The sequence below is a fragment of the Rhodobacteraceae bacterium M385 genome, from assembly GCA_025141835.1.
Lineage (GTDB): Bacteria > Pseudomonadota > Alphaproteobacteria > Rhodobacterales > Rhodobacteraceae > Gymnodinialimonas.
Genome location: CP081102.1, coordinates 1650999 through 1707402, shown reverse-complemented (window position 1 = coordinate 1707402; position 56404 = coordinate 1650999). Strand labels below are relative to the sequence as shown.

The window sequence follows — 56404 nt, the reverse complement described above, 5'->3', positions numbered from 1 at the left end:
TCGGGCAAATCTGCCCCTGTCAGCACCGCAGAGGGGCAGCCATCGGCGATATAGGACTTCAGGTCTGGGTACTGCCCCCCTGATCTTGCCCCAAGATCGACGAAGCCGCCCTCCAAGGCGCAACCCCATGTTGCGCGACCGTTTAGCGTGAAGGATACCAGTTTCATTCGCATGTCTTTCTTTTTTCGAAAATTTATATATCGTCGAAAAGAATGCAAGAGAAGCGAATTCTCGAATCCAGTGGCAAGATCAACTTTACTGAGATATTCGAAAATTTACGGGGCCCGTGGTGCGGTACTGAACTCACCTGACGAAGATGGCCCGATGGACGATGGAGCAACCCGTGACACCTACCCCTTCAGACACGACCGACAAGCAGGCAAGCAGCAGCTCAGGGGGGCGTGACGTCTTGGCCAGGTTGCGAACCGACATTGTCAGCAGCGTGTTCGAACCGGAGACGCGCCTGAAGTTCGCGGACCTCACCAAGCGCTATGACGTGGGCATCGGCACGCTACGCGAGGCACTGTCTCAACTTTCGTCAGAAGGGTTCGTGACGGTTGAAGCCGGTAAAGGGTTCAAGGTCGCGCCCGTTTCTGCGGACGAACTGGCAGAGATTACCGACCATTTCATCACCCTTGAAAAACGCGCCATCCAAGAGGCGATTGCCCATGGGAATGAGGATTGGGAAGCACATATCGTCGGCGTGCATCACCGGTTGAGCTTGATCGAAGGCCTCCCGTGGGAGGCCCGGATGGCCCGTCATTCGGAATGGGTGGAAAGGCACCGCGAATATCACGAGGCGCTGGTGGCCGCTTGCCCGGGCCGGTGGCTACTGCGCCTACGCTCTATGATGTTTGACCAATTGGACCGCTATCGTTTCGTCACCAAGAAAGCGCCCGAAGGGTTGGGGAAACTGAAGTTCGAAGAACACCGCCAACTGATGGTCGCCACCTTGGATCGCGACGCGGAACGTGCCGCCAGCTTGATCGAGCATCACATCCGCGACACGTCTGATCGCGCCCTTGCTATGTTGCGGCAGAAATAGCGCGCTGGTTCCAACTACGCGCCGTATTAAAAACGCGCCACCCTGCCCTGTTAGGCAAAGTGGCGCGTCGGGTTCGCCCTTTATGGCCGCAGCATCACCTTACCCGCCCGGCCCGGCTCTAGCGCCGCTGTCATGGCCTCGGACACTTGATCCAGTCCAAAAACACCACCGTCGGCCAACGTCAGTTCACCTTTGGCCGCCAGTGTCACCAACTCAGTGATCAGGCGGGTGCGCTCCTCGGGGGCCATGTCCTTGCTGACGCGAGACCCCCAGAAGCCCTTCACCGTGATGTGCTTCATGATCAGCGCTCCCGACGACAGGGGCATCGCCGCCCCGGTTGCCGTGCCAAACACTACCAGCTCTCCATCCACGCCCAGAAGGTCGACCAGATCGGCCGAGGTTTCGCCGCCAACGGAATCAATCGCCGAAACCGCGCCTGCCGGGCCGATCAACTGCGCCGCTTTCTCTTTCCAGTCAGCGTCGCTGGTGGAGAGGACGTTGCCAAAGCCCAAGTCTTTCAATTCCTGAGCGGCGGCGTCGCGTCGTACAAGGTTCACCAAGTTGATCCCCCGCGCTTTCGCCAGCACCTCCATGATCCGCCCCACCGCGCCGTTGGCCGCGGTTTGGATGATCCAATCGCCTTTCTTGGCCTTCAAAGTCTCTAGCAGCGACAGGGCGCTGAACGGCATGGCGATCAATTGCGCGCCTAGCGTGTCGGAAATCGCGTCTGGCAGGGGCAAAACGCCCGCCGCTGGGGCCACGAAATACTCTGACCAAGACCCGTGGATGCCCGCAACCGTCACGCGCTTGCCCACCAAGGCGGCGTCTACGCCGTCGCCCACGGCCTCTACCGTGCCAAGGGCCTCGGACCCGCCGATGGCGCCAGGCAGGTCCGGTTTGTAGCCGTAGTTGCCCCGGATCGTCCAAAGATCGTGGTTGTGGATCGGCGACAGGGTCATTTTGACCAGAACCTCACCCGCCGCGGGGGCAGGTTTTGCGGTTTCCTTGGCGACGAGCACGTCAACCGGTTCGCCAAATGTGTCGTGAATAGCAGCTTTCATTTTCAGTCCATTCATAGTGGTTATCTTGTTGTGTAGATGTGTTGAGTCTCGGCCAGCGCCTGCTGTAGCGGCAGGTCGCTCCGAGATATTTTGGCAAGGATGGCCGCCCCCAGAAACTTGGCGTAAAGCATCCGCGCCACCGCTTGCGGGTCGTCCACGGGCCGCACGGACCCATCCCCGACGCCCGCGATAAGAAGGGCGGCGATCCGGTCCACCAAGGCGTCCACGCCCGTATCCAGGACCACGCGCATCCCTTCCGACAGGTCAGCAATTTCTGCCCCCAGCTTGACCACGAGACAGCGGGTCGAGATCCCGCCCGCCCCCTCTTGGCCAAGCCACGCGCCCCAAAAGGCCGCCAGCTTGTCGCCCGCCGATGCCGGGCCCGCGGTCAGCAGATCAATGCGTGACAGGTAATCGTCCACGTAATCTTGCAGCATCGCCTGCCCGAAGGCGTCCTTGGAGGGGAAGTAATAGTAGAAAGACCCCTTGGGCACGCCGCTTTCTGCAAGAATTTGCGCAATACCAACGCCACTAAAGCCCCCCTTCAAGGCAAGCTCCCGCCCCGCCGTAAGGATCTTCTTGCGTGTCTGATCGGATTTCGTTTGCTCTGTCATGGGGGGGTAGATAGGAAGTAATAGACCGGTCGTCTAGTCACCTCCCGCTTTCGTGAACTCGTGACCGCGCACGCCCTACTTCCTAGCAACTAAACGAATTATTGACGCCAACTCGATGATACGTTCGACAGAGCCGCCGGATGCTGGCAAGCGGGCGTTCGTCCAAATCAGAGCCCGCACCGATCTCCTTCTCCGTCCCCCAAATTAGAAAATGTAAAAAAGATTTACTTTGCCTCTTGCCCGCTCCGCCGGACCTCCCATATGAGTTAATGTGATTAACATTTACATTCGAATATCCCACCAACCCCAAGGAGAACTTCCATGACCACCACAACCGCCCCCACCCATTCCCATGAAAGCCTTGGTTGGTTTTCTCGGGCGGAGAACTGGCTTGATGCCCGCGGCAAAGGCGCTTGGATCGCTGCCATGGTCATCGGTTTCATCTTCTTCTGGCCCATCGGCCTCGCCCTTCTTGCCTACATGATCTGGAGTAAACGCATGTTCAATGGTTCCTGCACATCCCGCCGCCACAGCCACCGTGGCCACAAGTTCAACTCTTCCGGCAACAGTGCCTTCGACGCCTATAAGGCTGACACGCTGAAGCGCCTGGAAGATGAACAAGGCGCGTTCGAGGCCTTCTTGCAACGCCTGCGCGATGCCAAGGACAAGTCCGAATTCGATGCCTTCATGGACGACCGGGCCGAAGCCGCAAAGGCCGAGACCGAAGAAGCCAAGGCGTAACCGTCCCCCCTCGCCTTCGGCTTATCCCCGCGCGCGCCCACTGGTCCCAATCCGGGCGCGCGCCCCCTTTTTCCCCTTTCAAAAGGCTCCCCTGATTGCCATGTCCTTGTCCATGACCCGCTCGCCCCTGCCCGACCCAACCTATGATGCCGCCTTCTACGACGGCGTCTTGCCTAAACGCCTGTTTGCCTGGGCCATCGACGCCGCGCTGATTTTCACCGCGATGCTAATCCTGAGCGTTCTGACCGCAGGGATTGCCTTTCTGCTCTGGATACCGGTGCACTTTGCCCTCGCCTTCTTCTACCGCTGGCGTACGATCCGGGCGGAATCCGCAACCCTCGGGATGCGCTTGATGAATATCGAATTGCGCGGCCCCTCCGGCGCCCGCCTCACCAGCCAAGAGGCCGCCATTCATACCGGTTGCTTTCTGGTGTTCGCCACGATCTTCGTAATCCAGCTGATTTCCATCGGCATGATGATGGGCCGCCCCCTCAACCGCAGCCTTCCCGATGAGCTTGTCGGCACCGTGATGATTAACCGCCCGGCCTAAAGACTGGACCCAAGGGGCAACAGCAAAGTAACCACGTTCCAGAAAGCTGTTGCCCCATCGCGGTCGAGTGTTGCACTCTAAGGCCGACGACACGGGACCCTATTTTTATGCGCCATACGCTACCCATCGCGCCACAATTCTATGTGACAGCGCCCCAAGATTGCCCCTACCTGGACGGCAGACGCGAACGCAAACTGTTTACCGCGTTGCAAGGGGATCAGTCGGAGGCGTTAAATAATTCACTCTCCAAACAGGGGTTCCGCCGGTCGCAGAACGTGCTCTACCGCCCCTCCTGCACCGATTGCGCCGCTTGCCTGTCCGCCCGCATCCGCGTGGCGGATTTCGCGCCGAAACGCAGCCACAAGCGGATCTCGAAGCGCAACAAACACCTGATCCGCCACCCCCGCTCTGCTTGGGCCACGGAAGAACAATACGCGCTGTTTCGCAGCTACCTTGATACCCGCCACGCCGATGGCGGCATGGCCGACATGGATGTGTTCGAATTCGCCGCGATGATCGAGGAAACTCCGGTCAAATCGCGCGTCATCGAATACCGCGACCAGACCGAGGGTGATGATCTGGCCGCCGTTTGCCTGACCGATATCCTCGATGACGGCCTCAGCCTCGTCTACTCGTTCTTCGAGCCGAGCCTGCAACATAACTCCCTGGGAACCTACGTGATCCTCGATCACATCGCCCTCGCGCAAGAGGCCGGCCTGCCCTACGTCTATCTCGGCTATTGGGTGCCTGGCTCGTCGAAAATGGGCTACAAGGCAAACTTTCCCGCGCTCGAGGTCCACGTAAACGGCCAATGGCAAGACATCGGCGCGCCCGAAGATTACGACACCCAAACCCACCCCCTCTCAACCGATCCCATCGCGCAGCAAGTGGCCCAAATCACCCTACCCGATCTGCGCGCCGCCCCCGACAGAAACCGCTGATGCGCCTCGCGCTCTTGACCCTAATCGTGCCCGACTACGACGAGGGCATCGCCTTCTTCGTCAATGGCCTCGGCTGGACGTTGCTGAGCGACGAGGACCAAACCCACAAGCGTTGGGTCACCGTCAGCCCCTCCCCACAGGGCCCCGCCCTCCTCCTCGCAATGCCCACAACCGCTAGCCAGTCCTCGGCCCTTGGCCAGCAAACCGGCGACCGTGTGGGCTTTTTCCTGCACTCAAGCAACTTCACTGAGGACGCCGCCAAGATCACCGCCGCGGGCGGCACTCTCTTAGAAACGCCCCGGCACGAGCCCTACGGCACCGTCGCCCAATGGCGCGACCCTTGGGGCAACCTCTGGGATCTGATCGAACCCTCCGCGTAAACGCGCACGGCCCCCCTTCATCTTTTCAAAAATATCGCCCCCGGAGGGTCCACCCCCTCCTCCGCGCCTCCAAACGAAAAAGGAGGGCCGCCATGGCCCCCCTTCCCCAATCTCTACAGGCTCTCGAAACCCTAGTTCGGCAGCAGGTCCGGCACGATCGTCACGATGCCCGGGAAGAACCACAAGATCGCCAATCCCAACACCTGAATGCCCACAAACGGCAGCACCCCTCGGTAGATGTGCCCCGTCGTCACCGACTTTGGCGCCACGCCCCTTAGGTAGAATAGCGCAAACCCAAATGGCGGTGTCAGGAACGAGGTCTGCAAGTTCACCGCGATCATGATCGTCACCCATTTCGGGTCCAGCGTCCCGCCATAAATGACCGGCCCCACGATGGGGATCACGATGTAGATGATCTCCAGGAAGTCGAGCACGAAGCCCAGGAAGAACAAGATCGCCATCACCAGCAGGAACACGACCCATTCCTGGTCAAACGCCCGCAGAAACTGCTGGATGTAATGCTCACCGCCAAAGGCGATCAGCGTCAGGTTCAACACTTGGCTCCCGATGAGGATGGTAAACACCATGCTCGTGACCTTCGCCGTTTCGCGCACAACTGGTCCCAAAACGCTAGTGCGCAAAAGCGTCCAGCAGGCAAAAAGCAGGCCGAAGAAGGCGAAGTGATAGGCAGCTTGCGTCACGATATAGGCCAGCCAATCGGCAACGGTTACGGCCTCGCGCGACATCCGCAGGTCAAAGTTCACGCCCACGACGATCATGATCACCACGGCAAAGGCCGCCCCAACAATGATCTTCGCGCCGCCGCGGTCATCGCCAAACTTGCGATAGGCCGCCAACATGATCGCCCCAGCTGCGCCCAAGGCGGCCGCCGGTGTCGGGTTGGTGATCCCGCCAAGGATCGAGCCCAGAACCGCCACGATCAAAACCAGCGGCGGGAAGACCACACGCAACAGCTCGTTCTGCGACAGACGCCCCACGGCGTGGTAGCACCCATAGACCGTCAGACCGAAAGGAATGGCGAGAACCGCAAAGGTCGTCCCCGGTCCCGTCAACGGACCGATGAACATCACATCAGCCGCCAAGGCCAGCACGATGCCCATTCCCCCCACCAACAATGGCAGCGGAGAGGACGACGGCGAGATGCCGCGTGCCAACACCAAGGTCAGCGCCAAAAGCGTGAACAGGACCGCAACGCCGCTGCCGATGGGCGCCGCCGCGGCAAGGGCCGCATCGGTGGCAATAACCATCTCTTCCGGTGTGCGCTCATGGGCAGCTTCCCCTGCGGCGCCCGATTCAATGGCGGCCTGCTCGGCGACGGCTATGTCCCAGGCCTCTTGGCCGTGCAGTTCAATCATGCCCGCCGCACATTGCTCGGACACATTGGTGCGCAGCGATGCACTGGCCGCTCCGTCGGACATATCCGACACGGTGATCGTCTGGCTGCCCACGATACCCACGGAGGCCGCAAGGCTTACCCCGATGATAATCGCCGCTGGCACCCCAAGGAACCAAGTCAGACCTTCGCCCCGTGTCACGGGTTCTCCGCTGCTGGTCCCCATTTGCACCGCGGGAGCTTTCGATGGGAACACCAAAGCGTAACCAAAAGAATACGCGCCATAAAGGAACGCCAGGAAGATGCCCGGCAGAAGCGCCGCTTGGAACAATGTGCCGACCGACAGAACCGCAGGTTGGCCCAGATAGGTCAGCGCATCGCGGCACCCTGCGGTGACGGCGCGGGTCTCTTGCCCCGTGGCATACAGATCACCCGCCAGTGTGCCCAAAAGAACGATCACGATCGAAGGTGGAATGATCTGTCCCAAGGTACCCGACGCGGCGATAACGCCGGTCGCCAACTCGGGCGAGTAGTTGTTGCGCAGCATTGTCGGCAGAGCCAGCAGGCCCATGGTCACAACTGTCGCGCCCACGATCCCGGTCGAGGCCGCAAGAAACGCGCCCACGATCACGATGGATACAGCCAGACCGCCGGGAAGCGGGCCGAAGACGCGCGCCATCGTGGTCAGCAGGTCGTTGGCAATTTTCGAGCGTTCCAGCGTGATGCCCATCATCACGAACATCAGAACGGCCAAAAGGATCTCGATGGATTGGCCCGCAATCACACGCTCGTTCATGCGGTTCACAATGAACGACAGGTTGCGATCCAGCGCGGTTTCCCAACCGCCGGTGAACAACGCCTCATCAATGCGCGGCAAATCGGGATATCTGAACGTTGATATCGTATCTCGCGGGACTCCATCGGCAATCAGCGCCAGATAATCCTCTGATCGCACATCCACCGCTTGGTGGATCAGCAAGCCAGAGCTGTCCAAAACCGCGATAATCGCGAAGGAAATCACACCCGCGCCACCAATGGCGAAGGCCACCGGAAAGCCCGTCATGATCCCACCAAACAAGGTGAGGAACACGATAATCAGGCCAATCTCGACCCCGTCCAATCCAAATAGCATCTAATTCGTCCCTATGCTGCGCCTATGGGGGCGCATTGTCTTGTTGTGGATCAGGTGGAACCTGAGTGGATGGCGTGTTCGACTTCCTCGGCCTCGTCGCCCAGGAAATCTTGATCAATGTATTTGCCTTCGCTGGCCTCGCCCTCTTTCCATTCCAGGTACGAGCGCCAGAACATCGACCACGCTTGCAGGAAGACCAGCACGCAATAGGCCACAATCAGCACCTTAAAGAGGAAGTAAGCGTTGAAGCCGTTGGGGCTGAAGCCAATGGTTTCGACATTCCACCGCAGGGCGCGCGACTGCATAATCATGCGATCCAGCGTGCCCGAGGCGGAAGGGTTCGGCACCACAAGGTGACGCCACATGAAGAACCAGGCGTACATATACGTCAGCGTCACTACGGGCAGCATGAAGAACATCGCGCCCAACATATCCAGCACCTTCTTGGTGCGGAACTTCACGGCAGAATACACAAGGTCCACGCGAACGTGGCCGCCTTGCACGAATGTATAGGTCACACAGAGCGTCACGATGATGGCGTTATAGAGCTTCAGCTCCTCCGCCCACCAAGACAGGTCTTGCGTGAAGGTGATCCCCAACGGCCCGAACGAAATATCCGGCACGCGGAAAATACGCTGAAGGAAAACGATTATCACCTGTTGCAGCACCATCAAAAGGCCAACCCAGGCCGCGGTGCGGCCCAAAGCATTGGCGAAACCTTCTTGGATGCGCACACAGGTCCAAAGGAACTCGCGCTTGAAGACCCCGATGACAGTGATGATGGTTAACACGAAGAACAGCGCGAAAAACAGCTCTACCGAGGCCCCATAATACATGAATCGCGACAACGCTTCGGGGTTGGACCAATCGAGCCAAGACGAGGGGTTGAGCAGCGCGGTGACGATATTCACCGGGGCCATCACGAACTCCGTCAGAGCCCAGAGGATCAGATCTAGCATGTTGAGAATCTCCAGCCGAAGCGATCTCGGCCATTGGTGCCGCCAAACAAAGGCGACCCGTCAGGGGCCTTTGAAAACGCCCCCACCCCGCCGTAAGGCAGGATGGAGGAGGTCTTTAGACGTATCGGGTGATTAACCGGCGTTAACGCGGTTACGCTGACGCTGGTACTCGCCGTCAGCAATCTCGTACCAACCGGCAGATTCTGCCTGAGACGCGAAGTAGGAGTTCGCGATGTTGGCGTAGATTTCGTCGCCCATGTTCTCTTCACGAACCTCTGCGGCGGCAGAGCCGAAGGCATCCCAAACGTCGTCAGGGAACTGGCGAACCTGAACACCACCAGACTGCAAGCGGGCCAGCGCGGCACCGTTTTCAGCCAGCGACAGAGCGGTGTTCTGTGCGTGAGCGGCCTCGGTCGCCACTTTACAGATGCGCTGCTGCTGTGGTGTCAGCGATTCCCAGATTTCCAAGTTGAAGCCCATGGTCAGGGCAGAGCCTGGCTCGTGGAAACCAGCCGCGTAGTAGGTGTTGGTGACCTCTTGGAAGCCCATGCGCTCATCCGCGTAAGGACCGATCCACTCCGCACCGTCGATCTGGCCAGAGGACAGCGCCTGGTAGATTTCGCCACCGGGGATGTTCTGTACCGACGCGCCGAGGCGGCCGAGAACCTGACCACCTTGGCCGGGCATACGGAAGCGCAGACCTTGCAGGTCTTCAACCGAGTTGATTTCCGTGTTGAACCAACCGCCGGGCTGCATCGCGGTCATACCGCACATCAGGGGCTTCAAGCCGAACAGCGACGACAGATCGTCGTGCATTTCCTGACCACCGCGACGGTAGTACCAGTTTGCCAGCTCCTGCGACGTCATGCCGAAAGGCACGGACGTGAAGAAGGCAAATGCAGGGTGCTGGTTGAGGAAGTAGTACTCAGCCGAGTGATACACGTCCGCTTGGCCCGAAGACACAGCGTCAAACACTTCGAACGCGCCAACAAGTGTACCGGCAGAGTTCTTGTTGAAGGTCAGCTGACCATCAGTCATCTCGGCAATGTAGTCGATGGCAAGCTGTGCTGCGTCATCAAAAATCGCAAAGCCGTCTGGAACAGACGTCACAAGCGTCAGCTCGCGGTTACCTTGGGCGTAAAGCGGTGCTGCAAGTGTCGTGGACGCGGCTGCTGCCCCGCCGACAGCGGATGTCCGCAAAAAAGAACGACGATCCATTCGTGTAATCCTCCCGGTTGGATCTTTTCCCCGAGCCCCCCTCCTGGGTGCCCAGTGGCTTATAAGTGACGGCACGTTAGCGCGGCGCTTGCCGTCAGAAAACAGCTTTTCTTCACCTTTGAGGCAGTTTCTGTAAAATCTTTTGACCAATTCGAGCATTTTGGGGCTTGCCTCCCTTCCCGGCATCTTCGTTAGCGCTATCGCCCTCCAACAATATTTGGTGATTTCGGGTATCACCGCCACAACGCTCAAAAATTGAGCCGACACACCTAGGGATGGTGATCTTTTGCGCACCGAATCTGCGTCTAAAACGGCTGCGCATCGCGGCATTCCTCGTAAATTGGGCGGAACGCACGTTTTCCGTCCCCAAAAACAAGCGAAGTGATTCTAGAAATCAGGCTCGGCGTCCCGCAAAAGTCGCCGCCAAAGTAAAAGGGGCGACACCGAAATGCCGCCCCTTCCTGATCCCACTATACTATATAGTAGAAGCCTTAACCGATCGTCGCGCCGTCTTCGCGCCATACGGCAACGATGGACGACCGCGGGACGCTGTCACCGCCGTCAGGGAAATTGCCGCCGGGGTGCTGGATGCCCACGAAAGCCACAGTGCGGTCGCTGTTCCACGTCAGGCCCGTCACCTCGGACCCGCTTGGACCGGTCAGGAAACGCGCAATTTCGCCCGTTTCAGGATGACCCACCAGCATCTGGTTGTTGCCCATGCCAGAGTAAGGGCCTTCGTTGCTGTCGTCGCCGTCCGTCTGGATCCAGATCAACCCGTTGCTGTCCACAACCATCCCATCGGGAGAGTTGAACATATTGCCTTCGGTCACATTGTCCGATCCCGCATAGGCCCCAAGACCAACCACAGGGTTGCCCGCCATCACATAGAGATCCCATGTGAAATCGGTCGCGCCGTGATCTTCGCCCACAGGACGCCAGCGCACGATTTGACCGTAGCGGTTTTCCGCACGCTCGTTCGGGGTGCCCGGCGCAGGTTCAGCAGCGTCGCCACCGGCGTTGGTGAAGCCTTCGGCCCGACGCGAGTTGTTGGTGAGGCAGCAGTAGGCCTCGGGCAAGGTGGTGGAAACGGCGATCCACTCAGGGCGATCCATCGTGGTGGCCCCCACGGCAGAGCCTGCCTGACGGGTGTGGATGCAGATCATCGCCGCGTCCATTTCGGTGGTGTCAGGCGTCAGCGCCCGCCATTCGCCGGTGCCGTCGGTGTTGAAATGCGCGGCATAAAGCGTGCCGTCATCCAACAGGCCCTCAGTAGAGCCGCCTTCGGTATAGGTGCCGTTGGACACGTATTTATACATGAACTCGCCGCGTTCATCATCGCCCATATAGACGACAACACGGTTGTCAGCGGCCAACGTCATGGCAGCGTTTTCATGCTTGAAGCGACCCAGTGCGGTGCGCTTGACCGGTGTCGAGGTCGGATCGGCGGGATCAATCTCGACGATATAGCCGTGACGGTGCGCTTCATTGGGCTCCGCCGCGTAGTCAAAGCGCGGGTGGAACACCTCGTAGGCGTAGCGGCTGTCAGCGGCGATGCCATAGCGATCAAAGCCGTCGGGGCGTGGCGCGTCGGCGTCGGTGGCGCCGAAGTAGCCGTTAAAGTTCTCTTCGCAGGTCATATAGGTGCCCCAAAGAGTGCGCCCGGAACCACAGTTATTCAGCGTGCCCAGCACCGTTGTGCCTGCGGGATCGTCCGAGGTTTGCATTAGCGCGTGACCAGCGGCGGGGCCCGCAATGGTCATTGGCGTGTTGTGGTGAATGCGGCGGTTGTAGGGGCTATCGACGACGATCTCGTAGCCGTTGTCACCCATCGCGACTTCAATCACGGAAACGCCTTGCAGGTTCATCAGGGTCGTTACGTCGTCGGCCGTTGGCTCTGCGCCGTCGGCAACCGTGATGTTGATGCCGGGGTTCACGTATTCATGGTTCACGGCAATCACTTCTGCGCCGTCGATGTTGTACAGCTCCATGCCGTCGGTGTTTTCACCGAAGATCATGTCGGAACCATCAACGCCGTGGCCATTGGCAAACTCGGGCGCGCCCGAGAACATCGCATCACCCCAACGGGCAACCGTGCTCCAGTTATAGCCCGCAGGCACATGCACCGTGTTATCGGTGAAGATCGAGATTGGATCGAACGGAAACGTCGCGTGGCCGTCTGCCATGGCCGTTGTGCCGCGCAACATCGCTGTGCCCATAACAGCCGCGCCGGAGCCAATTGCCAGAACCGACCCGAGAAAGCCGCGGCGGTTCATCGAGGCGTCAACAACGCGGTCAAAGTCGGTGGTTTCAGGGGCCGGGCGGATTGTCTCGTCCCAGTCGTCCCAGCTCATGTCGCTTGTATCGATGTCTTTCATCGGATGTCCTAGCTTTGCAAACAGAAAGAAGTCCGCGCATCACGGCGCAGCTAGGGGCGGTTTAGGATCAGAGCGCGACAGGTCTGTAACGACTGTATGAAGGTTATGTTACGACCGCCCTCGCGACATTAATTGCGCAAAACGCCGCTTGAACGACATTTTATTCACGAACAGGCACTTTTGGCTGTTGACGCGAAAAACCCTCAGTCATAACGTCCGGCCCACGCGATAATAGGAGGCTCGGCAATGTCCGGCATTCTCGTACTTGTAGGAAAAAGGCGCATGGGTCGGTAACGACATCCATATTTGGAACCATGCGCCCCCGGATCACCCTCCGGGGGCTTTTTTTTGGAATACAATTTCGCATACGAAAGATGAAGCGCGATGAAGAAGGATGAAGCGCCCATGTCACAAAGCATGTCACAGCAGATGACCGGAGCAAAAATGATCGTCGAGGCCCTGAAGGAGCAGGGTGTCGATACGGTATTTGGCTATCCCGGTGGCGCTGTCCTTCCGATCTATGACGAGATCTTTCAGCAAAACGCGATCCGCCACATTTTGGCGCGTCACGAACAAGGCGCGGTTCACGCCGCCGAAGGCTATGCGCGCTCTACCGGCAAACCCGGCGTTGTTCTGGTAACCTCTGGCCCCGGTGCCACTAATGCCGTGACCGGCCTGACCGATGCGCTGATGGACAGCATTCCAATTGTCTGCCTGACGGGTCAGGTGCCCACCTTCATGATCGGCTCAGACGCGTTCCAAGAGGCCGACACCGTTGGCATCACGCGCCCCTGCACCAAGATGAACTGGCTGGTGAAGGAAACCGATCGTTTGGCGGATACAATCCACCAGGCCTTCCACATCGCCACCTCGGGTCGGCCCGGCCCCGTTCTCGTGGACATCCCCAAGGACGTGCAATTCGCCACCGGTGAATACACGCCCAAGCCCAAAGCCAAAGTCAGCCACTATCAGCCCAAGGTGAAGGGCGACATTGATATCATCACCGCCTTGGTTGAGGCGATGGAAACCGCCAAGAAACCAGTGTTCTACACCGGTGGCGGGGTGATTAACTCTGGCTCCAAGGCCAGCGCGCTTTTGACAGAATTGGTCGAGGCCACGGGCTTCCCCATCACCTCAACCCTGATGGGCTTGGGCGCTTATCCCGCCTCGGGCGACAAATGGCTTGGCATGTTGGGGATGCACGGCACCTACGAGGCCAATCTGGCCATGCACGGCTGCGACCTGATGATTAACATCGGCGCCCGCTTTGATGACCGTATCACCGGCCGGATCGCTGATTTCTCGCCCAATTCACGCAAGGCACATGTGGATATCGACCCCTCGTCGATTAACAAGGTGATCCACGCCGATTTCCCGATCATTGGGGATGTAGGCCATGTGTTGGAAGACATTCTGAAGGTTTGGAAAGCCCGGGGCCGCAAGGCCGAGCGTGCCGCCGTGAAGGATTGGTGGGAGCAGATTGAGACATGGCGCACCGTGCGGTGCCTTGATTACAAAGCGTCCGAGACAGTGATTAAGCCGCAATACGCCCTGCAACGTCTGCAAGAGCTGACCAAAGGCCACGACCGCTACATCACCACGGAAGTGGGACAGCACCAGATGTGGGCCGCACAATTCCTCGACTTTGACGAGCCGAACCGCTGGATGACATCGGGCGGACTTGGCACCATGGGCTATGGCACCCCGGCCTCTATCGGCGTGCAAGTGGCGCACCCGGACGCGCTGGTCATCAACGTTGCCGGCGAAGCCTCTTGGTTGATGAACATGCAGGAAATGGGCACGGCCATGCAGTACCGCCTGCCGGTGAAACAGTTCATCCTGAACAACGAGCGTTTGGGCATGGTCCGCCAGTGGCAAGAACTGCTCCACGGAGAGCGCTATTCTGAAAGCTGGTCCGAAGCCCTGCCCGACTTTGTGAAGCTGGCCGAAGCCTTTGGCGCCCACGGCATCATCTGCTCGGACCCTAAGGATCTGGACGACGCGATCATGGAGATGATCAACTACGAGGGCCCGGTGATCTTTGATTGCCTGGTCGAGAAGCACGAAAACTGCTTCCCGATGATCCCTTCGGGCAAAGCCCACAATGAAATGCTTCTGGGCGAAGCCGACACCCAAGGCGTGATCGGCGACGCGGGTGGGGTTTTGGTGTGAGCAAGGCGTGGTCCATGTGGCTCGGCAAGAGGCGTTCGTTTATACCTCTTCCGGGTCATTGGGCCGCCGCCAGACACGTGCCGACAAAAGCTTAACCCGATGATGGAGCCCCAGAATGGCAGGTTCATATGAAACCAAGACCCCGAACCGGCGGGTCGGCCTGACCTCAGCCACATTTTGTGCGCTGACGATTTTCGCCCTGCCCGCCAACGCCCAAGCCAACGTCGACGCTCTCTTCGACCTGCTCTGCGGGCGGACGGTGCATTTCTACGACAGCTCGGGCAATCAGATCGAATATACGGCGGGCGATGGGACGGCCTATCTTTGGTATCATGACCTGCCCGATGTGATTGTGGGGTCGTGGGGTGTGTACTCCGATGCCGAGTTGCGAGAGCTGCAAAATGATGGCTCGAACGACACGGGCCGCGATGGGGGCTTGGATAGTAGAGAGCTGTTTGATCTACCCATCGGCGGCGCGCAGGTTTGCTATGAATATCCGGCCGGTGGCTTTGGTCCACTTGACCCCGGCGGTTTCCATTGTTGGGACGAATTGGACCTGTTTGAAACCGTGGTTGAGGGTGGCGTTTTCCCCGGTGATCGCTATGGGCTGCGCGATGGTGAGCCGCCGTTCAATCTGCCTGAGCATCCGTTCCAGACGCTGGAATCCTTCGACGCTGATTTCCCACAACTGCCGCCCGAACCTGCGTGCGGCGTGCCAATCTCATGATCCGCTTGGCCGCCCTTCTGGCGCTTTGCGCCCTGCCCGCATCGGCGCAGGATTTTCGGGGGTTGCGCCCCGGCATGCCCGCCTCTGCGCTGGGGCCTATCGGCGAGCCGTTGGAATTTTCTTCGTCGCAAGATGGGACTCACGCGACCTATCCGCTGCCCCATGGGCACCGACTCTCCGTGTCTTATTCTGCCTCGGGTACAATCAACTTTCTTGCGAGCTTTGCCAGTTCTGATGCCGGCTCAGCGCCGCAAAGCGACGGCCTACGGGTTCAGAGTATGACTTTGCGCGATGTCCTGGAGCGCCTTGGAGAACCGGATACAATCCTCGCCACTCAAGGACTGCTGTCGATAGAAGCCTTCAGCGACAGCCGCTTTTCATTGGTCTTCGACATTGGCCCAGAGGCCAGCACGGCCCTGATCCTCGACTTCGTAGCGCACCCAGATAGCGACCGCGAAGCCCCGGTTACGGCGCGGCTGGACGAATTGGGAGATGCCGTCTTCACAGCCGCCAGCCTTGTGCTTGCCGAAGAACTGGCCTCCCTTCGACACCCGAGTTCATTTGTTGACGGCCCCCGCGCCGCCCCGATCCCTTTTCCTATCCCCCTGTCCGAGGCCTTCCCCTCGCTCATCCCGTAACCCTATCCCCTTACCACCCCGCGCAGGCACCCCGCCGCGCCCGCAGGAGACCCGCCCCATGGCCCTCAATATCGAACAAGGCTCCACCAGCCATTCCGCCTATGACCTTCGCAGCCACCTCAGCGATGTGATCGAAACCCACACGCTCGCCATTCTGGTGGAAAACGAGCCGGGTGTTCTGGCCCGTGTGATCGGCCTGTTTGCGGGCCGGGGCTACAACATCGAGAGCCTGACGGTGGCCGAGGTTGACCACGGCGGCCACCGCTCGCGCATTACCATCGTGACGTCGGGCACGCCGCAGGTGATTAACCAGATCAAGATGCAGCTGGGGCGCATGGTGCCGGTGCATGAAGTCGCCGACCTGACCGTGGACGGCCCATTCGTGGCTCGGGAATTGTCGCTGATTAAAGTGATCGCCACGGGCGAAAAGCGGGTCGAGGCCCTGCGCACAGCCGAGATCTTCCGCGCCAATGTCGTGGACAGCACGCTGGAAAGCTTCGTGTTCGAGATGACCGGCACGCCCGAGAAGATTGACGCCTTCTGCGACCTGATGCGCCCCTTGGGCGAGGTTATGCTGGCCCGCACGGGCGTGGCGGCCATCGCTCGGGGCACCTGATTATGCGACGCCTCCTCTTGGCGCTGAGCGTTCTGGCAGGCGTCGCGGCCCTGCCCGCAAAGGGCCAGACCCTGCACGGCATCACCTTCGGAGAGCCGATCCCCGAAGGGCTGCCGACGCCCGACGACACACAAACCCAAGCGCCGTTTACCCGTTCGATCTGGGCTGAGCTTAACGGTTCGATGGTGACGGTGATCGCCGATAGCGAAACCGGGGCCGTGTCGTTCATGGAAATACGCCCCACCACGCCCGGCCCTGTTGCCACAGAAATCGACGGGTTCGTCTTCGGAGAAACGACACTGGCCGAAATCCATGCCCACTTTGGATCGGAAGGCGTGGTCTTCGCCAATGTCGGGCGCGGCGGCGTGTTTGGTGAGATCTTGGTACACTTCGCGACCTATGAGATCGCCAACAGCGATATCGTGCTGTCATTCGCCACCGTGGAACCGCTTGACACCGCCACACAAGACAGCGCGGCACAGGCCGTTCTTGACAGCGTCATCGTGGCAGACAGCGCCTACCTTTCCCAAGTCTGGGGCCTCAACCGTGGACGCCTGCCGGGCTACGCCCCCGTCGCCGACCCGCTGCTCGGCGGCTGACCTCGGCGTAAGAGCCTTGCAAGGCTCTTACAAAGCCTTTTGCAAAAGGCTTCCCCGAAAAGCCTTGCAAGGCTTTTCCTGAGTTTTTTGCAAAAAACTCTGCCGCCCCATCGGCAAAGCCTCCACGACGCGAGGGCCGTCTGCCCCGCCCCCGCGCCGCGTCCTTGGCCCGCCGCAGTAACCTGGGGAGGGCGGGCCAAGAAGGGGGATGCGTTATTCGACGGGCAGCAAGCCAGCTTCCTGCGCCGTTTCAATTTCTGCGCCGTTCAAGAGTGTATCGCCGTCGGCATCGAGCGCCATAAACTCAGCCTCGCTCAGCGAAGGCATGACGACCAGCAGTTCCGTGAAGCTGACCATTCCGTCACCATCGGCATCAACGGCCGCGGCTTGGGCCGTGGCAAGGCTCGTGCTGGCCACAAGCGCGCCAAAGGCGGCCGCTGCGGTGAATGCCTTGAGGCGTGCCGTGTCAAAAGTCGTGTCCATGAAAGGTGTCCTTCATTTGGTTACGTGTCAGATGCGCACCGCCCTCATTAGCGGGGCATCTATAAGGGAAGAGCCCTGGCGCGCGCTTTTCATCCGCCCGTGTCCTCGCGCTGGCCGGGATCGGCGGCGCTTTGCTCAAATGTCCGCGCCGTGCCTGCAACGTCCCGCCGAGCCCCCACGGCATCGGCAATGGATTGCCCGCCATGGGCGGCTTTGGGGCAAGGCCCGCCCGGATCGCGTCTGCCGCCTTGCGGCATGACGCAAGGCGCAGCAGCGTCATGGGTGCTCACGGAACCCCAAATTTACCGAGGCCCCCATGCCCCACGCTCACCCGCTCCCCCGCCAGGATGGAACCGCCGTCGCCCTCCCTCACACGCGTATTTTCACCGCGCTTCTCACGGATTTGCGCCGCTCGGCCCGGCGGTTGGCCCGCTCGGCGGATGAGGCCGATGATCTGGTCCAGGAAACGCTGCTCCGGGTCTGGTCGCGCATGGCCCTGTCCTTTGAAGACGGCACCGATGCCACACCGATTGACGATGTGCGTGCCTATGCTTTCGCCACCCTACGCCACCGGGCCTATCGCCGGGGCGCCCTAGCCCCGTCTGCCGAAGTCGAACCAGATGAATTGGTCGCCCCACGCGGGTCTGACAGCACCACGCGGCTTGCCTGCGCCGAAGCGCTAGAGGCACTAGCAGCCCTGCCCCAAGATCAACAAGACCTTCTGCGACTGCGCGCCATCGACGGCCTAAGCTACGCCGAGATCGCCGAGAAAACCGGCCTCGCGCCGGGTACGGTCACGTCGCGCCTGGCCCGTGGCCGCGCCGCCCTGCGGGTGGCATTGGACCTTCCTCCCGGCGCCCCGGTGACGGACCTGTTGGGCAGCGTCTAGGCACCGCTAGGCTTCTCCATGTCTTTGGGAGCCATGGAATTGTCGCGGATTGGCAAGACGTAAGTGCCCCGCAAACCCACGCTGGGGGCAGCCAACAGCCGGAGCATGTGCCATGCCAGATGATCTGATCCGCCCCCTCGCCGACGTGACCGCCCCCATCGACCGGGCCCGTGGCTTGCCCAACAGCCACTACACCGATCCAGCCACGATCATCGCGGAAAACAACGCAGTGCTTCGCCAGCAATGGGCCGCTTTGGCCGTCGCGGCAGACGTGCCGGAGGTCGGAGATGCCCGCCCGATCGAATTCTTGGGCCAGCCGCTTCTCCTGTTGCGCGATGACGAAAAACGGGTGCGCGTGTTCTTCAACATCTGCCGCCATCGCGGCATGATCCTTGTGGATGCGCCCCGCAAGATCGAAGGCGCGATCCGCTGCCCCTACCACTCGTGGTGCTACGCCAAATCGGGCAAGCTGGTGGCCACTCCCCATGTGGGCGGACCGGGCCAGAACGCCCACCCCGGCATTGACCGTGCCACCCTAGGCTTGGCGGAAGTGCGCAGCCACGTCTGGCGCGATGTCGTGTTCATCAACCTCTCGGGCGATGCTGCCCCGTTTGAAGACGTCCACGCAGACCTTCTAACCCGATGGGCCGAATTCGATCAGCCCATGTACCACGGCGGCGCGGACAGCTGCTTCACCCTCGATCTTACGACGAACTGGAAACTGGCAGTCGAGAACTATTGTGAAAGCTATCACCTGCCTTGGGTTCATCCCGCGCTGAACACCTATTCCCGCCTGGAGGACCACTATCATATCGAAGAACCGGGCCACTTCTCGGGCCAAGGCACCTATGTCTACCGGCAACTCAAGGGTGACGACGGGGCCACCTTCCCCGATTTCCAAGGGCTCAGCAGCCATTGGGATGCGGGCGCAGAGTATATCTCGGTCTTTCCCAACGTGTTGATGGGCGTTCACCGGGACCACGCCTATGCCATTGTGCTGGAACCCGTCGCCCATAATCGCACCCGCGAACATGTGCATATCTATTACCCCACGCCCGACACAGACGCCGCCCTGCGGGCTAAGAACGCGCGGCAATGGAAAGACGTTTTCGAAGAAGATATCTTCGTGGTGGAGGGGATGCAGCGGGGCCGCGCGGCCGAGGGCTTTGACGGCGGAAGGTTCTCTCCGGCGATGGATGGGCCGACGCACCTGTTTCACGCCTGGATAGCCGCCAAGATCGAGGCGGCACAGTAGCGCCGTGTCCTACCCGCGATTTGAAGCTGCCCTGCACCACGGGCAGCAAACGGGCGATTGGGCGCAGGTCATCACCCTATATATGCAAGCGGCCGACGCGGAGGCGACGCAACAAGGCGCGGCGTTCTACCTGACCCACGCCTATGTCCACGCTCTGGAGGCCGGTGATCCGGTCGCGGACACCCTGAAACAGCGGTTGATAGCCCTTGGCGCAGAGATTGAAGCCGATGAGGAGCCGCCTACGGCCCCGGACTAACGCTCGGCCCAAACCCTTTGACGGCCCCGCAACAGACGCAGGCCCGCCAGCAATGACCACGATGCCCAAAGGGGCCAGAAGACGGGTTTGTAATTGATCGGAAAACACCCCTTCGAGGTGCCCATCGACAGCCCATCGCGGATCACGTCAAAGAACCCATCATTGCGCGAGCCTGGACCGATGCGTAGGGTCGCCTCGTCCACCCTCTCAACCGTGACGGTGCCGCGATTGGTGATCAGATCAAGGACGCGGGCCACGCCGTCGCCGTCTTCTCCACGCATCTCAAGGGTCTCGATCAATTGCGTGCAAATGTTGATGTTGGACAAGGCCGTGGGGCCGGACGGCGACAGCGCATCGGAGAAGACCGCCCAAGTGCTACCCCTGTAGGGACCGACGTAAGGGGTGCATTCCTCACCCACGCAGGGGGTCACGGCGATGGGCTCAAACCCCACATCGCGCATCCGGTCCGAGATCCAGAACAGGATCAACGCGGACAGACAGCAAAACAGCACCGCCTCCAACACGCGCAACACCCAATCGAGACGAAACACTTCGGTATCCGGCTGCCCGGTCTCAGCCTGCTGAGGCTCGGGCCGGCTGCCCTTGGGCCGCTTAGCTTCGTGTGCCAAGGATCACGCGCACGTAGTGTTGGGTCTCGTCATAGGGGGGGACGCCGTCGTGGCGTTCGACCGCCTCGGGGCCTGCATTATACGCGGCCAAGGCCAGTCGCCATGTACCAAAACGGCGGAACTGTTGCGACAGATAGCGTGCGCCCCCATCAAGATTGGCGACGGGATCGGAAGGGTCCACCCCAAGGATTTCCGCCGTGCCCGGCATCAGCTGCGCCAGTCCGATCGCGCCCGCGCTGCTGAGCGCTGCGGTGTTCCAGCCGGATTCTTGCTGCACGAGACGCAGGAAAAGATCCTCAGGCACGCCATGGCGGCGCGCCGCCGACCTTGCGACTTCAAGGAAGGGGCCATCGTAGGCGCCTTCAAAGGCCGGAAGCCCACGCGTCTCGACCGAGCCGGGACGCAGACGGGATGAGAATTCGTATTGCGTGGCCGCACGGCCATCGAGCACGCCCATGGCGCGGTCAAGACGGTCCAAACCGCTTTGCGCCATGGCAGGCAGGGTGAAGAGGACGCTGAAAATCGCAGCGATCCGCAACAAGGGACCGTGCGGGGCAGCGGGGAACAGACGAGAATAAAGCATCAAGCCTCGGATCGCTTGGGAATAATCCCGCAGAATATAGCCTGTGAGGGCGGTTATTCCTAGGGGGAGGATTACCGGGCAAGGTTTAAGGGTTTTCTTAACCTTAATCGGGTGGTCTAACCGGAAACCAATCACGCGCCCGGAATCGGGGCGCGTCAGCAATCCACGAGGGGGAAAGTGATGGCCGGGTCCGTCAATAAAGTCATTCTAATCGGCAATCTGGGGCGCGACCCCGAGGTGCGCAATTTCCAAAACGGCGGCAAGGTCTGCAACCTGCGCATCGCCACGTCGGAAACCTGGAAAGACCGCAACACCGGCGAACGCCGGGAGCGGACGGAGTGGCACAGCGTTGCGATTTTCCAAGAGGGTCTGGTGCGGATCGCAGAGCAATACCTGCGCAAGGGCTCCAAGGTGTATATCGAGGGCCAGTTGCAGACCCGCAAATGGCAGGACCAAAGCGGTCAGGATCGGTATTCGACCGAGGTTGTGTTGCAGGGCTTTGGCGGCACATTGACCATGCTCGACGGACGCGACGGCGGCGGATCGGGCGGCGGTGGCGGCGGCAGCTACGGTGGTGGCGGCGGCGGTTATGACGACCGCGGCGGATCGGGCGGCGGCTTTGGCGGCGACGATCGCGGCGGTAATGGTAGCGGTGGCGGCTTTGGCGGCGGCGGCGGTGGTGCCGATCTGGATGACGAAATTCCGTTTTAGGGGCCTGATAGTCGGTTTGCAGCTTGAGACGGCGCCCGAATGGTTGACGTTTGGGCCCGTGGCTTAGGCTGGGATTGAGTTGTATTTGCCAAGATGAAGGGGGGAGCGCGGCGCGTTTCCTTTGAGGGGAACGCGAGATGAATCCTTTGAACCCAAATATGAAAGCGACCTTTGCGCCTCCGGTCATGGAGGCAAGGCGCTGGATTGAGGGGAAGGTGTTCCCAGATACGCGGCCCTTGATGAATCTCAGCCAAGCAGCCCCCGTTGATCCGCCCCCCGAAGGGTTGATGGCGGCCATGGCGGAGGCGATTTTGAGCGATCCCTTGGCGCATCTTTATGGGCCGGTTTTGGGCAATGACGCGCTGCGCGCGGAACTGGCGACGCAGTGGTCCAAGGCCTATGGGGGAGAGATTGCGCCGGCGCAGGTGGCGATTACTTCCGGGTGCAATCAGGCGTTCACCTCGATCATGTCCACGATTGCACAGGCGGGCGATGAGGTGATTATCCCGCTGCCGTTCTATTTCAACCATCAAATGTGGTTGGACATGCAGGGTGTGAAGGCAAGGTATTTGCCCACGGGCGATGATCTGTTGCCGGACCCTGAAGCAGCGGCGGCGTTGATCACGGCACGGACCAAAGCGATTGTTTTGGTGAGCCCGAATAACCCAGCAGGCGTTGAATATCCCCCTGCCCTATTGGCCGCGTTCCGGGATTTGGCGCGGGCCCATGGCTTGGCGTTGATTGTGGATGAGACCTACCGAGATTTCCATTCCTCGGACGCGGCGCCGCACGGGCTGTTTGAGGACCATGAGTGGGACGACACGTTCATTCACCTCTATTCATTCTCGAAGGCCTATCGTCTGACCGGGCACCGGGTGGGGGCGATCATGGCCTCGCCCGAGCGCTTGGCTGAGGTTGAGAAATTTCTCGACACTGTCGCCATTTGCCCGCCGCAGATTGGCCAGATCGGCGCGCTCTGGGGGATGCAGAACTTGGGCGATTGGCTTGCCGGAGAGCGGCTGGAGATTTTGGCGCGCCGCGATGCCGTGCGACAGGGATTTGCGCGGCTGCCCGAGTGGCAGCTTTTGGGGTCGGGCGCGTATTTTGCCTATGTGCGCCACCCGTTCGACGCGCCCTCTGACGTTGTGGCCAAGCGGTTGGTGGATGAGGCGAGCCTGTTGGTTCTGCCCGGCACGATGTTTGGCCCCAGCCGCGAACAGGGCGGCTCGGGACAGGCCGAAGCGACCCTGCGCATCGCTTTTGCCAATGCCGATCGTGCCGGACTTGGCGATCTTGTGACCCGCCTGGCCCCATTGAGCGCCTGATTAGCCGCCCCGGCGGCCAGCACACCCTTGCCCCCATTGGGCCAAATGCGTATCCGTTTGCGTAACACATTGCCACTGAAAGGGCCTGATCCACATGGCGACCTCTGCTGCGAAAAAAGTCTCGAACCTGTTCGTCTGGATCCTTATGGGCCTGTTGTTTGTTGCCCTTGCGGGTTTCGGCATCGGCTCGTTCAGCGGCGGGGCCTCACGGGTGGGGTCTGTCGGCAACGCCGAGATCACCGCAGAAGATTACTTCCGCGCCCTCAACAATGAGATCAACGCCCAATCCGCGCAAACCGGGCAGGCCGTGTCCTTCGCGCAAATCCGCGCGCGCGGCATTGATGAGCAGGTCTTGGCAGGGCTGACCGCCCGCGCGGCATTGAACCATGAAGCAGCCGAAATGGGCATCTCGGTGGGGGATGGCGAAGTGGCCAGCCAGATCGCACAGGTGCAGGCGTTCCAGAACACGTCGGGCGAATTCGACCGCAACTCCTATGAGTTTGTTCTGCAACAACAAGGCTCTAACCCCCGTGAGTTTGAGGAAGACACCCGCGAGGATGTCGCCCGCGCCCTGTTGCAAACGGCCGTGATTGGCGGGCTGACCCCGCCTGAACTCTTCGCCGAAACGATCACTGCCTATCAGGCCGAGACCCGCGATTTCATCCGCCTCGCCGTGACCGAAGGTGACCTGCCCGAGCCGATCGCCGATCCAACCGACGCACAACTGGCCGCCTATTATGAGCAGTTCCCAGAGCGGTTCACCCGCCCCGAGGCCCGCCGCATCACCTATGCGTGGATCATCCCCTCGGACATTATGGATGACGTGGAGATCAACGAAGAGGCGCTTTTGGCGCTCTACAACGACCGCATTGATGAGTACGTCCAGCCAGAGCGTCGCCTGCTGGAACGGCTGGTCTTCAGCTCGGACGAAGCGGTCCAAGAGGCGCTGGATGCCATTGCCGCCGAGGAAACCGACTTCGACACCTTGGTCGCCGACCGCGATTTGACGCTGGAGGATGTGGATCTGGGCGAAATCGCCCCAGAGGACCTGAGCGACGCCGCCGCCGCGATCATCTTCGGCGACGATGAGGCAGAGCTTCTGGGGCCCGTGCCCACCGCCCTGGGACCTGCGATCTTCCGGGTGAACGCCGTGCTTGAAGCCTCGGAAGTGCCGTTTGAAGACGCCCGCGATGACCTGAGCGCAGAGCTGGCCCAAGAAGGTGCCCGCCGCACCATCGACGATATGCGCGAAGATATCGACGATCTGCTGGCCTCCGGTGCCACCTTGGAAGAACTGGGCGCGGACACACAGATGACCCTGGGCACGCTGGATTACACCATCGCCTCTGAGGATGGCATTGCCGCCTACGACAACTTCCGCGATGCCGCAGCGGCGGTGGAGGAAAGCGATTTTCCAGAGCTGCTGGACCTTAGCGATGGCGGCCTTTTCGCCTTGCGTCTGGACGAAATCGTGCCCCCGTCCCTGCCGCCCCTGGCTGAAATTGAACAAGACGTCGCCAATGCCTGGCAGGCCACTGCCCTGCGCGAAGCCGTGGCAGACCGTGCCTCGCAACTGGTGGCGCAACTGGCCCAAGGCGCGGCGCTAGAAGACCTTGGCGATACGGCGGAAGAACGCCTGATCCGCCGCCAGGACCTGCTGCCCGACCTGCCCGCCACTACTGTGGCACAGGTGTTTCAACTGGAAGACGCAGGCGACGTGGTCATGATCCCCGGTGCCGACGCCGCCCACATCGTGCGGCTCGAGGCGATCAACTCGGGTGTGCGCGATGCGCCCGACACCTCGATCCTGCTGACGATCATGAACCAGACCATCGCCCAATCCATGGCCACCGATATTTTCGAGGCCTACGGTCAGGCCCTTCAGGCCGATGCGGGCATCTCTACCAATCAGGGCGTGATCAACTCGGTCCACGCCTCCTTCCCCTAAGGCGGTCCCGATGGCGCAACTCTCCGAGTTTGAGGATTTCCGCGCCGCGTGGGAGCGGGGGGAAAACCAACTGGTCCACGCCCGGCTGGCCGCTGATCTGGATACGCCGGTGTCGGTCATGCTCAAGCTGACGGACGCCGGGCGCGATGCGTTCATTCTAGAGTCGGTAACCGGCGGCGAAGTGCGTGGCCGCTACTCCATCATCGGCATGAAGCCCGATCTGGTATGGGAATGCCACGGCGAAAACGCGCACATCAACCGCGCCGCCCGCTATGATCGTGACACGTTTGAGCCCTGCGCCGAGGCCCCTTTGGACGCGATCCGCGCCCTTCTGGCGGAATCCGCCATCGACATGCCCGAGGATCTGCCCGGCGCCGCCGCCGGCCTGTTTGGCTACCTCGGCTACGACATGATCCGGTTAGTGGAACACCTGCCCGACGTGAACCCCGATCCACTGGGCCTGCCCGACGCGGTCCTGATCCGCCCCTCGGTCATCGCCGTGCTCGATGGCGTCAAGGGCGAGGTCACGATCGTTTCCCCCGCGTGGCAATCCTCGGGCCTGTCGGCCCGTGCCGCCTACGCCCAAGCGGCTGAGCGTGTGTCTGACGCCCTGCGCGATCTGGAACGCGCGCCCTCCGTGGCGGCCCGTGAAATGGGCGACGCGCAACCTTTGGGGGAGCCTGTCTCGAACTTCACCCACGACGGCTACCTCAAGGCAGTGGAAACCGCCAAGGACTACATCCGCAAGGGCGACATCTTCCAGGTCGTCCCCTCCCAACGCTGGAGCGTGGATTTCCCCACCGCCCCCTTCGCGCTCTACCGCGCCCTGCGCCGCACCAACCCCTCTCCGTTCATGTTCTACTTCAACTTTGGGGGCTTTCAGGTCGTCGGCGCCTCTCCCGAAATCCTCGTGCGCGTGTTCGAGGATGAGGTCACAATCCGCCCCATCGCCGGCACTCGCCCCCGCGGCGCAACCCCGGAAGAAGACCGCGCCCTGGAGGCCGATCTGATGGCCGATCAAAAGGAATTGGCCGAGCATCTTATGCTGCTGGATCTGGGCCGCAACGACACTGGCAAAGTCTCCAAAATCGGCACCGTACGCCCGACCGAGGAATTCATCGTCGAACGCTACAGCCACGTGATGCATATCGTCTCCAACGTGGTGGGCGAACTGGCCGAGGATCAAGACGCCCTGTCAGCCTTCATGGCAGGCATGCCTGCGGGCACCGTATCCGGCGCGCCCAAAGTCCGCGCCATGGAAATCATTGATGAGCTAGAGCCCGAAAAACGCGGCGTCTATGGCGGCGGCGTCGGCTACTTCTCTGCCGGTGGCGACATGGATATGTGCATCGCCCTGCGCACCGCTGTCATCAAGGACGAAAAGCTCTATATCCAGGCGGGCGGCGGCGTCGTCTACGACAGTGACCCCGAGGCCGAGTTCATGGAAACCGTGAACAAATCCCGTGCCATCCGCAAAGCCGCCGAAGATGCCAGCCTCTTCACCCGTGGCAATTCCTGACACCCCGTCTGCACACCACGCCCTATTTCCTCGTTCCAGAAATATCCCCCCGCGGGAGCGTGGGGGAGGCTGAGGCCTTAGCCTCAGACGGGGGCAAAGCCCCTCTCTTCAAACGAAATAATCGCCGAAGGCGCCACCAGCACCCCGCGCCGCAGGCGCGTCTCTTGCCGAAGGCAAGCCTATCGCGCCAAACAAACGACGCCCACGGCTGAACCCTACTCCGCCGCCCGCATCATTGTGGCCGACAGCGGCGCCAAAGCGACCGCTTCTGTGCGCCCCCCCAAGGCCCAGGAAAACAGCGCCGTCACGGTATCGGGGCGTGTGCGTCCGACCACAATCACTGTCCCTTCTTGTGCCGCCGCAAAGGCCGCACGCGATAGGAAGCGGGTGATAACCGTGGCGCGCTGATCCTCTCCGTCAAGGAAGCGGAACACCGTCGCGCCCGGTACGCCCGCCCGTGACGCCGTCTGCTCCGCCGCGTTCAACCCGCGAGGGAAGGCCAGCAACCCATGGCCGCTTTCGGCCAAGGCGCCAACCGTGGCATCCAATACCGGGCGATCCCCTTGAATACGGCCCTCGGGGGTGTCGATCACGGCGACGGCCTCGGGCAAGGTCTGCAAGGCGGCGGCAAGGGCCACTTCGGTATCCACCGCCGTGGCACCCTCTGCGATCATCGAGCCCAGAACGACAACCTCGAACCCTGCCGCACGATACGCCGCCGCCCGAGCGGCCGCTTCAGGGTGCAGCGGATCAATCGCGAAGGCCACGGGGAAACTGAACCGCGTCAGCGTCTCCAAATCGATCCGGCTACCCGGCTCATCAATCAAGACAACTGCCATCAGGGGCCGTGTCTCAGCCTCATCAAATGGTGTGGCGAAGGCTTGGATCGCGGGCAGATCCGCAATCACTTCTTCTGTCTCTGCTTCCGCTTCCGCCTCTGCTTCGACTTCCGGCTCCACGGGCGCAATCAAGGGCGCGACCGTTGGCAATCCGCTGCCCCCCGACACCGTCGGCAGGGTCGACGCAGCGACCTCTTGCTCGGCGTCTTCTTCAGGTTGTTCCGGCTCGCCGACGGTTGGCAGCCTCGGCGTATCTGGAGCTTCCGGCTCGGCGTCTGCCACCTGTGGCAGAAGCGCTGTACTCACTTGCGGGGTCTCGCTCGTCGCGGGCTCGCTCAACGCGGCGGGGCCACTTGCGACCGATGGCGCAGGGGCGGATGCAGGGCTTGCTGGTGCCTCGGCATCTGTCGCCTCAGCGGTAATGGCCGCCGGGGCCACGGCATCAACGGCAGGTTGCGCGGCGGGCGCGGTATCAAGGCTTGGTGCTGCCCCGTCGCTGGCCATCGCGGGGGCTTGCGGCGCGGTGGAGGCCGGTGCGACGTCGGGCGCAGGCAGGGCAGCTTCGGGTTCTGGCGGGGGGCGGTTGAACTCGGACCCTGACGGAAGTGGGACCTCCGTGGCCGGGGCACTTTCTTGTGTTGGCGCGACTTGTGAAGCTGCTTCCGGTGCTGGTTCCGGTGCGGCTTCTGGCCCTGCTTCCGACATTGCCTCTGACGCTTCTTCGGCAAGCGGTTCGGGGGCCACTTCCGGCTCTGCCGCCGGCGCTTCGGCTTCGGCCTCCTCAGACTCCGGCGCTGTCGCGATCTCTTCCACAACTGCCGCGGGCGCGTCAGCCGCGCCCGCCTGCCCCGTATCGTCGCCCCGTGGCGGCAAGGGAGAGCTTAGCGACAAGGCCGCAAGGCCCACTGCCGACACCAAAGTTCCCCAAAATACACCGATACTCAGACCGCCCATGGTCCTGCTCCTGTCTGCTCAGCCCGGACAGCGCCCGCGCATGTGTCGGCAGAGATTGCGTCTCTGCGCGCTCTTATTTGTCGCAATGCAGCCGTCCGCTTGACCCCTGCCCCTTGCTTTGAAACATGTATAGCGTGGGCGCGCGCCGCCTTTAACCTTTTTTTGCGGCCCCCTTTCAAGGAATACCGGGATGCTTCTCCTGATCGATAACTACGACAGCTTTACCTATAACCTTGTGCATTATTTGGGCGAGCTGGGGGCTGATGTGCGCGTGGTGCGCAACGACAAGATCACGGTGCAGGACGCGATGGCGTCGGGTGCCAGCGGGATCGTGCTGAGCCCCGGCCCCGGCTATCCGGCGGATGCGGGCATTTGTCTGGCTTTGACGAAGGCCGCGGCGGGGGCCGGAATGCCCCTGATGGGCGTTTGTCTGGGCCACCAAACGATTGGAGAGGCCTTTGGCGGCAAAATCGTGCAACACGCCGAGATCGTCCATGGCAAGTTGGGGGCGATGAACCACACCGATAAAGGCGTGTTCCACGGGCTCCCGTCGCCCCTGAACGCGACCCGTTACCACAGCCTTGTGGTGGACCGCGCCACCCTGCCCGATGCCCTGGAAATCACCGCAGAATTGGACGACGGCACGATCATGGGCCTGCGCCACAAGGAATTGCCGATCGAGGGCGTTCAATTCCATCCCGAAAGCATTCGGTCCGAGCACGGCCACGCAATGCTAGAGAATTTCCTGAAAATCACGAAAGAACCCGCATGACCGACGTATCCGCATCCGAGTCCATGAAGCCGATCATCTTTGCGGCCTCTGAAGGGCCCCTGTCTCGCGCCCAAGCGGAAGAGGCGTTCCGCCATCTGTTCGACGGCACCGCCACGGCGGCGCAGATGGGTGGGTTGATTATGGCGATGCGCGCGCGTGGCGAATCCGTGGCGGAATATGCTGCCGCAGCCCAGGTGATGCGCGAAAAATGCGTGCCCGTGAATGCGCCCGAGGGGGCAATGGATATCGTGGGCACCGGCGGTGACGGCATGGGGACGCTGAATATCTCCACCGCGACGGCCTTTGTGGTGGCGGGCGCTGGCGTGCCCGTGGCCAAGCACGGCAACCGCAACCTTTCGTCCAAATCCGGGGCTGCCGATGTGCTGACCCAGATGGGGATCGAGGTGATGGTCGGCGCCGACGTGGTAGAGGCGTCGCTGAAGGAGGCAGGTATCGGCTTCATGATGGCCCCGATGCATCACCCGGCGGTGAAACACGTCATGCCGATCCGGCAAGAGCTTGGCTGCAAGACGATTTTCAACATCCTTGGGCCCTTGACCAACCCCGCAGGCGTGAAGCGCCAGTTGACCGGGGCTTTCGCGATCGACCTGATTTACCCGATGGCCGAGACGTTGAAGGAATTGGGGTCCGAGGCGGCCTGGTTGGTCCATGGCTCGGACGGGACAGACGAAATCTCGATCTCGGGCAAGACCGATGTGGTGGAATTGAAGGACGGCGTGTTGCGCTCGCGCGTTGTGCACCCCGAGGACGCGGGCCTGCCCGTGCATCCGTTCCGTGACATCTTGGGCGGCACCCCGGACGAGAACGCCCAAGCCTTCCGCGACCTGCTGGACGGCGCACCGGGCGCTTACCGCGACGCGGTGCTGATGAACGCCGCGGCGGCATTGATTGTGGCGGGCCGCGTGACAGAGTTGAGAGACGGGGTGGAGATTGCCCGAGAAGCCATCGATAGCGGCGCCGCCAAACGCGCGGTGGAAGCCGTGGCGCGGGTCACCTCGGCTGGACAACGCCGATCGGGGGGGCGTTAAGGCCCTTTATGAAATTGCGCCTACGGCAGGACACCCTTGGCGCCAAAGGCGCGAGGGGCTCTGCCCCTGATCGGCTTTTTCGGGGAAAAAGACGCTCTCCCCGGAGGTGTATTGGCCAAGATGAAGGAGCAATGCCGCAGACGGTGGTCCCGTGACTTGGCGGGGGGCGGGCGATGGCGTATGGGGAAGACATGAGCACCATTCTTGATAAGATCAAAGCCTACAAGCTTGAAGAAGTCGCTGCCGCCAAGGCCGCCCGTCCCCGTTCCGAGGTGGAGGAGGCCGCGAAAGCCGCCCCCCGCGTGAGGGGGTTTGCCGATGCTTTATGGGCGGCACAGGATGTTGGATATGGCTTGATCGCCGAGATCAAGAAGGCCAGCCCTTCGAAGGGGTTGATCCGGGCTGACTTTGATCCGCCGTCGTTGGCCCGTGCCTATGAGGCAGGCGGGGCGACGTGTTTGAGTGTGTTGACTGACACGCCCTCGTTCCAGGGGGCGCCTGAGTTTTTGGTGGCGGCCCGGGCGGCGGTCGCCCTGCCCTGTTTGCGCAAGGATTTTCTTTACGACACCTATCAGGTGGCCGAGGCGAGAGCCTGGGGGGCCGATTGCATTTTGATCATCATGGCGTCGGTCAGCGACATGCAGGCGGCGGAGCTGGAAGATGCGGCGCGCCATTGGGGGATGGATGCGTTGATCGAGGTTCATGACGGTGACGAATTGGACCGGGCGATGGCGTTGAAGTCGCCGCTATTGGGGATCAACAACCGCAACCTCAACACGTTCGAGACCTCGCTTGAGACCACGCGCAGCCTCTCGGCGCGGGTGCCGGAGGAGCGGATGGTGATCTCGGAATCGGGGCTGTTCTCGCCGGCTGATCTGGCCGATATGGCGGGCTATGGCGCGCGGAGTTTCCTGATCGGCGAAAGCTTGATGCGGCAAGAGGATGTGGAAGCAGCCACAAGGGCGCTTCTGGCTGATCCCGTCGCCAAGGGCAGCCTCTGATGGCGGAGCTGACCCATTTCGATGGAGAGGGGCGCGCCCATATGGTCGATGTCTCGGGCAAGGCTGTGACGGACCGGATTGCCGTGGCCGAAGCCTATGTGACGATGCAGCCTGAGACCCTAGAATTGGTCGCCCAAGGCACCGCCAAAAAGGGCGATGTGTTGGGAGTGGCGCGGCTTGCGGGGATCATGGGGGCCAAACGCTGCGCCGATTTGATCCCGCTGTGTCATCCGCTACCGATCACCAAGGTGGCCGTGGACCTGCGCGTGGACGTGGATCTTCCGGGGGTACGGATCGAAGCGACGGTGAAAACCTCGGGCCAGACGGGCGTGGAGATGGAGGCCCTGACGGCGGCCTCTACGGCGGCACTGACGGTGTATGATATGCTGAAGGCGGCAGAAAAGACGATGGAAGTCGGGGGCTTACGTGTTGTCCTGAAGGATGGCGGTAAGTCGGGGCGGTTTGAGGCGGCCAAGGCGGAGCCAACCCCATGATCTCCGTCGAGGACGCGCTGGCGGCTTGTCTTGGGCTGGCCGCCCCGGTTGGCACGGAAACCGTGCCGTTGACCGCGGCGGGGGGGCGCGTTTTGGCGGCGCCTGTGACCGCGACGCGCGACCAGCCGCCTTTCAGTGCCTCGGCGATGGATGGCTATGCGGTCCGCGATATGGAGGCTATTCCCGGCCGACGTCTGAAGGTGGTGGGCGAGGCCCCCGCGGGCCATTACTGGCACGGCACCATCGGCCCCGGAGAGGCGCTGCGGATTTTCACCGGTGCGCCCCTGCCCGAAGGCACCGACCGTGTGGTGATCCAAGAGGACGTGACCCGCGACGGTGACCGCATCACGCTGGGGCGTGATCTGGGATCGGGCCATAACGTCCGGCCCTCGGGCGCAGATTTCGTGGCGGGCGACACGATGCAGGCTCCGCGCCGTCTGTCTCCGGCGGATGTGGCTTTGGCCGCCTCGATGAACGTGCCTTTGCTGACGGTGTCGCGCAAACCCTCAGTTGCCCTGATCGCGACGGGGGACGAGTTGGTCACGCCGGGGGAAGAGCCGCGCCCGGACCAGATTATCGCCTCCAACACCTATGGGCTGAAGGCCCGGATCGAGGCCGAGGGCGCGGAGGCGCGTTTGCTGCCCATTGCCCGCGATAATCGCGACAGCCTGGAGCAGGTCTTTGATCTGGCCAAAGGGGCCGATCTGATTGTGACCGTGGGCGGTGCCTCGGTTGGGGATCATGATCTGGTGGGCGATGTCGCCGCCGCGCGGGGCTTGGACCGGGCCTTCTACAAAGTGGCGATGCGGCCCGGAAAACCCTTGATGGCCGGGCGTTTAGGCGATGCCGTACTGCTGGGGCTGCCGGGAAATCCGGTCTCTGCCATGGTCTGTGGAGAGCTGTTTCTGATCCCCATGTTGCACGCGATGATGGGCCTTCCCGCCGGGGCTCGGCCTCGGATGCGCGCGCGTCTTGGGGTGGATCTGGACGCCAATGGCCCGCGCGAACATTACATGCGTGCCGATGTCAGCGCCGGGGAAGACCTGCCTGTAATCACGCCCTACGGCAGTCAGGACAGCTCTTTGTTGACCGTCCTTTCGGGGGCCTCGGGCCTTTTGGTGCGCCCGGTGGATGCGCCGCGCGCGCGGGTGGGCGACATCGTGGAGTATGTGCCGCTTAACAAGATGTTTTGATGATTCGTTGACAGAACATTCGGAACATGTATAGAACATACCCTGAACGGGCATGGAATGTGCCCGCATTGTTCCCGGTTTGTCAGTCCGGGGCAAAAAGCGGCGCAAGGCGCCATCATTGCGAGGGAGACGGGTATGCTGACGCGGAAACAGCGCGATCTTTTGGAGTTTATTAACAAAAGGATGCAGCGCGATGGGGTGCCCCCTTCGTTTGATGAGATGAAAGACGCCCTTGATCTGCGCTCCAAGTCCGGCATCCACCGCTTGATTACGGCGCTGGAGGAGCGCGGCTTTATCCGTCGCCTGGCCCACCGTGCCCGCGCCATTGAGATCGTGAAAATGCCCGACGCCATGAAGGACGGCGGCTTTGCGCCCCGTGTGATTGAAGGCGACCGGACGGACCCGCCTGCGGGCGCGATGGCGGTGCAAGCCTCGGCCGCCCGTGAATTGCCGGTCATGGGCCAGATCGCCGCCGGTGTCCCGATTGAGGCGATTTCTCAGGTCGCCTCCCATGTGGCGGTGCCTGAACAGATGCTTGGCACCGGGAGAAACCACTATGCCCTTGAGGTAAAAGGCGATTCCATGATCGACGCGGGCATCAACGATGGCGATATCGTGGTGATCGAAGAAGGCTCCACTGCTGATAACGGCGATATCATCGTTGCATTGGTGGAAGACCATGAAGCGACCCTGAAGCGCCTGCGCCGCAAGGGCAGCATGATCGCACTGGAGGCGGCAAACCCGGCCTATGAGACACGCGTTTTCCGATCCGATCAGGTGAAGGTGCAAGGTAAGTTGGTGGGGTTGATCCGCACCTACTAAGCGCCCTATTCGCCATGAAACCAAAGGCCGATGCCGCGTCTGCGGCATGGCCGTCACAGATTGAACGATAATTGGTCCGGGGTCTCTGATATCTCGCGACGTGGCGCTGCGGGGGGCTTGGTGGGTGGCACGTCCCCCTCCCCCAGACTGAACACAGCTTGGCCCGCGTTCTCTGCGGCTTCACGCTCAAACCCCTCGCCCCGTCGCAGGGCGGTGGCGCGGGCGCGGGCGGCACTGGCGGCCTCTTCCACATCGACAATCCGCGCCGGGTAACGACGGCCAAGCAACTTGCCCGCGCCTTCCCACAACCAAGGTGTTTGCACATAGGCGTCTGGCACATCGCGCAGTTCTGGGCACCATTTGCGGGTGAACGCGCCACTCGGGTCCAGCAATTGGCCCCGCTTCATCGGGTTGTCTACGCGAATTGATCCCACACCCGTGGTGCCCGCATGGGCCTGCATCTGCGGCCAATGGATGCCGGGATCATAGTCGGTGAACAGCCGCGCCAAATGCGGCCCCGTTACCCGCCAGTCCAGCCACAGATGATACGCCGCGACAGACACCAACATGATGCGCAACGGGTGCGGCAGCCACCCCGTTGCGATCAATCCGCGCATGGCGGCATCGACGAATGGAATGCCGGTTTGACCCGCTTCCCATGCGCGAAACCGGTCCTTGGGGGGCGGCGGTTGCCACAGGTCCTCATAGGCGGAATGCAGGCAACGGCTTTCCATCATCGGCTTGTTGCGCAGGGTCGCGTGGTCCTGTTCACGCAGCGCCAGATTGGCTTGCAGCTTGCGAAACTGACTGCGGGCAAGCGCATCGTCGGCGGGCACCACGGCGCGGCGGGCTACGATGCTTTCTGCAACCTCCGGGGCCGAGACAACGCCCCAAGCCAAATGCGGCGACAAGCGCGACGAGGCCTCTCCGCCAAAGGCCCGCAACAGTACCGTGGCAGAGGATCGCCCGCCCCGCTGCCGTCCGGGGCAAGGGTCAAACGCCAGCGCCAAGTCGCGCGCCTCGGGGATCGCGCCCGTAGCGGCGTCGGTGCCAAGCAAGCCTTCAGGCGCGGCAATCGCTTGCCCCTCAGGCACAACGGTCCACGCCACATTGGCCGCCTCTGCCCATGCCGCGACGCGGGCGTTGCGGGCGGCTTCCCACTGCGTCGCGGGGGCGTCGATGCTGATGATCTCGGCCACCGAATGCTCCATGCAAAGCGCCTCCAGCACCGACAACATATCGCCGCAACGCACCACCAAGGGCGCGCCAAGCGCCCCCAACTCGGCCCGCAGTTCCCCAAGGCTTTCCGCCACGAACCGCCATTGCCGGGCCGAGGCGTCGGGCTGCGCCCATGCCTCTGGATCGGCGATGAAAACCGGCACGACAGGCCCCCCCCGCGTTGCCGCTAGGGCAAGCGCAGGGTTATCGTGGACACGCAAAGCGCGTTGAAACAAAACGAGAACTGCCTTCATTAGGCCAGAGGTAGCAGATTTCCGGGGCTAGACAAGTCAGCCCATTGCAGCCCCCGCCCCCGCGTCCTACCTTCCGCCCAACACGTCCCGGAGGACCCAGATGACCCACGCCCCGCAGCCCGTTCGCCTTGCCGACTACACCCCCTTTGGCTACCTGATCGACAGCGTCGCGCTGTCCTTCACCCTCCACCCCACCGCGACGCGCGTGAAATCCAAGATCGCCTTTCGCCCGAACCCGGATCAAGACGCCACCGACCCGCGTTTTTTCCTGCACGGCGAACAGCTCACCCTCATCAGCGCAGCGATTGACGGCATGCCCGTTACCCCCGTCGTTACCGACGCGGGCCTGTCCTGCCCTGTCCCCGACGCGCCCTTCGTGTGGGAGGCCGAGGTCGAGATTAACCCCCAAGCCAACACCGCGCTCGAGGGGCTCTATATGTCGAACGGCATGTATTGCACCCAATGTGAGGCCGAGGGTTTTCGCAAGATCACCTATTACCCCGACCGCCCCGATGTGATGGCCCCCTTCACGGTGCAGATCGACAGTGACCTACCGGTGTTGCTGTCCAACGGCAATGAAACCGCCCCCGGCCAATGGACCGATCCTTGGCCCAAACCTGCCTATCTGTTTGCGCTGGTGGCGGGCGATCTGGTGGCCCATTCAGACCATTTCACCACCGCCTCGGGTGCGCCTGTGGACCTCAACATTTGGGTGCGGCCCGGTGACGTGGACAAATGCGCCTATGCGATGGACGCCCTGAAGCGCTCCATGCGGTGGGACGAGACGGAATATGGCCGCGAATATGACCTGAGCGTTTTCAACATCGTCGCGGTGGACGATTTCAACATGGGCGCGATGGAGAACAAGGGGCTGAACATCTTCAACTCCAGCTACATTCTTGCTTCCCCCGAAACCGCGACGGACAAGGATTATCTATGGATCGAATCCGTTGTCGCCCATGAATACTTCCACAATTGGACCGGTAACCGCATCACCTGCCGCGATTGGTTCCAGCTGTGCCTGAAGGAAGGCCTCACGGTTTACCGCGATCAGCAGTTTACCAGCGATGTCCGCTCGGCCCCCGTCAAGCGGATCGAAGATGTTATCAAGCTGCGCGCGCGCCAGTTCCGCGAAGATGCCGGGCCGCTGGCCCATAACGTGCGCCCCGAACAATTCATTGAAATCAGCAACTTCTACACCGCTACCATCTACGAGAAAGGTGCCGAGGTGATCGGCATGTTGCGCACCTATCTGGGGGCGGATCTGTACCGTGCGGGGTGCGAGCTGTATTTCAACCGCCACGATGGGCAGGCCTGCACGATCGAGGATTGGCTCGCCTGTTTTGAAGAAATCGCCGCCGTGGACCTGAGCCAGTTCAAGCGCTGGTATTCGCAAGCTGGCACGCCCAAGGTCAGCGCCTCTTGGCGGCGCGACGGCGACAACCTGCACCTAAGCCTTTCGCAACAAGTGCCGCCGACACCGGGCCAGCCGATGAAAGAGCCTGCGAAAATTCCTGTCTCCCTTGGCCTGTTGGCGGGCGACGGAACCGAGGTTCTCGCCTCCACCCTGATCGACCTTGATGGGCCGTCCCTTGATCTGACCTTTGATCTGGCCGCACTGGCGGGCGGCACCGCGCCGGATCATGTCGTGCCCTCGATCCTGCGCGGCTTCTCGGCGCCCGTGGTGCTTGATATGGAGATGACCGCCGCCGACCGCGCCCTTTTGCTGGCCCATGACACCGATCCCTTCAACCGGTGGGAAGCCGCCCGGAGCCTGTTGAAAGAGGTACTTGTCGCTGAGATTTGCCACGGCGAAGCGGGCCAGAAAGAAGCGCGGGCTATGGTCTGGAACGCGCTGCAAGACTTCTGCAACGACACCACATTGGACCCCGCATTCATCGCCCTCGTGCTCAGCTTCCCGTCGGAAGACGACCTGACCCAAGCCACCGTGGACGCGGGCGTTGTCCCCGATCCCACGCGGATCGCGCAGGTCCGCGACGCAAGAATGCGTGACGTGGGCGCATGGCTAAGGCCTACGCTGGAAGGGTTCATTGACGCGGTGGACGCCAATGCCCCCTTCTCCCCCGACGCGGCCAGCGCGGGCAAACGGGCGTTGCGCAACACCGCCCTATCGCTTCTGAGCAGCCCCTCTGATCTGGCCCGCGCACAAGATGCCTTCGCCTCCGCCACCAATATGACCGATCAACTTGCCGCGCTGGCCATCCTGATCCGCTGCGGCGACCGCGACGCCGCCGCCGCGTTCGAGGCACAGTGGCAGCACGAACGGTTGGTAATGGACAAATGGTTCATGATCTCGGTTGCCAGCGCCCCAAGCGCCGAGGCTTTGGATATCGCCGAAGCGCTCAGCCAGCACCCGCTGTTTGACTGGAAAAACCCCAACCGCTTCCGTGCGTTGATCGGCGGGTTGGTCGCAAACCCTGCCGCCTTCCACGACCCCTCGGGGCGTGGCTACGATTTTGTGGCGGATTGGCTGATCAAGATGGACGGCGCGAACCCGCAAACCGCCGCCCGCATGTCCTCGGCCTTTGACACATGGCGCCGCTACGATGCGGACCGCCAAGCGCTGATGTTGAATGCTCTGTCACGCATGGCCGCCGCACCGGGGCTCAGCCGCGACTTGGCCGAGATGGTATCGCGAATGCAGGCAGCCTGAGCGCCCTACCGCAAAAGCTGCGTCGCGCCCCAGACAATGCCGATCAGGATCGGCTGGTGGATCAGGTAAATCAGTAAGGAATGCCGCCCCGGCAAGCCCGCCAAACGCGTGGCGCGTGTCGGGGTTGACGTCGTAAGGCGCGCCCATATGCCGAAGTGGCTGGCCAATTTGGACGCCGCTACTCCGGCCAGAAACGGTGCGAACCACGGGAAGATCGGCTCGTAATCTACCGTGCGCAGGGGGATCGTCTGCAACCCGCTCCACCACCAATAGGGCGCGTCGAACATCGGCCCGCTCAGGAAGTTTGGCGCGTATAAGACGGCCACGGCCAGCGCCGCGATCACCACAACCGGCAAGCGCAAGGCGGCAAGGCCCAGAAGGCTGCACAGGGCGATGGAATGCAGGATGCCGAAGAAGACGAAGGCATGGGGGAAGGCCAGATAGGTGCCAATGCTCACCAATGCCGCCGCCCCCGCGATCATGGCGAAGCGCCGCAGGAACGCGGCCCAACGGATGCCGTTTGCGTGCGCCAACCACAGGCCCACCCCCGCCAGAAACAGGAACGAGCCCGCCGTGCCCACAGCCAAAGCCCGCCAAAAGCCCGTGGTTGCGGTGCCGAAGGGGACGTGGCCGAACATCTCCAGATCAAAGGTGAAGTGAAACACCACCATCGCGATCAATGCGAGGGTCCGCGCGATATCAAGGGCGGGGATGCGCCCTTTGGCGCGTGCATCTATTGGAGCGGTGGTCATGGGGCTTGTCTAGCAGCCCGCTTTCGGCTTGCCCATCGTGCAATCTGCGCCCCGAATGAGGCAGTTTGCGCGTTGTGCCCCTACGGCACGCCCGAAAAGCACCACTTGGCGGCCCCAACCGTTCCCTAATCTGGGCACAATTGGCCTTCTATATCATCGCCATGACAGATACTTTTGAATATGCATCCCGCCCCGGAAGTGCCAGCCTAAGCATCATTAGCTTTACCGGCCTTTGTGCTCTTACCGTGTTCTTGTGGCAGATCGCCCCCGGCTTCGTGCTCCTCCTGATGGTGCCGGCGCTGCTGGTTTGCCTGTTCCAGGTCACCCGCGTGCCCACCTACGGGATAAAGATGACCCGATCATCGTGGAGCATCCTTGGCGGGAGCGAGGATCTTGTCATTCCCACCTCGCAGATTTCCTACCTGAAGGTGATCAATCGTGGAGCCGACCGCCGCATGGGCCTGATTCTGGACGACGGGACCGAGGTTGTCTTGCCCCTGCAATGTTTGCCCGATCCCTACGACATGATCCGCGAAGCCACGAACCGGGGCATTCCGGTTCGCGAAAGGTCTTAACCGATCCGAACTTGTTGAATGTAGCCCCCTTCCCCGGGGGCTTTTTCGTTTGCGTCTAGAGGTTTACGGGCCGAGGCACCGGCCGGGCACGTTGCGCCGAGGCCGGATGCGGTGACAGCACCGGCGCGTCATCCAACATCGGCAGGCTCGCGCCCTCTGGCCGCATCACCGGACGGATTTGGGGAACGCTGGCCTGACAATATTCCTGCTCTCGCACCCAATTGCGCATATCCTCACGTTTGCGCGCGGAATGGAATGGCCCCCAATCGGCGGCCACGCCGCGCATCCCTTCGGACACTACGTTATCACGCGGCACGGTCACGCCCATGATGCGCACGCCGCAGCGCAGGTTGGCTGCCCCGTTCAACAACGCCTCGCCTGACCCGACATCGCAATCGCGCCACCGCGCCGTCCCCGGAGAGATTTGCACCAGCCCAAACCATTGCCCGCCACCGCCCACAGCGCTGGGGTTATGGGTGCTTTCGTGCCACGCCAAGGCCGAAATCAGACCCGTCCAGAACGCCGCGCGTTGCTCTGGCGTCGCGTTCAAATAGCCGGGGCACCATGTGTTGATATCGTCAGGCTCTGTCTCCAGCAGCGGCGCACCGGGCCCGCGCAAGGCCGACAAGACAGCCGCCGTCCAACGGGGCCCGCGGGGGTGATCGTCCCACCGTGCGGCGGGTACAGCCCAGGAATCGCGCACAACAGGGCGCAGGCTGCTGTCTGGGGCCAGATCACTGATTTCGGGCGCGTCATCTTCGACGTCTGGCAGAATCGCCACCTCTGGCGCCCCGTCGCCATCTCTCGGCACATGCAGCAAGGGCGCCGCCCCTGAAGGCACCGCCTCGATCGAGCCATCGGGCCCCGCCACGGCAGAGGTCACTTCGACCGCCGCCCCTTGGGCTACCGCCCCCACGACCGCTTCAACTTGCCCAAAGGCAAGCCCCGGCGCACTGGCCGTCACAGCGGCAAAGCCACTGGCAATATACATCAGACGCAGAACGCCCATTGGCAGCCATCCCCCCAGGTTTGGCACAGGACATAAACATGCCCGAAGATTAAGCAGCAAGGCAAGAGGGCGCATGGATACCATGCGCCCCGGTTAAACAGCTCGCGGTTAAGACGTGGTTAAATCGCGCAATAGGGCTGCGAGGAAATCCACTGGCGCATTTCTTCACGCTTGGGCGCTTGCACGAACGGCCCCCAATCCGCGGCCACGCCACCGCGGGAGGCGGCTACAACGCCGTCACGCGGCACGGTTGTGGCCCAAATCCGCATGGCGCAAGAGATATTGGCATCCCCGTCCAGCAGGGCTTGGCCGCTTGTCGCTTGGCACCCGTAGTGTCGCGCCGTGGCCGGGCTGATCTGTACAAGGCCAAACCAACGCCCACCGCCGCCGACCGCTTGCTGGTTCCATGTGCTTTCATGGCGGGCCAAGGCCGACATCAAGCCGGTCCAGAACGCCTCTCGGTTTTCCAGCGGTGCTTCGGGATAGGCAGGGCACCACTGCGCGATATCGGCAGGCACCAGCGTTGGCAGCACGCTGGCGTGGGTGTCCAAAGCGGTGAACGCTGTAGAGGTCCACGAGGCCCCATCGGGGCGGTGATCCCACCGCATCACAGGGGATTCCACAACTTCCGCTTCGCGCTCGAAGCCGGGGAACGAGATGTCGGACAGAGCATTGCACGCGGTCAAACTCAGTACCGCAGTCATACATACCCCGAACCGGGCCACGCGGGAAAACACACTCATCAATTCTTCACTCTATATAAGGCAGACATTTTTGATCGATCGGAGGTGCGCGGGGATATCATTCAAATCAAGCCGCCCCCCAAGAAACCCTGCGTAAAACGGCTGGTTTCCGCCCAAAAACCCGGGATTCCCCATGAAAAAGGGCCAAGGTGCGTAAAACACCCCGGCCCCTTTAACCGTCATTTCGGCCCTATTGGACCAAAGAGAATCAGGCAGCCGCGCGTTCGTGGCGGCCTTCTTCGACCTCTTCAATGATCTTCGCTACGAAGGCTTCCAGATCATCGGGGTTCCGGCTGGTGATGATCCCGTTGGAAATCGCCACCTCGCTGTCTTCCCAATTTGCGCCTGCATTAATCAGGTCGGTCTTGATCGACGGGTACGAGGTCATCTCGCGGCCCGCGACCACACCGGCTTCCACTAGCATCCATGGGCCGTGGCAGATCGCAGCGACGATTTTGCCTGTCTCCACGAACTCTTTCACCAGCGCCACCGCATCGGGCTTGGTGCGCAAGATATCGGGGTTAATCTGGCCGCCGGGCAGCACCAACGCGTTGTAATCAGCGGGGTTCACCTGATCGAGCGTCAGATCCACGGCGACCTTATCGCCCCAGTTGCCGCCATCCCAACCGGTGATCTCTCCGGCTTCGGGGGCCGCCACATGGACCTCGGCCCCTGCGTTGCGCAGCTTGCTTAGCGGTACTTCCAGCTCCGATTGTTCAAAACCGTGCGTGGACATAATCAGGATCTTTGCGTTGCTCATCTTGGGCATAACTCATGTCTCCTTTGCATTGGTTACAAGGGTGCAACGTAGCGAAGGCCAATCGTGTTCCATCCCACTCTTGCCCGGCCCCCGCCCCTGCCCTAAACCACCTCGCAACACATTGCCGGAGAGACCCATGCTCGACCTCACCTATGACACCCCGAAACCTCGTGTGATTGCAGGCGCCAAGCAAGATTGGGAGCTTGTGATCGGGATGGAGGTCCACGCCCAAGTCTCCACCAACGCCAAGTTGTTCTCCGGCGCTTCCACCAAGTTCGGGGCCGAGCCCAATTCCAACGTCGCCTTCGTGGACGCGGGCATGCCCGGCATGTTGCCCGTGATTAACGAGGCTTGCGTTGAACAGGCCGTGCGTACGGGATTGGGCCTGAAGGCCGAGATCAACCTTGAATCCGCCTTTGACCGGAAGAACTACTTCTACCCAGACCTGCCCCAAGGCTATCAGATCAGCCAGCTTTACCACCCCATCGTGGGCGAAGGCGAAGTGCTGGTGGAACTGGGCGACGGCAAAGCCCGCCTTGTGCGCATCGAACGTATCCATCTGGAACAGGACGCCGGTAAATCCATCCACGATATGGACCCTGCCCTTTCGTTCGTGGACCTCAACCGCACCGGTGTTGCCCTGATGGAGATCGTCTCCAAGCCCGACATCCGCTCGCCAGAAGAAGCCGCCGCTTACGTGGTGAAGCTGCGCCAGATCATGCTGTATCTGGGCACATGCGACGGCAACATGCAAAACGGCAACCTGCGCGCCGACGTGAACGTCTCGGTCTGTGCGCCGGGCCAGTACGAAAAATATCAGGCCACACAGGATTTCTCCCACCTCGGCACACGGTGTGAGATCAAGAACATGAACTCCATGCGCTTCATCCAGCAAGCCATCGAGGTTGAGGCAAAGCGCCAAATCGCCATCATCGAGGGCGGCGGCACGGTGGATCAGGAAACCCGTCTGTATGACCCCGACAAGGGTGAAACGCGCTCCATGCGGTCCAAGGAAGAGGCGCATGATTACCGCTACTTCCCCGACCCTGACCTGCTGCCCCTGACCTTCGATCAAGCTTACGTGGACGGCATCGCCGCCTCCCTGCCCGAACTGCCCGACGCCAAAAAGGCGCGGTTCATCGGCGATTTCGGCCTATCGGATTACGATGCCTCGGTTTTGACGGCCGACGTGGAAGCTGCTCAGTATTTTGAGGCCGTGACCGCAGGCACCAAGAACGGCAAACTCGCCGCCAATTGGGTCATCAACGAGCTGTTCGGTCGCCTGAAGAAAGACGAGCGCCAGATCGAAGACAGCCCCGTGACGCCCGCCCAATTGGCCGAGCTGATCGAATTGATCGAAGCCGACACGATCTCGGGCAAAATCGCCAAGGACGTGTTCGAGATCAGCTATACCTCTGGCCGCTCGCCGTCTGAGATTGTGGAAACCGAAGGTCTCAAGCAGGTCACGGACACCGGCGCGATCGAAACGGCGGTGGATGAGATCATCGCCGCCAACCCCGAACAGGTCGCCAAGGCCAAAGAAAACCCGAAGCTCGCGGGCTGGTTCGTGGGTCAGGTGATGAAAGCCACCGGCGGCAAGGCGAACCCTAAAGCGGTCAATCAGATCGTCGCGGCGAAACTGGCCGAGTAAGCGCGTAGACCGGGCCTTGGCCCGGGCAAAGGGTGGGAAGCCGGGCCAAGGCCCGGTCTACGCCTTTCAAATTGATATACCATTGATACACCCTAGCGCGCGGCGCAGCGCTGATATCGCGCCGCCGCGACCGGTGCCCTGCCTCGCCAAACTACCCCCTTCGGCCTTGCCCCTATTCCCCGTCTACCCTACATAACGCACCCGCCAGCCCGCGTCGGAGAGCCCATGAGAACCGAGTACAAAATCGTCCCCGCCCCCGAGAAAGCCCGCAAGCAGCGCGGCCTTAAAGGAGCGGCGTTGTTCGCCCATTCCGTTGAGGCGTTGATGAACGAACTTGCCGCCGACGGCTGGCAATACCTGCGTGCTGACACCCTCCCTCAGGAGGAGCGCTCTGGCCTGACCAACAAAACCACGACCTACCGAAATTTGCTTGTTTTTCAGCGTGTTGTGGATGATGAGGCGATACAAACACCGCCTAAAGAAACCGACGCCGCGCCTGTCATTGAAACGACCAGGCCTGAGAGCTTCGACGATTTTGAAGATGAGCCAACCGATGACGAAGTGGTAAACCTCTGGGACGCCCCCGATGAGGTGCCCGCGCCCCTAGTCGCGGATCGTAAGGGCTAAGGCGTGGATCTCTGACATCAGCTCGGCCCCAATCGCCGCATGCACCGCCCGATGTCGCGCGATCCGGCTAAGCCCTTGAAACTTTTCGCTTTCTACAAGCACGTTAAAATGGCTCTCGCCGCCATCCTGATACCCCGCGTGGCCCCGATGGGCCTCGCTATCGTCCACAACCTCAAGATGTCTCGGCGCAAAGACCTCGCGCAAAGCTGCTTCAATTTTCTGTGCTCGTGTCATCATTTTCACCCTCTAAGACCTTCCCCTCAGCCGCCAAAACACTAAACTGCTTACTCCCAATAATACAGGTGCGTTCCCATGGCCGACAAAGATCCCTTTAACTTCGATCTTAGCGTCAAGTCTGACAAAAAGAAGCGGCGCACTGGACGCCGGGGCATGTCCGGCGCGGTCGAGACATCCCAAAGACCATGTGAAGCGCCCGGTTGCCAAGAGCCTGGCCAATACCGCGCGCCCAAAGGCCCTGATAACCTTGAAGAATTCCACTGGTTCTGCCGCGATCACGTGCGTGAATACAACCTGAAATGGAACTTCTTTGAAGGCACGACCGAAGCCGAGATGAACGCGCAGATGGACCGGGATCGGGTTTGGGACCGCCCCACAAAGCCCTTGAAACGTTCGGCCGAAGAACGCGCTTGGCAGCGGTTGGGCATCGAAGACCCCCATCAGGTTCTGGGCCAGAACGCGACGCAAAATCCGGGCCGCGGCGCGGGCTCCAAGGGGCGTCGCCTACCCCCCACGGAGCGTCGCGCGGTGGAGATTCTGGAGGTCAAGGACAACGCCACGAAGCCGGAAATCCGCAAGGCCTACAAGGCCTTAATCAAGGTGCTGCACCCTGACATGAACGGCGGCGACCGTTCGGATGAAGAGAAGCTGCAAGAGGTCGTCTGGGCCTGGGATCAGCTGAAAGTCAGCCGCAACTTCGCGGATTAACACGCCCCCAAACGGTGCGGTCAAAGCGCCCTAGATCGACGGAAACGCCTTGGCCCACCATTTCCACACTCTCATCCTTGGTGCCGGGGCCGCGGGCCTTATGTGCGCCGCCCATGCCGGGCCCGATACCCTTGTGGTGGACCACGCCAAAGCCCCCGGCGAGAAGATCCGCATCTCGGGTGGGGGGCGCTGCAACTTCACAAATATCTACGCCGGGCCAGAAAACTTCCTGAGCGAGAACAAGCACTTCGCCAAATCCGCCCTCAGCCGTTATACCCAATGGGATTTTCTTGACCTGGTGCAATCCCACGGCATCCCCTACCACGAAAAGACCCTTGGTCAGCAGTTCTGCGACCGCTCTGCCAAGGACATCATCGCTATGCTGATGGCGGAAATGGCACCTGCGAAGCTTTGGCTACAGACAGAGATTTCCGAGGTGTCCCACCGCGATGGCCTGTACCACGCCAGCCTTCTGCGGGAGGGGAAGAAAACCACCGTCACGGCGCGCAATCTGGTGTTGGCCACCGGCGGTAAGTCCATTCCGAAAATGGGCGCCACCGGCCTTGCCTACCGCCTTGCTGCCCAGTTCGGTCATCGCATCACCGACACCCGCCCCGGCCTTGTTCCATTGACGTTCGAGGGCGCAACGAAAGAACATTTCGCCGCCTTGTCCGGCACCTCGGTGCCTGCCCGCGTGTCGTGCAATGGCACCAGCTTTGACGAAGGGATGCTGTTCACCCATCGCGGGCTTTCGGGGCCGTCGATCCTGCAAATCTCCTCCTATTGGGTGGAGGGGGACGCGCTGTCGCTGCATCTGCTGCCGGACACGGACCTGTTTGACACGCTACGGTCGCGGCGGACTCAGGTGGGGAACAAGGCGCTAACCACAATATTGGCCGATTTTTTGCCCAAGAAGTTGGTGCAGCATTTGGCTGAAACGTGGGGGATCACAGGCAACCTTGCCGATCAATCCGACACCGCGTTGCGGGCGCTGTGTGACCGGCTGACCGGCTGGCCCGTGACCCCCACCTCGTCCGAGGGCTATCGCACCGCAGAGGTCACCTTGGGCGGCATCGCTACCGATGGACTGTCGTCAAAAACGATGGAAAGCCAGCATGTTAGCGGTCTCTATGGGATTGGAGAAGCGGTGGACGTGACGGGCTGGCTGGGGGGGTACAACTTCCAATGGGCCTGGTCCTCTGGCGTTGCGGCGGGGCGCGCGATCACCGCAAGCCGCTAGGTGCGCCAGAACGTGGCGGTGAACAGCACCAGAACGGCCATCAGCTCCAATCGACCGATCAGCATCGCTGCCACCAGAATCCATTTGGCCGCGTCGTTAAGCGTCGCGAAATTCCCGCTTGGCCCGATCACATCCCCAAGGCCCGGTCCGATGTTGGCCAAGGCCGTGGCCGCGCCCGAGATCGCCGTGACCACATCCAAGCCCGTCAGGCCCAAGAGCACCGCGAAAATGCCAAGGAAAACAAAGAACAACACGAAGAATGCCATGACCGAAGAGATGACTTCCTCCCCCACGGGGCGGCCCTCAAACTTCGGCTCAAAGATGCCATGGGGCGCATAAAGGCGCTTTACCTGGGTCGAGATAGACGCGAACAGCAATTGGTAGCGGAATACCTTGATCGAGCACGACGTCGATCCAGCGCAGCCGCCGATCAGGCCGATAAAGAAGAACACCACCGGCACCGATGGCCCCCAAAGCTGGTAGTCCACGCTGGAAAACCCGGTGCCCGAGATGATCGAAGTGACGTTGAAAAGCCCCTCGCGCAACCCGTGTTCCACCGTGTCGCCGTTAGCCACCAGTCGGTAGAGCGTGAAGACCAGTGTCAGGATCGCAATGGTGCCCAAGTAGGCGCGTATCTGCGAGTCGAGGAAGAACGGCCGCGCCGTGCCCGCCACCAGTTGGATGTAGCGCACAAACGGCAAGCTCGCGAAGATCATGAAGACGGCGGCGACATATTCCGCCGGTCCCTGAAACGCCCCGAACGACGCATTGTAATTGGAGAACCCGCCCGTGGACATGGTGGTAAGCGCATGCATCAGCGCATCGAACGGCCCCATGCCGACGGCCAGATAGGCCAGGCCGCACGCGATGGTTAAGCCCAGGTAGATGACCGAGATCCGGCTGGCGATCTCCCCCGCTCGTGGAAGGATTTTTCCCATGGTATCAAAGGCTTCTGAGCGGAAAATCTGCATCCCCCCCACGCGCAATTCCGGCAGGAACACCATTGCCACAACAATGATCCCGATGCCGCCAAACCACTGCATCAGCCCGCGCCACAGGTTCAGACCATGGGGCAGATTGTCGAGGTCCGTCAGAACGGTAGAGCCTGTCGTGGTCATAGCCGACATCGCCTCGAACACCGCATCAACGGCGCGGGCATCGGTATGGCCGAAGACGAAGGGCAAGGCACCAAACAGCGGCAGCACCAGCCACACGCCCGTGGTCAAAAAGAACGTCTGCTGGATCGAGAGCCCCTCGGACACGCCATTGGCGCAAGCCAGCGTCAGCAGCATCCCCGCCACCACCGTAATCGCCGCCGATTCCGCAAACGCCCCCCAATGGCCGTTGCCCTGCCAGACATCGGCTCCCAACGGGATCACCATGGTGACACCAAGGGTCAGGACCAAAAGGCCAAGAACATAGCCCACTGGGCGCACATCGAACATAGGCGGAGCGTTGGCGCGACCAAGCGCGGCTGTCAAGACGGCCCTGCCGTCGTGCTAGCCGCTTTAACCACTAAAGGATTGATTTGATGCATCTCTGCGGCTACCGTTTGGTCAACTTGGTGCGTTCAAACGCCGTCTGCCACGGCAACCACACCGCGAAATACGCCAATGCCTTTGTTCAAAAGGCCGGTAGAGGGGATGGAATTAATGACGAAAGATGCCCCGAAGGGTAAGGCAAAATCGCTGAGTGACGGCGATATCTCGACCTATGCGCGCCGCGCTGGCCCCGCCTCGGGCGCGCCGGGCACTGATTCTGATGCCCACAGCGATTCTGACGCCCCCGCCACAGACCACGACACCGCCCCGGCGACGGATAAAGACAGTTAACGAATAACGATAATAAGCCAGACCCCGGTTACCTGCCGGAAACAGCATTCAACCCAGCCTATTTGCAAGGGAGATCGCCAAGATGGACGATAACACCAACGACAAGAAAAAAGACGCCTCCAAGGGCAAACCGCTTTCCGCGGATCAGATTACCTCGAAGCGGATGGACCGCCGTGCGGTTCTTCGCAGCGTGGGCCTTGCCGGCCTCGGCGCCGGTGCCATGGGAGTTACCGCTTGTGTGCCCTACGGCGTGACCGACGTGGACAACGGCAACATCACCGATCCCATCGGCGCAGGCCGCGGCGCACCGCTTAGCTATCGTTCCGGCACGACGGACCGCGACTGGGGTGGCAACATCACCGACCGCGTCGGCTATGGCCGCGGGCGTCCTTACTACTAATCCAAGGCAACACGCCTTACACAAAAGCCCCGGCATATTCGCCGGGGCTTTTTGTTATCAAGACCTTACAGGGCGACGTTAAGGCATCACATTAGCCTTTGTGGATCAACGACCCGAATAGCTTGGGATCAATGCTGGCGTCGGCAAAGGTGTCGCCCTCGGTCAGAAGGCTAACCGCGTCATGGCTGTGCAGGCTTTCTTGATGGCTGGCCAAAACACGGAAATCACCAACGCCTGCGTGATCCTGTAATTGCTCTGCAAACAGGCGGGCGGCGTCTTCTACGAAGATCGGATTGGCGGCGTTCAACTCGGCGAAGGCTTGTTCATCCTCTCGCTTCACCATCACTTGGGTCTCGGTCGGGACGGCACGACGGGCGGCCTCGATCAAATCCTCAAACGTGATCCCCTCCCCCTGCTGCACCACAGACAGCCGCGCGACAGAGCGTTGCGAATGAGGCGTCGCCAATTGCCCGCGTGTGGCGCGGGCATGCTCGCTAAGTTCCAGAGAGCACGGGCAAGTGGACGAATAGACGTAATCCAAATGCACGATCCGCTGCCGGACCCCGGCGCTTTCCACCAGTTCCAGCGAGATATCGTAATACTGCCAGCCACTTAGGCCCGAGCGCAGGCTTTCCACCTGCATCGGAAAGCTCAACCCCATCTGAATGCGAGCGTCAAAGCTGCCAAGATCAGCCTTGTAGTCATCCAGCGCCGCCTCGATCACATCAAAGCCAAAGGCCGCGTCGGCGTGTTTGTAGAAGGACCGCATAATGCGGCTCATGTTGATGCCCTTTTGGTCCGCCTCAAGGCTGACAGTGCCGGTGACCGAGGTTTCCAAAAGCATCTCGGCCCCGTCCCGGAGCGCATAGCGCAACGGCAGGCGGAAGTTCGATATCCCAACATGCTGGATGCGCCGCTTGGCCCCTTTAATCAGGGACGCGGGGCCGTTTTGAAGGTCTGGCAGCGTGGCGCGATAGGCCGCATCCGCTTTGAAATCAGCGGGATACACATTCGATAGCCCCGGCACGCGCAGCATATGCGAAAGCGCGGGCTCCAAGGCTTCAATCTGATCAGAGGACGCATCTGCCGCCCAAGCGTTCAGAACCGCGAGGGCTTCCTGAGCTTGCTGGCTGGATGGTTTTTGATCGGCGGTCTTAACATGAATGTTCACGTGCCACCCCTTCCTTCGTTGTTGCCCTGATAGATATGGCGCAAAGTTCGCAAAACCCAAGCGTTGTTTTCGCGAGGCATACCGCCGCAGAGAGATTTTTCGGCGCGGGAACAACGCCTTAGGAAGAGACGTCACGAATTTGTGCGGACGGTTTTTTGGTCCCTAGCGGCAGAGACCCCGCACAGGCCGCCCGAAAACGCCGCCTCAGGCCGCCGCGAACCGCCGCACGAGGCGCTTTTCCATGCGGACGTTGGGGATTTTCACCCCGTTCCGCTCCACCTCTTGGCGCTGCACCAAGCGCCAGCCTTGGCGCAGGAAGAAAGGCTCTGCCAGTAGGCTGGCCTCTGTCTCCAGGGTCAAATGGCCTTTCACGCGGGCCCGCCCCTCGATCACGGCATAGAGGGCCGAGGCCACGCCTTTGCCCATATACTCCGGGGAAACGTAGGCAAAGTCGAGGAATCCTGTCTCGATATCCAAGGTCATGAACCCCAGAAGCGTCCCGTCTCGCTCAGCCACGATGGTCTCGGCTTCTTCAATCCGCGCGCGCCAGCCTTCGCCCGTGGGGGGCGCGGGGGACCATGCTTCGCACTGCGCGGGGTCGTACTTTTGCGCCGCCCCCTCGCGCACCGCGCGGTGGAACAATGTCGCCAAGGGGATTGCGTCGGCCGGACGGTAGGGCCGAATGATAAGCCCGTTCATGCCGCCCCCAATGCGCCCAAAAGGTCGGCCATCAGATCGTCTGTATCTTCCAGGCCTACGGACAGGCGCAACAGGCCCGGCGTCACGCCGACCTCGGTACGTTGCGCGTCGGTCAGGCGTTGGTGGGTGGTTGTGCCGGGATGGGTGGCGATGGACTTTGCATCGCCCAGATTGTTGGAAATCGTAAATATATCCAAGGCGTTAAGGGCACGAAACGCGCCTTCCTGGCCGCCTTCAACCTCGACCGAGATCACAGTGCCGCCTGCCCCCATCTGCGCCGCACAAAGAGCGTGCTGCGGATGAGACTTCAGCCCCGGATACAGGACTCGCGACACGCCTTTGGCGCCTTCCAGCGCCTCGGCAATCGCTTGGGCGCTGGCGGCTTGGGCACGTACCCGCAGGTCCAGCGTTTCCAAGCCCTTGAGCATGACCCAAGCGTTAAACGGACTCATCGCGCCGCCGGTATGCTTAAGGTACGGCTCCACCGTTTTGCGGATGAATTCTTCGGTGCCCAAGATCACGCCGCCAAGGCACCGGCCCTGCCCGTCGATATGCTTGGTGGCGGAATAGACAACCACATCAACCCCTTGGGCGATGGCATCGCTAAATGTGGGCGTGGCGAATACGTTGTCACAAATCACCGTCGCGCCGACGTTATGGGCGATCTCGGCCACAGCGCGGATATCAATGACCTCAAGCGTCGGGTTCGAGAGCGATTCGAAGAACACGGCCTTGGTGTCGGCCCGCACCGCAGCGCGCCAAGCGTCCAGATCGGTGCCGTCCACAAACGTCACCTCTACGCCGAATCGCGTTAGGATTTCGTCAAGGATGTAGTGGCATGATCCAAACAGCGCCCGCGACGACACCACATGATCCCCCGCCCGCAACATCGCCGTCAGCGCGCCCGACACCGCCGCCATGCCCGATGCAGTGGCAAAGGCCGCCTCCGCCCCTTCCAGCGCGGCAATACGATCTTCAAACATGGCAACCGTCGGGTTGCCGTAGCGAGCGTAGATATATTCATCCTCGCCTGATTTGATGAACCGCGCCTCGGCATCCTCGGCGGTGTCGTAGACGAAACCTTGGGTCAGGAACATCGCCTCGGACAGTTCGCCATATTGCGAACGGCGGCTGCCTGCGTGGACGGCACGAGTGCGTTTGGACCAGTTTTTCTTGGTGGTATCTGTCATACCCCATTCTCCATTTCAGCGGGCGGTGGCCTGTCTTTGGCACCGAAATCCCATAGTTATGGTCGGGGACGGCGCTGCATTTCAGCGGCCTCGACCTCTTTAGCGGAATGTTTAACGTGGCCCGCAATCCGGTTCACAAATCACCACGGAGTTGGCCTACGCCCACGGGCAATTCGCGTCAAGATGCAAGCGCGTGACATGGGGGAGCGTGCAATTCGCTTTCCCCCCAATCCCCCCTTGCGATCACACCCTTGTGACCCGATCTGTTTCTCACACCAGCGCTGCACGGCAGCAAACCGCTTGCCTCTCTGGTTTTCGACGGAAAAACTGCATATCGTTGCAGGTGACAGAGCCTATCTTTCGTGACAGGCACAACAAAACGGCAGGAACGGGGTCCAAATGTCATCCAGCTTTCTTCAAGGCGTGTCTTTCTTCGTGCTGATCCTTGTGATCCTTGGCGCGATTTTCGGCGGATTCGGAGCGCTTTAAGCATGGCAAAACGGTACGGCGGCGAACATAGCCCCACGGGGCAGCGCGACGGTGAGACACCGCGCGAAATGGTATCGCATCAGAAGATGGAGGTTGCCCCCTTCAAAGGTCGCAAACCCATGCGTCACGGCGCCAAGCTGAACATTCTGTTCGTTCTGCCCTTGCTGACGATTTCCTCGGTCCTGTTCAACTCGGGCGTGACCGAGATGGCGACGGACCTCGCAGGCGGCGCCTTGCTGCTGCTGGCCGCTTGGCTGACCCGCGATGGCGTGCGGGCGGAAGATGCGTTCAACGAACGCAAAGTGGCCCGCAAACCCGCCATCCCCCGCAAGATCTTTGGTGCCGTGGGCACCGGTATGGGCGTGGCCTTCCTGATCCTTGGCGGATCGGATTTCAGCGCCGGGTCCATCGTTGCCGCCAATGTGGTCGGCTTCTTGGCCGCTGGTCTGCACCTGTTTTCATTCGGGTTGGACCCGTTGAAAAACAAAGGGATGGAGGGGATGGACACCTTCACTTCTGACCGGGTAGCGCGCAAAATTGACGAGGCCGAGGCGATTTTGGCCCGCCAGAAAGACGCGATCGCCCGTGTGCGCGACCCGCAACTGGAAGCCCGCGTTGACCGTTTCCAAGAGGTCGCCCGTGGCCTGTTCCGCCAGGTCGAAGAAGACCCCCGCGACCTGAACGCGGCACGTCGCTACCTGGGCGTTTACCTGCAAGGGGCGCTCGACGCGACGGTGCAGTTTGCCAACCTCTATTCGCGCAAAACCGATTACGCGATCCGCAGCGACTACATCGCCTTCCTCGACGATCTGGAGCAGAACTTCGCCGCCCGCAAGGAAACGCTTCTGATCGATGATCGCACAAATTTCGACGTGGAGATTGAGGTCCTGCAAGACCGCCTGAACCGCGAAACACAATATCTAGAACGACAGGGATAAGATTATGGAAACCGAAACCCACCAAAAGGCCCAAGAGGTCGAAACGATGGTTAATGAGCTGAACGCAGTGGTTCTGCCCGAGCCCTCTGCCGATCTGGTCCCCCTGCCCGAAGCAGATGAGCCGACGTCCGAGCAAATCCGCTCGCGTATGGCCGAGATCAACATGAACGACACGAACTCCATTGTGTCCTTCGGCTCCTCCGCGCAGGCCGAATTGCAGCAGATTTCCCAAGCGATGCTGGCAGGCGTGAAGAACAAGGACGCAGGCCCCGCCGGTGACAGCCTGCGCGACATCGTCGGCACCATCCGCGGCTTCTCGGTTGATGAGCTGGACCCAAACCGCAAGCAATCCTGGTGGGAGCGTTTGTTCGGCAAAGCCAAGCCGATCCACGATTTCATGGCGAAATACGAAGACGTGCAGGAACAGATCGACAAGATCACCGACAACCTGCTGGAGCACGAGCATGTGCTGATGAAGGACATCAAGTCCCTCGACAAACTCTACGAGAAAACGCTCGATTTCTACGACGAGCTGGCGCTTTACATCGCCGCTGGCGAAGAAAAGCTGAAAGAGCTGGACGAAGTCACGATCCCCGCGAAAGAGGCCGAAGTTGCCGCAGCCCCCGAGGACGATCAGGTCATCAAAGCGCAGGAATTGCGCGACATGCGTGCCGCCCGTGACGATCTGGAGCGCCGCGTTCACGACCTGAAACTGACCCGTCAGGTGACGATGCAATCCCTGCCGTCGATCCGCTTGGTGCAGGAGAACGACAAGTCGCTGGTGACGAAAATCAACTCGACCCTCGTGAACACCGTGCCCCTTTGGGAAACTCAACTGGCCCAGGCCGTGACGATCCAACGCTCCACCGAGGCCGCGAAGGCGGTGAAGGAAGCCACCGATCTCACCAATGAGCTGCTGACCCGCAACGCCGAGAACCTGCGCGAAAGCAACCGCATGGTCCGCCAAGAGATGGAGCGTGGCGTTTTCGACATCGAAGCCGTCAAACACGCCAACGCCGAACTGGTGGCCACGATCGAGGAAAGCCTCCAGATCGCCGACGAAGGCAAGCGCAAGCGCCGCGAAGCCGAAGCCGAGATGGAGAAGATGGAGCGCGAATTGCGCGACACGCTGTCCTCGGCCTCTGCTCGCCGGCCTGTGGCCGATGCAGATGTGATCGAAGGCGACGCCACGCCGGTTCAATCCTGAGCCGTATCGTGGTTCTACGCCGCTATCTGCCAATCACGGTGACGCTCGCCCTCGCGGCCTGCGTCACCGTGACTGCGCCCGAAGTCTCGCCCATTCCCGAACCTCGGTCCGAACCCGCGACCAGTGCGGGCGCATCCCCCCCCTCCGAGCTAAGCCAGGCCCTCGCCCGCTACTATCGCAGTTCCGAGGCCCGGCTCGTGGGCCGTGGCCTGCTGCGGACCGATGGCGGCGGCCCCGATACGCCCTTCACCGCCGACGAGCTGGCGGCCAATTTTGAACGCATCGCGCTCTATGATGAATATGAGCTGGTAAACGGGCGCTTTGTCGCCCGACAGTCCCCGTCCACCCTGCGCCGCTGGAGCGCGCCGGTACGCCTGCAACCCCACTTCGGCGCGTCTGTCGAGGCCGGACAACAGGCCGAAGACCGCGCCATCCTCGGTACCTACGCCGCGCGTTTGACCCGCCTCACCGGCCATTCCGTGCGGGCCGTGAACAGCGGCGGGAACTACCACGTCCTGTTCATGAACGCCGATGCCTTGTCAGATTCCGCTCCGCTCCTGCGCCAACTGGTGCCAAGCATCAACGACGCCACGATCCGTGAAATCCAGAACATGGGCCGCCTCACCTATTGCTCGATCTTCGCCTTCTCGCTTACCGGCACCTCGGAATATATCGCCGCGATCGCTGTGATCCGTGACGAGCACCCCGATCTCCTGCGCCGCTCCTGTGTGCACGAGGAAATCGCCCAAGGCATGGGCCTTCCCAACGACAGCCGCACCGCGCGTCCCACCATCTTCAACGACGACGAGGAATTCGCCCTGCTCACCCGCCATGATGAACTGCTCCTGCGCATCCTCTACGATGACCGCCTCTCCATCGGCATGACCCCAGACCAAGCGCGCCCCATCGTGCGCCAAATCGCCGGCGAACTGGTGGGCGGCCCTTCCTAGGCCGCCACCCACGCGCTCCTTGCCAACACGCGCTCCTCGCCGTGCCTCCACGCGACGGACCCACTCAGGCGCGCCCTCTCCCCTTCATCTTGGCAAATACAACTCAATCCCGCCCTCTCCTCCCCACCGCCGTTCCATAAGGTGAAAAAACGGTAAGGTTTCCCTCCCCCACTTCTCTGTAGATTGGCGGCGGTCATACCTATATCATTCGGGAAAACGCACAATATTTCAGTGGGAGTTGCTACCGCATGGCCATTATGGATTTTCTCAAAGGTCAATTTATTGACGTCATCGAATGGACCGATGATAGCCGGGACACGATGGTCTACCGGTTTGAACGCTACGGCCATGAAATCAAATACGGCGCCAAGCTGACGGTGCGTGAAGGCCAGGTCGCGGTCTTCATCCACGAAGGCCAACTGGCCGACGTGTTTACCCCGGGCATGTATATGCTCGAGACGAACAACATGCCAATCATGACCTCCCTGCAACATTGGGATCATGGCTTCTCCAGCCCCTTCAAGTCCGAAATCTATTTTGTGAACACCTCCCGGTTCACTGATCTTAAATGGGGCACCAAAAACCCCATCATGATCCGCGACAGCGATTTCGGCCCAACCCGCATCCGTGCCTTCGGCACTTATACCGTGAAGGTGCAGGACGCGGGCCTGTTCATGACGGAAATCGTGGGCACCGATGGTGAATTCACCACCGATGAAGTCACCCACCAAATCCGCAACATCATCGTTCAGCAGTTCTCCCAAGCCGTTGCAGGCTCCGGCATTCCGGTGCTCGACATGGCCGCCAATACTGGCCAAATGGGTGAGGTCGTCGCCGGCAAAATTTCCGAGACGATCTCCAGCTACGGCCTGACGCTGCCCGAGCTCTACATCGAAAACATCTCTCTGCCCCCCGCGGTGGAAGAGGCGTTGGACAAACGCACCTCCATGGGCGTGGTCGGCGATCTGAACAAATACACCCAGTTCCAAACCGCCGAAGCTATGGCCGCCGCCGCCTCAACCCCCGGCTCCGGCATGGGCGAGGGTCTTGGCATGGGCATGGGCATGGCGATGGCCAACCAAATGGCCAACAACATGCACCAGCCGCAACAACAGGCCCACCAAGCCGCCCATGCCGCGCCCCCGCCGCCGCCGGTGGAACACGTCTGGCACACGGCAGAAAACGGTGCCACGAAAGGCCCCTTCTCCAAGGCAACCTTAGGTCAAATGGCCGGCG

At 61.4% G+C, this 56404-nt stretch carries 57 protein-coding genes and 1 riboswitch (2 of these 58 only partly in view); of the genes, 35 read left to right on the top strand and 22 right to left on the bottom strand.

The genetic code is table 11. The annotated features are described in order from the left end of the window. On the bottom strand, positions 1-167 hold the start of the coding sequence (locus K3728_08345) for a fumarylacetoacetate hydrolase family protein (GenBank protein ID UWQ97207.1). The gene continues 679 nt to the left of window position 1, outside the view; only the first 167 of its 846 coding nucleotides appear in the window; it begins with the start codon at positions 165-167; its stop codon lies off the left edge, out of view. Positions 168-343: 176 nt separating this feature from the next. On the opposite strand from K3728_08345, the gene K3728_08340 reads away from it, so the two are divergent. After that, the gene (locus tag K3728_08340) at positions 344-1045 is read left to right on the top strand and encodes an FCD domain-containing protein (GenBank protein UWQ97206.1); all 702 of its coding nucleotides are present in this window, start codon (positions 344-346) and stop codon (positions 1043-1045) included. 80 nt (positions 1046-1125) lie between these two features. Here K3728_08340 and K3728_08335 read toward each other — a convergent pair whose 3' ends face one another. Both K3728_08335 and K3728_08330 read right to left on the bottom strand, forming a co-directional pair. Continuing rightward, positions 1126-2106 (bottom strand): zinc-binding dehydrogenase, encoded by a 981-nt coding sequence (locus tag K3728_08335; GenBank protein UWQ97493.1) that lies wholly within the window; start codon positions 2104-2106, stop codon positions 1126-1128. 20 nt (positions 2107-2126) lie between these two features. Then, a complete protein-coding gene (locus K3728_08330; protein UWQ97205.1) occupies positions 2127-2720 on the bottom strand; it encodes a TetR/AcrR family transcriptional regulator in 594 nt (197 codons plus the stop codon). A 321-nt stretch (positions 2721-3041) separates the two neighbouring features. On the opposite strand from K3728_08330, the gene K3728_08325 reads away from it, so the two are divergent. The 4 genes from K3728_08325 (at position 3042) to K3728_08310 (ending at position 5332) form a co-directional block, all read left to right on the top strand. Continuing rightward, positions 3042-3461: a DUF2852 domain-containing protein gene (locus K3728_08325; GenBank protein UWQ97204.1), complete on the top strand. Its 420-nt coding sequence runs from the start codon at positions 3042-3044 to the stop codon at positions 3459-3461. Positions 3462-3573: 112 nt separating this feature from the next. After that, positions 3574-4011: an RDD family protein gene (locus tag K3728_08320; GenBank protein UWQ97203.1), complete on the top strand. Its 438-nt coding sequence runs from the start codon at positions 3574-3576 to the stop codon at positions 4009-4011. 107 nt (positions 4012-4118) lie between these two features. Further along, entirely contained in the window at positions 4119-4952 is an 834-nt protein-coding gene (locus tag K3728_08315; GenBank protein ID UWQ97202.1) for an arginyltransferase, read from the top strand. After that, a complete protein-coding gene (locus K3728_08310) occupies positions 4952-5332 on the top strand; it encodes a VOC family protein (GenBank protein ID UWQ97201.1) in 381 nt (126 codons plus the stop codon). Before K3728_08315 ends, K3728_08310 begins: the two co-directional genes overlap by 1 nt. A 131-nt stretch (positions 5333-5463) precedes the next feature. Here K3728_08310 and K3728_08305 read toward each other — a convergent pair whose 3' ends face one another. The 4 genes from K3728_08305 to K3728_08290 form a co-directional block, all read right to left on the bottom strand. Then, positions 5464-7818 carry a TRAP transporter large permease subunit gene (locus K3728_08305; GenBank protein UWQ97200.1) on the bottom strand — a complete coding sequence of 785 codons (2355 nt, stop codon included), beginning with the start codon at positions 7816-7818 and terminating at the stop codon, positions 5464-5466. A 50-nt stretch (positions 7819-7868) separates the two neighbouring features. Further along, positions 7869-8777 (bottom strand): C4-dicarboxylate ABC transporter permease, encoded by a 909-nt coding sequence (locus K3728_08300; GenBank protein ID UWQ97199.1) that lies wholly within the window; start codon positions 8775-8777, stop codon positions 7869-7871. A 132-nt stretch (positions 8778-8909) separates the two neighbouring features. Beyond that, the gene (locus tag K3728_08295) at positions 8910-9995 is read right to left on the bottom strand and encodes a TRAP transporter substrate-binding protein (protein ID UWQ97198.1); all 1086 of its coding nucleotides are present in this window, start codon (positions 9993-9995) and stop codon (positions 8910-8912) included. Positions 9996-10486: 491 nt separating this feature from the next. Further along, positions 10487-12370, bottom strand: coding sequence for a PhoX family phosphatase (locus K3728_08290; protein UWQ97197.1), 1884 nt, complete (start codon positions 12368-12370; stop codon positions 10487-10489). 417 nt (positions 12371-12787) lie between these two features. On the opposite strand from K3728_08290, the gene K3728_08285 reads away from it, so the two are divergent. The 5 genes from K3728_08285 to K3728_08265 all read left to right on the top strand — a co-directional run bounded on the left by K3728_08285 (position 12788) and on the right by K3728_08265 (position 17122). Further along, positions 12788-14542, top strand: a complete 1755-nt coding sequence (locus K3728_08285) for an acetolactate synthase 3 large subunit (protein UWQ97492.1) — start codon at positions 12788-12790, stop codon at positions 14540-14542. A gap of 115 nt (positions 14543-14657) precedes the next feature. Then, complete coding sequence (locus tag K3728_08280) at positions 14658-15269, top strand: hypothetical protein (GenBank protein ID UWQ97196.1); 612 nt, start codon at positions 14658-14660, stop codon at positions 15267-15269. Continuing rightward, positions 15266-15907, top strand: a complete 642-nt coding sequence (locus K3728_08275) for a hypothetical protein (GenBank protein ID UWQ97195.1) — start codon at positions 15266-15268, stop codon at positions 15905-15907. The genes K3728_08280 and K3728_08275 overlap by 4 nt, the downstream gene beginning before the upstream one ends. A gap of 58 nt (positions 15908-15965) precedes the next feature. After that, positions 15966-16523 (top strand): acetolactate synthase small subunit, encoded by a 558-nt coding sequence (ilvN, locus tag K3728_08270; protein UWQ97194.1) that lies wholly within the window; start codon positions 15966-15968, stop codon positions 16521-16523. Between the two features lie 2 nt (positions 16524-16525). Continuing rightward, entirely contained in the window at positions 16526-17122 is a 597-nt protein-coding gene (locus tag K3728_08265; protein UWQ97193.1) for a hypothetical protein, read from the top strand. 213 nt (positions 17123-17335) lie between these two features. Here the strand turns inward: K3728_08265 and K3728_08260 are convergent, their stop codons facing one another. Both K3728_08260 and K3728_08255 read right to left on the bottom strand, forming a co-directional pair. Then, on the bottom strand, positions 17336-17605 hold the full coding sequence (locus K3728_08260) for a hypothetical protein (GenBank protein ID UWQ97192.1): 270 nt from the start codon (positions 17603-17605) through the stop codon (positions 17336-17338). 89 nt (positions 17606-17694) lie between these two features. Continuing rightward, on the bottom strand, positions 17695-17895 hold the full coding sequence (locus tag K3728_08255) for a hypothetical protein (protein UWQ97191.1): 201 nt from the start codon (positions 17893-17895) through the stop codon (positions 17695-17697). A gap of 26 nt (positions 17896-17921) precedes the next feature. Between K3728_08255 and K3728_08250 the strand changes: the two genes are divergently transcribed. The 3 genes from K3728_08250 to K3728_08240 all read left to right on the top strand — a co-directional run bounded on the left by K3728_08250 (position 17922) and on the right by K3728_08240 (position 20005). After that, positions 17922-18494, top strand: a complete 573-nt coding sequence (locus K3728_08250; GenBank protein ID UWQ97190.1) for a sigma-70 family RNA polymerase sigma factor — start codon at positions 17922-17924, stop codon at positions 18492-18494. Between the two features lie 112 nt (positions 18495-18606). After that, complete coding sequence (locus tag K3728_08245; GenBank protein UWQ97189.1) at positions 18607-19749, top strand: aromatic ring-hydroxylating dioxygenase subunit alpha; 1143 nt, start codon at positions 18607-18609, stop codon at positions 19747-19749. Positions 19750-19780: 31 nt separating this feature from the next. Then, positions 19781-20005 carry a hypothetical protein gene (locus K3728_08240; GenBank protein UWQ97491.1) on the top strand — a complete coding sequence of 75 codons (225 nt, stop codon included), beginning with the start codon at positions 19781-19783 and terminating at the stop codon, positions 20003-20005. Here K3728_08240 and K3728_08235 read toward each other — a convergent pair. Both K3728_08235 and K3728_08230 read right to left on the bottom strand, forming a co-directional pair. Next, positions 20002-20634 carry a hypothetical protein gene (locus K3728_08235; GenBank protein ID UWQ97188.1) on the bottom strand — a complete coding sequence of 211 codons (633 nt, stop codon included), beginning with the start codon at positions 20632-20634 and terminating at the stop codon, positions 20002-20004. The genes K3728_08240 and K3728_08235 overlap by 4 nt on opposite strands. After that, complete coding sequence (locus K3728_08230; protein ID UWQ97490.1) at positions 20618-21217, bottom strand: lytic transglycosylase domain-containing protein; 600 nt, start codon at positions 21215-21217, stop codon at positions 20618-20620. The genes K3728_08235 and K3728_08230 overlap by 17 nt, the downstream gene beginning before the upstream one ends. Before the next feature lie 177 nt (positions 21218-21394). Here K3728_08230 and ssb point away from each other — a divergent pair, with 177 nt between their 5' ends. From ssb to trpE, 4 genes are all read left to right on the top strand, one after another. Continuing rightward, the gene (ssb, locus tag K3728_08225; protein UWQ97187.1) at positions 21395-21928 is read left to right on the top strand and encodes a single-stranded DNA-binding protein; all 534 of its coding nucleotides are present in this window, start codon (positions 21395-21397) and stop codon (positions 21926-21928) included. A gap of 137 nt (positions 21929-22065) precedes the next feature. Continuing rightward, a complete protein-coding gene (locus tag K3728_08220; protein ID UWQ97186.1) occupies positions 22066-23253 on the top strand; it encodes an aminotransferase in 1188 nt (395 codons plus the stop codon). A gap of 94 nt (positions 23254-23347) precedes the next feature. Next, complete coding sequence (locus tag K3728_08215) at positions 23348-25201, top strand: SurA N-terminal domain-containing protein (protein UWQ97185.1); 1854 nt, start codon at positions 23348-23350, stop codon at positions 25199-25201. Positions 25202-25211: 10 nt separating this feature from the next. Continuing rightward, a complete protein-coding gene (gene trpE, locus K3728_08210; protein ID UWQ97184.1) occupies positions 25212-26720 on the top strand; it encodes an anthranilate synthase component I in 1509 nt (502 codons plus the stop codon). 215 nt (positions 26721-26935) lie between these two features. On the opposite strand, the gene K3728_08205 is transcribed toward trpE, so the two are convergent. Next, positions 26936-28513 carry a divergent polysaccharide deacetylase family protein gene (locus tag K3728_08205; protein ID UWQ97183.1) on the bottom strand — a complete coding sequence of 526 codons (1578 nt, stop codon included), beginning with the start codon at positions 28511-28513 and terminating at the stop codon, positions 26936-26938. 190 nt (positions 28514-28703) lie between these two features. Between K3728_08205 and K3728_08200 the strand changes: the two genes are divergently transcribed. The 6 genes from K3728_08200 (at position 28704) to lexA (ending at position 33844) form a co-directional block, all read left to right on the top strand. Next, the gene (locus K3728_08200; GenBank protein UWQ97182.1) at positions 28704-29285 is read left to right on the top strand and encodes an aminodeoxychorismate/anthranilate synthase component II; all 582 of its coding nucleotides are present in this window, start codon (positions 28704-28706) and stop codon (positions 29283-29285) included. After that, on the top strand, positions 29282-30334 hold the full coding sequence (gene trpD, locus K3728_08195; protein ID UWQ97181.1) for an anthranilate phosphoribosyltransferase: 1053 nt from the start codon (positions 29282-29284) through the stop codon (positions 30332-30334). The genes K3728_08200 and trpD overlap by 4 nt, the downstream gene beginning before the upstream one ends. Before the next feature lie 191 nt (positions 30335-30525). After that, entirely contained in the window at positions 30526-31335 is an 810-nt protein-coding gene (gene trpC, locus K3728_08190; protein UWQ97180.1) for an indole-3-glycerol phosphate synthase TrpC, read from the top strand. Next, on the top strand, positions 31335-31829 hold the full coding sequence (moaC, locus tag K3728_08185) for a cyclic pyranopterin monophosphate synthase MoaC (protein ID UWQ97179.1): 495 nt from the start codon (positions 31335-31337) through the stop codon (positions 31827-31829). Before trpC ends, moaC begins: the two co-directional genes overlap by 1 nt. Beyond that, positions 31826-33022: a molybdopterin molybdotransferase MoeA gene (locus K3728_08180; protein UWQ97178.1), complete on the top strand. Its 1197-nt coding sequence runs from the start codon at positions 31826-31828 to the stop codon at positions 33020-33022. Before moaC ends, K3728_08180 begins: the two co-directional genes overlap by 4 nt. A 135-nt stretch (positions 33023-33157) precedes the next feature. Continuing rightward, positions 33158-33844, top strand: coding sequence for a transcriptional repressor LexA (gene lexA, locus K3728_08175; protein UWQ97177.1), 687 nt, complete (start codon positions 33158-33160; stop codon positions 33842-33844). Positions 33845-33897: 53 nt separating this feature from the next. Here the strand turns inward: lexA and K3728_08170 are convergent, their stop codons facing one another. Beyond that, entirely contained in the window at positions 33898-35316 is a 1419-nt protein-coding gene (locus K3728_08170; GenBank protein UWQ97176.1) for a deoxyribodipyrimidine photo-lyase, read from the bottom strand. Positions 35317-35416: 100 nt separating this feature from the next. On the opposite strand from K3728_08170, the gene pepN reads away from it, so the two are divergent. Then, on the top strand, positions 35417-37990 hold the full coding sequence (gene pepN / locus K3728_08165) for an aminopeptidase N (protein UWQ97175.1): 2574 nt from the start codon (positions 35417-35419) through the stop codon (positions 37988-37990). Positions 37991-37995: 5 nt separating this feature from the next. Here pepN and K3728_08160 read toward each other — a convergent pair whose 3' ends face one another. Next, positions 37996-38742: a DUF1624 domain-containing protein gene (locus K3728_08160; protein ID UWQ97174.1), complete on the bottom strand. Its 747-nt coding sequence runs from the start codon at positions 38740-38742 to the stop codon at positions 37996-37998. A gap of 161 nt (positions 38743-38903) precedes the next feature. Here K3728_08160 and K3728_08155 point away from each other — a divergent pair, with 161 nt between their 5' ends. Continuing rightward, complete coding sequence (locus tag K3728_08155; GenBank protein UWQ97173.1) at positions 38904-39317, top strand: hypothetical protein; 414 nt, start codon at positions 38904-38906, stop codon at positions 39315-39317. Between the two features lie 55 nt (positions 39318-39372). Here K3728_08155 and K3728_08150 read toward each other — a convergent pair whose 3' ends face one another. The 3 genes from K3728_08150 to K3728_08140 form a co-directional block, all read right to left on the bottom strand. Further along, positions 39373-40308 carry a transglycosylase SLT domain-containing protein gene (locus K3728_08150; GenBank protein ID UWQ97489.1) on the bottom strand — a complete coding sequence of 312 codons (936 nt, stop codon included), beginning with the start codon at positions 40306-40308 and terminating at the stop codon, positions 39373-39375. A 137-nt stretch (positions 40309-40445) separates the two neighbouring features. Continuing rightward, positions 40446-41030, bottom strand: a complete 585-nt coding sequence (locus K3728_08145; protein ID UWQ97488.1) for a transglycosylase SLT domain-containing protein — start codon at positions 41028-41030, stop codon at positions 40446-40448. A gap of 247 nt (positions 41031-41277) precedes the next feature. Beyond that, positions 41278-41838, bottom strand: coding sequence for a type 1 glutamine amidotransferase (locus K3728_08140; protein UWQ97172.1), 561 nt, complete (start codon positions 41836-41838; stop codon positions 41278-41280). Positions 41839-41965: 127 nt separating this feature from the next. On the opposite strand from K3728_08140, the gene gatB reads away from it, so the two are divergent. Next, a complete protein-coding gene (gene gatB, locus K3728_08135) occupies positions 41966-43480 on the top strand; it encodes an Asp-tRNA(Asn)/Glu-tRNA(Gln) amidotransferase subunit GatB (protein ID UWQ97171.1) in 1515 nt (504 codons plus the stop codon). Between the two features lie 225 nt (positions 43481-43705). Further along, the gene (locus K3728_08130; protein ID UWQ97170.1) at positions 43706-44107 is read left to right on the top strand and encodes a DUF4177 domain-containing protein; all 402 of its coding nucleotides are present in this window, start codon (positions 43706-43708) and stop codon (positions 44105-44107) included. Here K3728_08130 and K3728_08125 read toward each other — a convergent pair. Continuing rightward, the gene (locus K3728_08125; GenBank protein ID UWQ97487.1) at positions 44084-44341 is read right to left on the bottom strand and encodes a BolA family transcriptional regulator; all 258 of its coding nucleotides are present in this window, start codon (positions 44339-44341) and stop codon (positions 44084-44086) included. The two genes, K3728_08130 and K3728_08125, sit on opposite strands and share 24 nt — an antisense overlap. A 78-nt stretch (positions 44342-44419) precedes the next feature. Here K3728_08125 and K3728_08120 point away from each other — a divergent pair, with 78 nt between their 5' ends. Both K3728_08120 and K3728_08115 read left to right on the top strand, forming a co-directional pair. After that, complete coding sequence (locus tag K3728_08120) at positions 44420-45052, top strand: J domain-containing protein (GenBank protein ID UWQ97169.1); 633 nt, start codon at positions 44420-44422, stop codon at positions 45050-45052. A 49-nt stretch (positions 45053-45101) separates the two neighbouring features. Further along, the gene (locus tag K3728_08115; GenBank protein UWQ97168.1) at positions 45102-46292 is read left to right on the top strand and encodes an NAD(P)/FAD-dependent oxidoreductase; all 1191 of its coding nucleotides are present in this window, start codon (positions 45102-45104) and stop codon (positions 46290-46292) included. Here K3728_08115 and K3728_08110 read toward each other — a convergent pair. Beyond that, positions 46289-47737, bottom strand: a complete 1449-nt coding sequence (locus tag K3728_08110; GenBank protein ID UWQ97167.1) for a TrkH family potassium uptake protein — start codon at positions 47735-47737, stop codon at positions 46289-46291. The genes K3728_08115 and K3728_08110 overlap by 4 nt on opposite strands. Positions 47738-47944: 207 nt before the next feature. Here K3728_08110 and K3728_08105 point away from each other — a divergent pair, with 207 nt between their 5' ends. Beyond that, the gene (locus K3728_08105; protein UWQ97166.1) at positions 47945-48124 is read left to right on the top strand and encodes a hypothetical protein; all 180 of its coding nucleotides are present in this window, start codon (positions 47945-47947) and stop codon (positions 48122-48124) included. A gap of 82 nt (positions 48125-48206) precedes the next feature. Further along, entirely contained in the window at positions 48207-48524 is a 318-nt protein-coding gene (locus tag K3728_08100; protein ID UWQ97165.1) for a hypothetical protein, read from the top strand. 91 nt (positions 48525-48615) lie between these two features. On the opposite strand, the gene folE2 is transcribed toward K3728_08100, so the two are convergent. From folE2 to metZ, 3 genes are all read right to left on the bottom strand, one after another. After that, on the bottom strand, positions 48616-49695 hold the full coding sequence (folE2, locus tag K3728_08095; protein ID UWQ97164.1) for a GTP cyclohydrolase FolE2: 1080 nt from the start codon (positions 49693-49695) through the stop codon (positions 48616-48618). Between the two features lie 204 nt (positions 49696-49899). After that, positions 49900-50394, bottom strand: coding sequence for a GNAT family N-acetyltransferase (locus K3728_08090; GenBank protein ID UWQ97163.1), 495 nt, complete (start codon positions 50392-50394; stop codon positions 49900-49902). Then, positions 50391-51584, bottom strand: a complete 1194-nt coding sequence (gene metZ / locus K3728_08085) for an O-succinylhomoserine sulfhydrylase (GenBank protein UWQ97162.1) — start codon at positions 51582-51584, stop codon at positions 50391-50393. Before metZ ends, K3728_08090 begins: the two co-directional genes overlap by 4 nt. A 78-nt stretch (positions 51585-51662) precedes the next feature. Beyond that, a riboswitch (SAM riboswitch) is annotated at positions 51663-51741 on the bottom strand. Between the two features lie 334 nt (positions 51742-52075). On the opposite strand from metZ, the gene K3728_08080 reads away from it, so the two are divergent. The 4 genes from K3728_08080 to K3728_08065 all read left to right on the top strand — a co-directional run. Then, positions 52076-53011 carry a 5-bromo-4-chloroindolyl phosphate hydrolysis family protein gene (locus K3728_08080; protein ID UWQ97161.1) on the top strand — a complete coding sequence of 312 codons (936 nt, stop codon included), beginning with the start codon at positions 52076-52078 and terminating at the stop codon, positions 53009-53011. Between the two features lie 4 nt (positions 53012-53015). After that, positions 53016-54218, top strand: a complete 1203-nt coding sequence (locus K3728_08075; protein ID UWQ97160.1) for a toxic anion resistance protein — start codon at positions 53016-53018, stop codon at positions 54216-54218. Between the two features lie 8 nt (positions 54219-54226). Next, positions 54227-55168 carry a DUF2927 domain-containing protein gene (locus tag K3728_08070; GenBank protein ID UWQ97159.1) on the top strand — a complete coding sequence of 314 codons (942 nt, stop codon included), beginning with the start codon at positions 54227-54229 and terminating at the stop codon, positions 55166-55168. Positions 55169-55416: 248 nt separating this feature from the next. Continuing rightward, positions 55417-56404, top strand: the 5' portion of a protein-coding gene (locus K3728_08065; GenBank protein ID UWQ97158.1) for an SPFH domain-containing protein. The gene runs 128 nt beyond the window's last position; 988 of the gene's 1116 nt are visible here — the first part of the coding sequence; it begins with the start codon at positions 55417-55419; the stop codon falls past the right edge of the window.

Excerpts from the sequence above, each read along its gene's own strand:
- K3728_08335 (UWQ97493.1), bottom strand. The coding sequence starts at position 2,106 with ATGAAAGCTGCTATTCACGACACATTTGGCGAACCGGTTGACGTGCTC.
- K3728_08330 (UWQ97205.1), bottom strand. The coding sequence starts at position 2,720 with ATGACAGAGCAAACGAAATCCGATCAGACACGCAAGAAGATCCTTACG.
- K3728_08325 (UWQ97204.1), top strand. The coding sequence starts at position 3,042 with ATGACCACCACAACCGCCCCCACCCATTCCCATGAAAGCCTTGGTTGG.
- K3728_08320 (UWQ97203.1), top strand. The coding sequence starts at position 3,574 with ATGACCCGCTCGCCCCTGCCCGACCCAACCTATGATGCCGCCTTCTAC.
- K3728_08315 (UWQ97202.1), top strand. The coding sequence starts at position 4,119 with ATGCGCCATACGCTACCCATCGCGCCACAATTCTATGTGACAGCGCCC.
- K3728_08310 (UWQ97201.1), top strand. The coding sequence starts at position 4,952 with ATGCGCCTCGCGCTCTTGACCCTAATCGTGCCCGACTACGACGAGGGC.
- K3728_08305 (UWQ97200.1), bottom strand. The coding sequence starts at position 7,818 with ATGCTATTTGGATTGGACGGGGTCGAGATTGGCCTGATTATCGTGTTC.
- K3728_08300 (UWQ97199.1), bottom strand. The coding sequence starts at position 8,777 with ATGCTAGATCTGATCCTCTGGGCTCTGACGGAGTTCGTGATGGCCCCG.
- K3728_08295 (UWQ97198.1), bottom strand. The coding sequence starts at position 9,995 with ATGGATCGTCGTTCTTTTTTGCGGACATCCGCTGTCGGCGGGGCAGCA.
- K3728_08290 (UWQ97197.1), bottom strand. The coding sequence starts at position 12,370 with ATGAAAGACATCGATACAAGCGACATGAGCTGGGACGACTGGGACGAG.
- K3728_08285 (UWQ97492.1), top strand. The coding sequence starts at position 12,788 with ATGTCACAGCAGATGACCGGAGCAAAAATGATCGTCGAGGCCCTGAAG.
- K3728_08280 (UWQ97196.1), top strand. The coding sequence starts at position 14,658 with ATGGCAGGTTCATATGAAACCAAGACCCCGAACCGGCGGGTCGGCCTG.
- K3728_08275 (UWQ97195.1), top strand. The coding sequence starts at position 15,266 with ATGATCCGCTTGGCCGCCCTTCTGGCGCTTTGCGCCCTGCCCGCATCG.
- ilvN (UWQ97194.1), top strand. The coding sequence starts at position 15,966 with ATGGCCCTCAATATCGAACAAGGCTCCACCAGCCATTCCGCCTATGAC.
- K3728_08265 (UWQ97193.1), top strand. The coding sequence starts at position 16,526 with ATGCGACGCCTCCTCTTGGCGCTGAGCGTTCTGGCAGGCGTCGCGGCC.
- K3728_08260 (UWQ97192.1), bottom strand. The coding sequence starts at position 17,605 with ATGGACACGACTTTTGACACGGCACGCCTCAAGGCATTCACCGCAGCG.
- K3728_08250 (UWQ97190.1), top strand. The coding sequence starts at position 17,922 with ATGCCCCACGCTCACCCGCTCCCCCGCCAGGATGGAACCGCCGTCGCC.
- K3728_08245 (UWQ97189.1), top strand. The coding sequence starts at position 18,607 with ATGCCAGATGATCTGATCCGCCCCCTCGCCGACGTGACCGCCCCCATC.
- K3728_08230 (UWQ97490.1), bottom strand. The coding sequence starts at position 21,217 with ATGCTTTATTCTCGTCTGTTCCCCGCTGCCCCGCACGGTCCCTTGTTG.
- K3728_08220 (UWQ97186.1), top strand. The coding sequence starts at position 22,066 with ATGAATCCTTTGAACCCAAATATGAAAGCGACCTTTGCGCCTCCGGTC.
- K3728_08215 (UWQ97185.1), top strand. The coding sequence starts at position 23,348 with ATGGCGACCTCTGCTGCGAAAAAAGTCTCGAACCTGTTCGTCTGGATC.
- trpE (UWQ97184.1), top strand. The coding sequence starts at position 25,212 with ATGGCGCAACTCTCCGAGTTTGAGGATTTCCGCGCCGCGTGGGAGCGG.
- K3728_08205 (UWQ97183.1), bottom strand. The coding sequence starts at position 28,513 with ATGGGCGGTCTGAGTATCGGTGTATTTTGGGGAACTTTGGTGTCGGCA.
- K3728_08200 (UWQ97182.1), top strand. The coding sequence starts at position 28,704 with ATGCTTCTCCTGATCGATAACTACGACAGCTTTACCTATAACCTTGTG.
- trpD (UWQ97181.1), top strand. The coding sequence starts at position 29,282 with ATGACCGACGTATCCGCATCCGAGTCCATGAAGCCGATCATCTTTGCG.
- trpC (UWQ97180.1), top strand. The coding sequence starts at position 30,526 with ATGAGCACCATTCTTGATAAGATCAAAGCCTACAAGCTTGAAGAAGTC.
- moaC (UWQ97179.1), top strand. The coding sequence starts at position 31,335 with ATGGCGGAGCTGACCCATTTCGATGGAGAGGGGCGCGCCCATATGGTC.
- K3728_08180 (UWQ97178.1), top strand. The coding sequence starts at position 31,826 with ATGATCTCCGTCGAGGACGCGCTGGCGGCTTGTCTTGGGCTGGCCGCC.
- lexA (UWQ97177.1), top strand. The coding sequence starts at position 33,158 with ATGCTGACGCGGAAACAGCGCGATCTTTTGGAGTTTATTAACAAAAGG.
- K3728_08170 (UWQ97176.1), bottom strand. The coding sequence starts at position 35,316 with ATGAAGGCAGTTCTCGTTTTGTTTCAACGCGCTTTGCGTGTCCACGAT.
- pepN (UWQ97175.1), top strand. The coding sequence starts at position 35,417 with ATGACCCACGCCCCGCAGCCCGTTCGCCTTGCCGACTACACCCCCTTT.
- K3728_08160 (UWQ97174.1), bottom strand. The coding sequence starts at position 38,742 with ATGACCACCGCTCCAATAGATGCACGCGCCAAAGGGCGCATCCCCGCC.
- K3728_08155 (UWQ97173.1), top strand. The coding sequence starts at position 38,904 with ATGACAGATACTTTTGAATATGCATCCCGCCCCGGAAGTGCCAGCCTA.
- K3728_08150 (UWQ97489.1), bottom strand. The coding sequence starts at position 40,308 with ATGTATATTGCCAGTGGCTTTGCCGCTGTGACGGCCAGTGCGCCGGGG.
- K3728_08145 (UWQ97488.1), bottom strand. The coding sequence starts at position 41,030 with ATGACTGCGGTACTGAGTTTGACCGCGTGCAATGCTCTGTCCGACATC.
- K3728_08140 (UWQ97172.1), bottom strand. The coding sequence starts at position 41,838 with ATGCCCAAGATGAGCAACGCAAAGATCCTGATTATGTCCACGCACGGT.
- gatB (UWQ97171.1), top strand. The coding sequence starts at position 41,966 with ATGCTCGACCTCACCTATGACACCCCGAAACCTCGTGTGATTGCAGGC.
- K3728_08130 (UWQ97170.1), top strand. The coding sequence starts at position 43,706 with ATGAGAACCGAGTACAAAATCGTCCCCGCCCCCGAGAAAGCCCGCAAG.
- K3728_08125 (UWQ97487.1), bottom strand. The coding sequence starts at position 44,341 with ATGACACGAGCACAGAAAATTGAAGCAGCTTTGCGCGAGGTCTTTGCG.
- K3728_08120 (UWQ97169.1), top strand. The coding sequence starts at position 44,420 with ATGGCCGACAAAGATCCCTTTAACTTCGATCTTAGCGTCAAGTCTGAC.
- K3728_08110 (UWQ97167.1), bottom strand. The coding sequence starts at position 47,737 with ATGTTCGATGTGCGCCCAGTGGGCTATGTTCTTGGCCTTTTGGTCCTG.
- K3728_08105 (UWQ97166.1), top strand. The coding sequence starts at position 47,945 with ATGACGAAAGATGCCCCGAAGGGTAAGGCAAAATCGCTGAGTGACGGC.
- K3728_08100 (UWQ97165.1), top strand. The coding sequence starts at position 48,207 with ATGGACGATAACACCAACGACAAGAAAAAAGACGCCTCCAAGGGCAAA.
- K3728_08090 (UWQ97163.1), bottom strand. The coding sequence starts at position 50,394 with ATGAACGGGCTTATCATTCGGCCCTACCGTCCGGCCGACGCAATCCCC.
- metZ (UWQ97162.1), bottom strand. The coding sequence starts at position 51,584 with ATGACAGATACCACCAAGAAAAACTGGTCCAAACGCACTCGTGCCGTC.
- K3728_08080 (UWQ97161.1), top strand. The coding sequence starts at position 52,076 with ATGGCAAAACGGTACGGCGGCGAACATAGCCCCACGGGGCAGCGCGAC.
- K3728_08075 (UWQ97160.1), top strand. The coding sequence starts at position 53,016 with ATGGAAACCGAAACCCACCAAAAGGCCCAAGAGGTCGAAACGATGGTT.